48 protein-coding genes and 3 pseudogenes (1 of these 51 running past the window's edge) are annotated in these 47,431 nt (G+C 33.5%); 43 read left to right on the plus strand and 8 right to left on the minus strand.

The window, feature by feature from the left end; genetic code table 11:
• The 15 genes and pseudogenes from LZ578_RS05845 to LZ578_RS05915 form a co-directional block, all read left to right on the plus strand.
• Positions 1-84, plus strand: the end of a protein-coding gene (locus tag LZ578_RS05845; RefSeq protein WP_235146349.1) for a hypothetical protein. 363 nt of this gene lie to the left of the window's left edge; only the last 84 of its 447 coding nucleotides appear in the window; its start codon lies off the left edge, out of view; its stop codon occupies positions 82-84.
• Positions 85-306: 222 nt separating this feature from the next.
• A pseudogene (locus LZ578_RS05850) lies at positions 307-1,775 on the plus strand (PTS fructose transporter subunit IIC).
• 101 nt (positions 1,776-1,876) lie between these two features.
• Positions 1,877-2,242, plus strand: a complete 366-nt coding sequence (locus LZ578_RS05855) for a PTS sugar transporter subunit IIA (RefSeq protein ID WP_311198612.1) — start codon at positions 1,877-1,879, stop codon at positions 2,240-2,242.
• 20 nt (positions 2,243-2,262) lie between these two features.
• A complete protein-coding gene (locus tag LZ578_RS05860) occupies positions 2,263-4,905 on the plus strand; it encodes a glycoside hydrolase family 38 C-terminal domain-containing protein (protein ID WP_235146350.1) in 2,643 nt (880 codons plus the stop codon).
• A gap of 16 nt (positions 4,906-4,921) precedes the next feature.
• On the plus strand, positions 4,922-5,728 hold the full coding sequence (locus LZ578_RS05865) for a MurR/RpiR family transcriptional regulator (RefSeq protein WP_235146351.1): 807 nt from the start codon (positions 4,922-4,924) through the stop codon (positions 5,726-5,728).
• A gap of 36 nt (positions 5,729-5,764) precedes the next feature.
• Positions 5,765-7,147 (plus strand): annotated as a pseudogene (locus LZ578_RS05870) (glycoside hydrolase family 1 protein).
• Between the two features lie 41 nt (positions 7,148-7,188).
• Positions 7,189-8,082: an ROK family protein gene (locus LZ578_RS05875; protein WP_235146352.1), complete on the plus strand. Its 894-nt coding sequence runs from the start codon at positions 7,189-7,191 to the stop codon at positions 8,080-8,082.
• Between the two features lie 240 nt (positions 8,083-8,322).
• The gene (locus LZ578_RS05880) at positions 8,323-9,708 is read left to right on the plus strand and encodes an aldehyde dehydrogenase (RefSeq protein WP_235146353.1); all 1,386 of its coding nucleotides are present in this window, start codon (positions 8,323-8,325) and stop codon (positions 9,706-9,708) included.
• A gap of 149 nt (positions 9,709-9,857) precedes the next feature.
• On the plus strand, positions 9,858-10,295 hold the full coding sequence (locus tag LZ578_RS05885; RefSeq protein ID WP_235146354.1) for a hypothetical protein: 438 nt from the start codon (positions 9,858-9,860) through the stop codon (positions 10,293-10,295).
• Between the two features lie 45 nt (positions 10,296-10,340).
• A complete protein-coding gene (locus LZ578_RS05890) occupies positions 10,341-10,694 on the plus strand; it encodes a DUF5412 domain-containing protein (protein WP_235146355.1) in 354 nt (117 codons plus the stop codon).
• Between the two features lie 232 nt (positions 10,695-10,926).
• On the plus strand, positions 10,927-11,580 hold the full coding sequence (locus LZ578_RS05895) for a deoxynucleoside kinase (RefSeq protein WP_235146356.1): 654 nt from the start codon (positions 10,927-10,929) through the stop codon (positions 11,578-11,580).
• A 174-nt stretch (positions 11,581-11,754) separates the two neighbouring features.
• Complete coding sequence (locus tag LZ578_RS05900) at positions 11,755-12,852, plus strand: glycerol dehydrogenase (protein WP_235146357.1); 1,098 nt, start codon at positions 11,755-11,757, stop codon at positions 12,850-12,852.
• Between the two features lie 259 nt (positions 12,853-13,111).
• Complete coding sequence (locus LZ578_RS05905) at positions 13,112-14,470, plus strand: FAD-dependent oxidoreductase (protein WP_235146358.1); 1,359 nt, start codon at positions 13,112-13,114, stop codon at positions 14,468-14,470.
• Positions 14,471-14,622: 152 nt separating this feature from the next.
• The gene (locus tag LZ578_RS05910) at positions 14,623-15,456 is read left to right on the plus strand and encodes an MFS transporter (protein ID WP_235146359.1); all 834 of its coding nucleotides are present in this window, start codon (positions 14,623-14,625) and stop codon (positions 15,454-15,456) included.
• Between the two features lie 29 nt (positions 15,457-15,485).
• Positions 15,486-15,824 (plus strand): MFS transporter, encoded by a 339-nt coding sequence (locus LZ578_RS05915; RefSeq protein ID WP_235146360.1) that lies wholly within the window; start codon positions 15,486-15,488, stop codon positions 15,822-15,824.
• Positions 15,825-15,911: 87 nt separating this feature from the next.
• Here LZ578_RS05915 and LZ578_RS05920 read toward each other — a convergent pair whose 3' ends face one another.
• Positions 15,912-16,337 (minus strand): N-acetyltransferase, encoded by a 426-nt coding sequence (locus tag LZ578_RS05920; RefSeq protein ID WP_235146361.1) that lies wholly within the window; start codon positions 16,335-16,337, stop codon positions 15,912-15,914.
• 219 nt (positions 16,338-16,556) lie between these two features.
• On the opposite strand from LZ578_RS05920, the gene LZ578_RS05925 reads away from it, so the two are divergent.
• The 16 genes and pseudogenes from LZ578_RS05925 to LZ578_RS05990 all read left to right on the plus strand — a co-directional run bounded on the left by LZ578_RS05925 (position 16,557) and on the right by LZ578_RS05990 (position 32,733).
• Positions 16,557-17,069: a MepB family protein gene (locus LZ578_RS05925; protein WP_235146362.1), complete on the plus strand. Its 513-nt coding sequence runs from the start codon at positions 16,557-16,559 to the stop codon at positions 17,067-17,069.
• Positions 17,070-17,144: 75 nt separating this feature from the next.
• Positions 17,145-17,531 (plus strand): HAD family hydrolase, encoded by a 387-nt coding sequence (locus LZ578_RS12680; protein ID WP_396326692.1) that lies wholly within the window; start codon positions 17,145-17,147, stop codon positions 17,529-17,531.
• A complete protein-coding gene (locus LZ578_RS12685; RefSeq protein ID WP_396326693.1) occupies positions 17,513-17,824 on the plus strand; it encodes an HAD family hydrolase in 312 nt (103 codons plus the stop codon). The genes LZ578_RS12680 and LZ578_RS12685 overlap by 19 nt, the downstream gene beginning before the upstream one ends.
• Positions 17,825-17,953: 129 nt before the next feature.
• The gene (locus LZ578_RS05935) at positions 17,954-19,027 is read left to right on the plus strand and encodes a PotD/PotF family extracellular solute-binding protein (protein ID WP_235146363.1); all 1,074 of its coding nucleotides are present in this window, start codon (positions 17,954-17,956) and stop codon (positions 19,025-19,027) included.
• Positions 19,028-19,030: 3 nt separating this feature from the next.
• Positions 19,031-20,608, plus strand: coding sequence for an amidohydrolase (locus LZ578_RS05940; protein WP_235146364.1), 1,578 nt, complete (start codon positions 19,031-19,033; stop codon positions 20,606-20,608).
• A 174-nt stretch (positions 20,609-20,782) separates the two neighbouring features.
• Entirely contained in the window at positions 20,783-22,342 is a 1,560-nt protein-coding gene (locus LZ578_RS05945) for a PTS transporter subunit EIIC (RefSeq protein WP_235146365.1), read from the plus strand.
• A 37-nt stretch (positions 22,343-22,379) separates the two neighbouring features.
• Positions 22,380-23,756 carry an adenylosuccinate lyase family protein gene (locus tag LZ578_RS05950; protein WP_235146366.1) on the plus strand — a complete coding sequence of 459 codons (1,377 nt, stop codon included), beginning with the start codon at positions 22,380-22,382 and terminating at the stop codon, positions 23,754-23,756.
• 105 nt (positions 23,757-23,861) lie between these two features.
• Positions 23,862-25,037 (plus strand): NADP-dependent malic enzyme, encoded by a 1,176-nt coding sequence (locus LZ578_RS05955; RefSeq protein ID WP_235146367.1) that lies wholly within the window; start codon positions 23,862-23,864, stop codon positions 25,035-25,037.
• Positions 25,037-26,395 (plus strand): class II fumarate hydratase, encoded by a 1,359-nt coding sequence (locus LZ578_RS05960; RefSeq protein ID WP_235144232.1) that lies wholly within the window; start codon positions 25,037-25,039, stop codon positions 26,393-26,395. Before LZ578_RS05955 ends, LZ578_RS05960 begins: the two co-directional genes overlap by 1 nt.
• Before the next feature lie 145 nt (positions 26,396-26,540).
• Positions 26,541-26,684 (plus strand): annotated as a pseudogene (locus LZ578_RS12690) (MurR/RpiR family transcriptional regulator); the annotation flags it as partial.
• 48 nt (positions 26,685-26,732) lie between these two features.
• On the plus strand, positions 26,733-27,239 hold the full coding sequence (locus LZ578_RS05965) for an SIS domain-containing protein (RefSeq protein WP_396326730.1): 507 nt from the start codon (positions 26,733-26,735) through the stop codon (positions 27,237-27,239).
• 229 nt (positions 27,240-27,468) lie between these two features.
• Positions 27,469-28,926 carry a DEAD/DEAH box helicase gene (locus LZ578_RS05970; RefSeq protein WP_235144234.1) on the plus strand — a complete coding sequence of 486 codons (1,458 nt, stop codon included), beginning with the start codon at positions 27,469-27,471 and terminating at the stop codon, positions 28,924-28,926.
• A 193-nt stretch (positions 28,927-29,119) separates the two neighbouring features.
• Positions 29,120-29,734 carry a TetR/AcrR family transcriptional regulator gene (locus LZ578_RS05975; protein ID WP_235144235.1) on the plus strand — a complete coding sequence of 205 codons (615 nt, stop codon included), beginning with the start codon at positions 29,120-29,122 and terminating at the stop codon, positions 29,732-29,734.
• A 17-nt stretch (positions 29,735-29,751) separates the two neighbouring features.
• Positions 29,752-30,606, plus strand: a complete 855-nt coding sequence (locus LZ578_RS05980; protein WP_235144236.1) for an ABC transporter ATP-binding protein — start codon at positions 29,752-29,754, stop codon at positions 30,604-30,606.
• Between the two features lies 1 nt (position 30,607).
• The gene (locus LZ578_RS05985; RefSeq protein ID WP_235144237.1) at positions 30,608-31,717 is read left to right on the plus strand and encodes an ABC transporter permease; all 1,110 of its coding nucleotides are present in this window, start codon (positions 30,608-30,610) and stop codon (positions 31,715-31,717) included.
• Positions 31,718-31,731: 14 nt separating this feature from the next.
• A complete protein-coding gene (locus LZ578_RS05990) occupies positions 31,732-32,733 on the plus strand; it encodes an ABC transporter permease (RefSeq protein ID WP_235144238.1) in 1,002 nt (333 codons plus the stop codon).
• A 72-nt stretch (positions 32,734-32,805) separates the two neighbouring features.
• Here LZ578_RS05990 and LZ578_RS05995 read toward each other — a convergent pair whose 3' ends face one another.
• Entirely contained in the window at positions 32,806-33,165 is a 360-nt protein-coding gene (locus tag LZ578_RS05995; protein WP_235144239.1) for a DUF4298 domain-containing protein, read from the minus strand.
• Positions 33,166-33,374: 209 nt separating this feature from the next.
• Here LZ578_RS05995 and LZ578_RS06000 point away from each other — a divergent pair, with 209 nt between their 5' ends.
• Both LZ578_RS06000 and LZ578_RS06005 read left to right on the plus strand, forming a co-directional pair.
• Entirely contained in the window at positions 33,375-34,523 is a 1,149-nt protein-coding gene (locus LZ578_RS06000; protein ID WP_235144240.1) for an AI-2E family transporter, read from the plus strand.
• Positions 34,524-34,571: 48 nt separating this feature from the next.
• A complete protein-coding gene (locus tag LZ578_RS06005) occupies positions 34,572-35,021 on the plus strand; it encodes a MarR family winged helix-turn-helix transcriptional regulator (protein ID WP_235144241.1) in 450 nt (149 codons plus the stop codon).
• Positions 35,022-35,149: 128 nt separating this feature from the next.
• On the opposite strand, the gene LZ578_RS06010 is transcribed toward LZ578_RS06005, so the two are convergent.
• The 3 genes from LZ578_RS06010 to LZ578_RS06020 form a co-directional block, all read right to left on the minus strand.
• Complete coding sequence (locus LZ578_RS06010) at positions 35,150-35,947, minus strand: aspartate dehydrogenase domain-containing protein (RefSeq protein WP_235144242.1); 798 nt, start codon at positions 35,945-35,947, stop codon at positions 35,150-35,152.
• Positions 35,948-36,045: 98 nt separating this feature from the next.
• Positions 36,046-36,849 (minus strand): pyrroline-5-carboxylate reductase, encoded by an 804-nt coding sequence (gene proC / locus LZ578_RS06015; protein WP_235144243.1) that lies wholly within the window; start codon positions 36,847-36,849, stop codon positions 36,046-36,048.
• 184 nt (positions 36,850-37,033) lie between these two features.
• Entirely contained in the window at positions 37,034-37,519 is a 486-nt protein-coding gene (locus tag LZ578_RS06020; RefSeq protein ID WP_235144244.1) for a cupin domain-containing protein, read from the minus strand.
• Positions 37,520-37,720: 201 nt separating this feature from the next.
• On the opposite strand from LZ578_RS06020, the gene ybaK reads away from it, so the two are divergent.
• The 6 genes from ybaK to LZ578_RS06050 all read left to right on the plus strand — a co-directional run bounded on the left by ybaK (position 37,721) and on the right by LZ578_RS06050 (position 41,855).
• Positions 37,721-38,221 carry a Cys-tRNA(Pro) deacylase gene (gene ybaK, locus LZ578_RS06025; protein ID WP_235144245.1) on the plus strand — a complete coding sequence of 167 codons (501 nt, stop codon included), beginning with the start codon at positions 37,721-37,723 and terminating at the stop codon, positions 38,219-38,221.
• A gap of 100 nt (positions 38,222-38,321) precedes the next feature.
• Positions 38,322-39,644, plus strand: a complete 1,323-nt coding sequence (locus tag LZ578_RS06030; protein ID WP_235144246.1) for a bifunctional UDP-sugar hydrolase/5'-nucleotidase — start codon at positions 38,322-38,324, stop codon at positions 39,642-39,644.
• A complete protein-coding gene (locus LZ578_RS06035; protein WP_235144247.1) occupies positions 39,645-40,439 on the plus strand; it encodes a YutD family protein in 795 nt (264 codons plus the stop codon).
• A 20-nt stretch (positions 40,440-40,459) separates the two neighbouring features.
• Positions 40,460-40,735 carry a hypothetical protein gene (locus LZ578_RS06040; RefSeq protein WP_235144248.1) on the plus strand — a complete coding sequence of 92 codons (276 nt, stop codon included), beginning with the start codon at positions 40,460-40,462 and terminating at the stop codon, positions 40,733-40,735.
• Complete coding sequence (locus tag LZ578_RS06045) at positions 40,735-41,229, plus strand: HAD hydrolase-like protein (protein ID WP_235144249.1); 495 nt, start codon at positions 40,735-40,737, stop codon at positions 41,227-41,229. Before LZ578_RS06040 ends, LZ578_RS06045 begins: the two co-directional genes overlap by 1 nt.
• Positions 41,226-41,855 (plus strand): TIGR01906 family membrane protein, encoded by a 630-nt coding sequence (locus tag LZ578_RS06050; RefSeq protein ID WP_235144250.1) that lies wholly within the window; start codon positions 41,226-41,228, stop codon positions 41,853-41,855. Before LZ578_RS06045 ends, LZ578_RS06050 begins: the two co-directional genes overlap by 4 nt.
• Positions 41,856-41,898: 43 nt before the next feature.
• Here LZ578_RS06050 and LZ578_RS06055 read toward each other — a convergent pair whose 3' ends face one another.
• From LZ578_RS06055 to LZ578_RS06065, 3 genes are read right to left on the minus strand one after another with little or no spacing between them, the layout of a single operon-like run.
• Positions 41,899-42,402: a phosphatidylglycerophosphatase A gene (locus LZ578_RS06055; protein WP_235146411.1), complete on the minus strand. Its 504-nt coding sequence runs from the start codon at positions 42,400-42,402 to the stop codon at positions 41,899-41,901.
• 18 nt (positions 42,403-42,420) lie between these two features.
• The gene (locus tag LZ578_RS06060; protein ID WP_235144251.1) at positions 42,421-43,413 is read right to left on the minus strand and encodes an NAD(P)/FAD-dependent oxidoreductase; all 993 of its coding nucleotides are present in this window, start codon (positions 43,411-43,413) and stop codon (positions 42,421-42,423) included.
• 23 nt (positions 43,414-43,436) lie between these two features.
• On the minus strand, positions 43,437-43,955 hold the full coding sequence (locus tag LZ578_RS06065; protein WP_235144252.1) for a divergent PAP2 family protein: 519 nt from the start codon (positions 43,953-43,955) through the stop codon (positions 43,437-43,439).
• Positions 43,956-44,250: 295 nt separating this feature from the next.
• Here LZ578_RS06065 and LZ578_RS06070 point away from each other — a divergent pair, with 295 nt between their 5' ends.
• From LZ578_RS06070 to LZ578_RS06085, 4 genes are all read left to right on the plus strand, one after another.
• On the plus strand, positions 44,251-44,841 hold the full coding sequence (locus LZ578_RS06070; protein WP_235144253.1) for a peptidylprolyl isomerase: 591 nt from the start codon (positions 44,251-44,253) through the stop codon (positions 44,839-44,841).
• A 95-nt stretch (positions 44,842-44,936) separates the two neighbouring features.
• Positions 44,937-45,332 (plus strand): CvfD/Ygs/GSP13 family RNA-binding post-transcriptional regulator, encoded by a 396-nt coding sequence (locus LZ578_RS06075; protein ID WP_235144254.1) that lies wholly within the window; start codon positions 44,937-44,939, stop codon positions 45,330-45,332.
• Entirely contained in the window at positions 45,322-45,768 is a 447-nt protein-coding gene (locus LZ578_RS06080; protein WP_235144255.1) for a hypothetical protein, read from the plus strand. Before LZ578_RS06075 ends, LZ578_RS06080 begins: the two co-directional genes overlap by 11 nt.
• 24 nt (positions 45,769-45,792) lie before the next feature.
• Positions 45,793-47,139, plus strand: coding sequence for a glucose-6-phosphate isomerase (locus tag LZ578_RS06085; protein WP_235144256.1), 1,347 nt, complete (start codon positions 45,793-45,795; stop codon positions 47,137-47,139).
• Positions 47,140-47,431: the final 292 nt, after the last annotated feature.

Raw genomic sequence — 47,431 nt, forward strand, 5'->3', positions numbered from 1 at the left:
AATGATGTTTCGCAAGATTTTCCGAGTAATTCCATCTTATTATTTAATAGTTATTTTAACGAAATACTAAATCAGCAAGATTGAAAGAAAAATAGACTTTTTAAGTCTATTTTTTTGTTCACAAAAAATATGATCGATTATCTTTTAGAATTAGATGAATAAATATTATATTTATGTAAGAACTATCATAAAAAGGGTCGTAAAATGATAATAGGAACAGTTTAACTGAAAGTGTTTACAAAGAATGTGATCAAAGGTATAGTAATAAAAGATAAAAATTTGTAAGCAAAGGATGAGTTGGATACTATGTCAAAAAAGAAAATCGTTGGAGTCACAGCATGTTCTGCAGGGATTGCACACACATATATGGCGGCAGAAGCACTTGAAAAAGCAGGAAAAGAAAAAGGCTATGATATTAAAATAGAAACACAAGGATCTATTGGAGTTGAGAACCAACTGACATCGCAGGAGATTCAAGAAGCTGATGTTGTCATTTTAGCTGTAGAGATAAACATTGAAATGGATCGGTTCAATGGGAAGCGTGTGAAACGAGTGAGAGCTAGTGAAGCAATTAAGGACGCTAATGGTCTAATTGAAAGCGCTTTGGAAAATGCAACTCTATATGGAGAGAAAGGTGCTAAAGTTGGTGTTGTTACAATGGGTAAAGTTGATGAGGCTGGATTTTTTCAGCATATAATGGCTGGAATATCATATATGATTCCTATGGTTATTGCTTCAGGTCTCATATTAGCAATTGCAAACGTGTATGCCTTTCAAAAAAATGATGCGGGTCAAATTATTAATTGGGGATTTGATACCTCAACAGTGATGGGCGAATTAATGTCAAATCTCTTTCAAGTTGGACAAGTTGGATTCTTACTCATGATTCCACTATTTGCTGGATTTGTTGCAAATTCAATTGCAGGTAAACCAGCTATTGCAGCAGCAATGATTGGTACTTATATTGCAAATAATGCTGAGTTATTAGGCGCTGAAGCGGGTGGTGGATTTTTAGCAGCCATTCTTGTTGCTTTTGCTACAGGGTATTTAGTTAAATTACTAAAAAAATTCCTTATCCTAAAATTGTTCAACCTATTGTTCCTATTATGTTGATTCCGTTTGTGAGTACGTTACTAATCACTTTATTTGTCTTTTATGTTGTAGGGAATCCATTAGCGTCATTGATGGACTTTTTATACGAAGGGTTAACAACATTAAATGCAAACTATTCATCAGCACCGATTATTATCGGTATCATTATTGGTGGCATGATGGGATTTGATATGGGAGGACCAGTTAATAAAACAGCATTGGTGTTTAGTACGGCTGTTTTTACAGATACAGTTGCAAAATATGGAATTGAAGGAGCAAATTTTGTTCCTCAAACAGCAGCACAAGCAGCTATTTCTGTTGCACCACTTGGAATTTGGTTAGCATCTATTTTATTTAAAGATAAATTTTCTGCAACTGAAAAAATTTCAGCTACTAGTGCTTTTGGAATGGGAATTGTAGGAGTCACAGAAGGTGCAATTCCTTTCGGAGCGCAAGATCCACTTCGTATGATTCCAGCATTTGTTGCAGGTTCCGCTGTCGCAGGAGGTCTTTCTGCAGGACTTGGAATTAAATTTTATGGCGGTATTGGTTCGCCACTCGGAACATTTATTGGCTATATTGAAGGTCCCATTCCTTTTGTATCATGGATTTTTAGTGTCTTGGCTGGTGTACTGGTAACAGCATTGATTATTGGATTTACTAAAAAGAAAGTGGTGGAGTAAATGAAAGTAGAAGAATTATTTGACCTAGATAAAGTAGTTTTTGATTCAACTGTAAAAACAAAAAAGAAGCATTAAAATTTATAGCTGTCTTTGCAGAAAAAATAGGTGCTATTGAATCATCTAGAGCATTTTTCAAAGCACTGAAAAGAAGAGAAAAAGAAGTAACAACAGGATTTAAAGATGGTATAGCCATACCACATAGTAAAAATAAAACAGTTCTGAAACCAACTTTGATGTTCATTAAATTTACGAATCCAATTGAATGGGAATCAATGGATGATAAGCCTGTTCATATTGCTTTTGCTCTGGCAATTCCTGAAGGAAAAAACCAAGAACATTTAAAATTGCTTAGTACGATTTCACGAGCTTTAATCGATGATTCATTTACAGAAGCTATTTTAGAAGCAACATCTGAAAAAGAAATATTGGAATTAGTTCAAGCAAAATTAGCCAATTCAGAAGAATAGATAAAAAAGTAGGTGTTAAAATGACAAAAAAAATTCATGTAATCGCACATACTCATTGGGACTATGAATGGTACTTCACAAGTAACGAATCATTTATACAATTATGTTATCATGTAGACGAAGTTATTGAGGCATTAGAAAATGGTACACTTGATTATTATATGCTTGATGGCCAGATGAGTATTGTAGAGGATTATTTAGAAGCAAATCCAGATAAAGAGGATAGACTTAAAGCCCTTATAAAAAAAGGAAAACTTAAAGTTGGTCCATGGTACACACAAACAGATCAGATGATTATTCGTGGAGAGTCTATTGTCCGTAATCTTCAAATTGGACTTGAGTTAGGTGATGCATTGGGCGGTTCAGATCGTTTAGGGTACGTTCCTGATGCATTTGGGCAATCTATTGATATGCCAAAAATATTTTCTGAAATGGGAATTAATAAAGCAGTTTTTTGGAGAGGATTATCAGCAGACAAACTCACACAACGTGAATTCTTTTGGGAATCAGAAGATGGAAGCCGTATTTTAGCTTATAATATTAAAGACGGCTACTTTGTTGGTGTTCAACTCATTGAGACAGATGATTATAACTTGTTAATGAGCCAAATTCAAAAAGATACAACATCCCAACATATTGCTCTTCCTGTTGGTGGAGATCAAAGATATGTCGATTATAATCTAAAAGAAAGAATCTCTGAATATAACAAGGCTCTAACGGATAGTCAATTAGTTGAGAGCAATTACAATAACTTATTTAAAGAAATAAGCCAGGAAGAAAATGATTTGCCTTCTCTTCAAGGAGAACTTTTGAATGCAGAAGTTTCGAAAATTCATCGCTCTATCTATTCATCTAGATATGACCATAAGTATCTAAATGATAAAATAGAACGACGTTTAATTTTCCAGGTTGAACCTTTGCTAGCTATGGCGGATCAAATTGGGATTCCTTATAAAAAAGAACTCGTTGATAAAATTTGGAAATTAACATTAAGAAATCACGCTCACGATAGTGCAGGTGCTTGTAATAGTGATAAAACAAATCAATCTATCTTACAACGACTTCACGATGCTGATGAATTATCTTATTCACTGATTGATTATATAACAAGGAAAATTAGTGAATCTAGAGAAAATGTAAAACCTAACCAAATTACTATATTTAATACATTACCGATAACGAGAAATGAAGTCCAAAGAATTAAAGTTTCATTGAGTCAATCTACATTTGCAATTTATCATAAAGGTGAAAAAATACCTTACGATATTATTGGAATAAAAAAATATTCAAATGACCAAATTCGTAAAGACTTAGAGCCTTCTGAAGAGTCTTATTATACTGAAACAGAGATAGCATTAAAACTTAAAATTGTCCCACTAGGTTATGAAGTATTAGACATAGTTGAGGGAGATGAGGCCTCTGTAACAATAAAACCATTGGAAAAGAAAGAAGATCATAGAATTGAAAATGAATTTTATGAGATAAATTTTATGGATGGTAAAATTAATTTATATGATAAAGAATCGGATAAATATTATGAAAATCTTTTAACAATAGAAGATTCAGGTGATGATGGTGACAACTATGATTATTCTCCACCAGTGGATGACAGAGTACTACAGTTCGATTTTTCGAATAGTATTATTGAAAGCTATCATGGCAAATTAAACCAATCCCTTAAATTATATGGTACATTCAATGTACCGACAACTCAAAATGATCGCATTGAAAATAGGAACGACGGTAGGATTCCATATGAATGTTCCATTACCTTGCTTCAAGAAAAAGAAGGTATTGATATTCAATTAAATCTTGATAATACAACGTTTGATCACCGGATGCGGTTGATTGTTAACGGAAATGTTGACACAGAAAAAAGTATAGCTGATACACCATTTGGAACGATTTCTCGTCCTGTTACTGATCCGAACTTTAGTAATTGGCAGGAAAAAGGTTGGAAAGAAGAGCCGACTGGTATCTATCCAATGTTAAATTTTGTTAATATACATGATCAGCAAAAGAGTGTTACTGCATTTTCAAAAGGTGTGAAAGAGTATGAAATTATCGGTAAAGATGATAGGAAAATTGCTCTTACTTTATTCCGATCAGTAGGTTATTTAGGAAAGCCAGATTTAATCAGACGTCCAGGAGTAGCATCAGGAAATCAATTTAAATATATTGAAACGCCAGATAGCCAACTTCAGAAAAAGCTTAGCTTTAAATTCTCTTTAGTTATTGGAAACACTTTTTCAAAATCAGATTCTTTCAAATACTATCAGAGTTACGCAGTAAGTTTACCGTATTATCAGCAACAAACATTAAATCAATTCACTACCACTTTGAAGTATTTCGTGATGCAACCATTGAGAGAACAAGTACCCAACCATTTCTCATTACTTGATGCCACTCAAGTACATGATGTTGTTTTTAGTTCATTTAATAAATCAAGAGACGGGAAAGGTTTTATCGCTCGTTATTTTAATCCAACAGGTGAAGTTATTGAAGATGGAGGAGTCATTGAATCTCAAAAAGAAATTGCAAAATGGAGATTCATAGATATGGCAGAAAGTAATAAGGGAAATGAATTTTATAAGAATAATACAATTCGATTAGGTAATTTTAACCCTAAAGAAATCAAAACTATATTTATTGAATTTAAATAAAAATAGGTGGTGTCACTTGCTAAATAGAGATTTATTTTTAACTATTGAGAGTTCTAAATTAAATTTTACTGAGGTAGATAAGCTTATAGCTGATTACTTCTTAAGTAGTGAACCACCACTTAAGCAATCAGCACTTGCTCAAAAAATAAATGTATCAACTGCTTCCATTACAAGATTTGGTAAAAAAATAGGCTTTGATAATTATAAAGAATTACTGTATTCTTATCGAAATCATTTGAAAGAATTTTCTAATGATACAAATAATAGTACAAGACACTTACAATATCGTTATAAGGAATTAATTAATGAAATTGATAATAAAATTAATATCCAAGATGTAAAATCAGTGTGTGAGTATCTCCATGTTCACAAAAACATTCATATATTTGGTTTAGGGATGAGTGCGATTGCAGGTGCAGATTTTAAGTTTCGTTTTACAAGAATCGGTAAGTATGTAGAAGTTGTTCAGGATGAGAGTTCCATGGAGATGCTCTCATCTCTTTTGGGTAATGAAAATTTAATTATATATTTTTCATTACGGGGAGAAAACCAACATGTCCTACAGTCTTTAAAACGACTGAAAGAAAAAGGGGCAACTATTATTATTATTACATCAAATCTATCTCGAGAGATTACTCAACTTGCAAATGTGAGCCTAGCTACTGCATATATAGAGAATGAAAATGAAGTTGGACAAATATCTGGACAATTACCTTTAATAATTGTTATTGATATTATTTATTCACAATATATCAGTATGTATCGAGAAAATATTAATAAATGGATTGCTACAGAGCATGCCTATTTCCATGAGCATGAATAAAAACTTAATTATAAAATAAGATAGGAAGTGAATTTTTTGTCAAGAAACTATCAATTTCCAGACTATTTTATGTGGGGAGCAGCAGCTTCCGCTACTCAAACAGAAGGAGCAGCAGATCAAGATGGAAAAGCTAAAAATATTTGGGATTATTGGTATGAAATAGAACCAGAGCGATTTTATGAAAGAGTAGGTCCTCAAAAAACTTCTGGATTTTATCATCACTATAAAGAAGATATTAAAAGAATGAAAACCATTCATTTAAATTCGTTCCGGCCATCTATCTCTTGGTCTCGTTTGATTCCAGATGGGATTCATGTAAATGAAAAAGCAGTAGAATTCTATTCTAAAATGTTTGATGAACTTTTGAAAAATAATATTGAACCAATTGTCAATTTGTATCATTTTGATATGCCTTTGCACATGCAAAATAAAGGCGGTTGGGAAAGTAAGGAAGTTGTTGAGGCTTTTGTATTTTATGCTAAAACGGCTTTTGATTTGTTTGGTGATCAGATTAAAAAGTGGACAACGTTTAACGAACCAATTGTTCCTGTAGAAATGGGATACTTGAATCACTACCATTATCCTTGTATCGTTGATATGAAAAGAGCGGTTAAAGTTGCTTACAATTCAATGGTAGCAAGTGCTAAAGTGATTCAATGTTACCATCAAATGGAAATGGATGGAGAAATTGGAATTATTTTAAATTTAACACCTTCCTATCCTCGCAGTGAATCAGAAGGAGATAAGAAAGCAGCAAGTATTGCAGATTTATTTTTTAATAGAAGTTTCTTAGATCCATCTGTTAAAGGTATCTATCCTGCTGAATTGATTGAGCTACTTAAACAATATGACTTGCTTCCTGAAATAGACAAGCAAGATCTTACTTTAATAGAAGAAAATACAGTTGACTTCTTAGGGGTCAATTATTATCAACCAAGACGATTTAAAGAACGGGAAATGCCATATGAATCTGAAAAAGTTTTACCTGAAATGTTTTTTGAATCTTATATTTAGCTAGAGCGTCGTATGAACCCTTATCGAGGATGGGAGATATATGAAAAAGGTATATACGATATTGCAATTAATATAAAAGATAATTATGGCAATATCCCTTGGTATGTAGCTGAAAATGGTATGGGAGTTGAAAATGAAGAGCGTTTTTCAGATGAAAACGGAATGATTCAAGATGATTATCGTATTGAATTTTATAAAGAACATTTAAAATGGCTTCATAAAGGAATTAGTGAAGGATCAAATTGTTTTGGTTATCATGTATGGACGTTTATGGATAATTGGTCATGGCTTAATGCATATAAAAATCGTTATGGTCTTTATCGTGTCAATATTGAAACTCAAGAGCGCACACTTAAAAAAAGTGGTTATTGGTTTGGGAATGTAGCTAAAAATAATGGCTTTTAACTTTTTTAAAAAAATGAATCATATTTTAGGAGATGCATAAGATGGGAAATATTCTAGCTTTTGATTTTGGAGGGACTCATGTAAAAAGTGGTCTAGTGAATACACAAGGGCATATCTTTGAAAAACATCTTATCAAGACTCCAGATTCATTAGAAAATTTATTGAGCTATATTAAAAAACGAGTTATGAAATATATGGATTATGATATCATAGGTATTGCGATTAGTGCACCAGGAGCAGTTTCAGATAAAGGGTATATTTCCGGAGCAAGTGCAATCCCGTATATACATGGTCCTAATATAAAAAAAGCTATAGAACAAGCAACAAGTATTAGAACAGAAATAGAAAATGATGCAAATTCTGCAGCACTAGCAGAAATATGGCAAGGTGCTGCTAAAGGGAAAAGAGATGTAGCTACCGTCGTTATTGGGACGGGTATAGGTGGTGCATTGATTAAAGAAGGTACGATTCATATAGGGAATACACTTCATGGTGGAGAGTTTGGATACATGATTCTTAATCCTTGTAATCTAGGTAGTCATATGAATACATTTAGCGAGCTTGCTTCAACTTATTCTATTATAAAGCGAGTTGCTACTATAAAAGAGTTAGAACCATCACTACTTACAGGAGAAATGATTTTTGATTCTGCTGAAAAAGGGGATGAGATTTGTAAACAGGCTATATCTGAATTTTTTAGAATGCTTGCTATTGGAGTTTACAATATTCAGTATATGTATGATCCTGAGCTAATCTTAATTGGTGGAGGGATTAGTCAACGAGATGATTTAATTCCACAGTTAAGAAAAGAAATAAATGATATCCTTGAAATAGTGGAAGTAGCAACAATTGTACCAAAGATTGAAAGATGTACGTTTCAATCAGATGCAAATTTGATAGGTTCTGTTTATCATTTTTTACAAAAAAATAATTAGCTTAAAATCTATAGTGTATGAGTAACGTTGATTACATTTATTAAATCTAAAGTAACATTGAGTGCAGCTTTTGTATTAAAATAATGAAATGTAAAATAAAGTATACGTCATATTAGTATATATTTAAGCCGTTTTTTTAGAATAGAGAAATCTATTCTTTTTTTATGAAAACAGTTAATGAGATTTCTACTTTTCTTTCCTTTATAATAAAGGAAAGATTTAATAGGGAGCTGTATTCGAATGGAAATCACACAAATCGTTTCAGAACATAAAGATTATTTTAATCAAAACCAAACGAAATCATATGAATTTAGAGTAGAACAGTTAGAAAAATTATATCAAGCCATTCAAACATATTCACCTCAAATTATAGATGCTTTGTACCAAGATTTGCATAAAAGTGAAGTAGAGTCTTATTCTTCAGAAATTGGTTACGTTTTAGGTAATATACGAGAAACAAAGAAGAAACTAAAAAAATGGATGAAACCTCAAAAAGCAAAGAATCCTATTTTTTTATTTGGTTCGAAGAGTTATATTTTATCTGAGCCATACGGGGTAATGTTGATTATTGGGCCTTTTAATTATCCGTTCCAATTAGTAATTGAACCATTAATAGGTGCGATTGCTGCGGGGAATACAGTAATCATCAAACCTTCTGAATTAACTCCAACGGTATCAAGAGTGGTTAAAAAAATGGTAGAGGACACCTTCGAAAGCAACTACATAAAAGTAGTGGAAGGGGCAGTTGAGGTAACGACCGAGTTGTTAGCACAACCAATGGATTATATTTTCTTTACGGGAAGTCCTCGTATAGGAAAAGTAGTGATGAAAGCTGCGGCAGAAAACTTAACACCGGTTACCTTGGAATTAGGTGGAAAAAGTCCAGCGATTGTTACAAAGCAATCTGACTTAAATCAAACAGCAAAAACAATTGTCTGGGGAAAGTATTTAAATGCCGGTCAAACCTGTGTAGCACCTGATTATGTATTAGTGGATGAAAATGTAAAAGATGAGTTTCTTTCACTTTTAATTCACCATATCAAAGAGTTTTATGGAGAAAAGCCCCAAGATAGTCCTGATTACGGACGGATGGCAACTAAAAACTACGCAAGTCGAATGAACTCTTTACTGAAAAAAACAACAGGGACTCTTGCACTTGGTGGAGAAGTAGAAGAAGAAACGAAGTATGTAGCTCCAACGATTGTCGATCAAGTTAAGTGGGATGACGCACTGATGTCTGAAGAAATATTTGGTCCACTGTTACCTATTTTAACGTATGAATCTGATCTATTTACTGAGCAAGTAATCGAACCGATTAAGTCTAGAGAAAAACCTCTAGCTTTGTATTTGTTTACAGAAGAAGAACAAATAAAGGAAAAAGTACTGTCCGAACTTTCTTTTGGTGGTGGGGTGGTAAATGATACAATTCTTCATTTGACTAATTCCAGTCTGCCATTTGGAGGGGTAGGTCAATCAGGGATAGGGAATTATCACGGAAAAGATAGTTTTATCCAATTTACTCATCAAAAATCAATCGTTGAAAAAAGTAAATGGATTAAATTAGATATGCTCTATCCTCCTTATACAACTAAAAGCTTGAATTTGATTAAGAAATTTATGAAGTAAAAAAATATCTTAAAAAAGAGTATTTCGATATATAATAATTAACTTCTAAGAAAAGGTTTGAATTTTATAAAGTCGACTGTTTTCTAATGTAATTTTCATCCAAATACGATACACTAGGGATACCTCATTTAAAAGGAGTGGATGAATAGATGCAAACAGTATACACGAATTATTGGGTAAGTCGCATTGGTGACGTACGCAAAGAACACGGTAGCTACAAAAGCGAAGAAGAAGCGATTGAAGGAATTAAAGCTTGGTGGGACCTACATGGAGAAAAACATTCTGATGTAGAATATATACGTACAAATACCGGGGCACTAGAACTGATCTACGAAGATGAGAAATCCTTTTACCGTATTGAAAAAAGAGAAATAGAAGGCAAGTTGCCAACGAGAAGTTACCAATTAAAAAAACCTGGAGAAATAGAAGTGCTCCGATTCAAACTAATTCTAGATGAAGAATCTTGTGTGTTTGATGAGCTAGCTGAACCATTTCGTGATCGATTGATTGTTGCAATGGCAGACAGTAAAAAAGCTCGCGATTTTGTTTACGATCGAAAAGGTCGTCCGATTCGAAAAATTAGCTAAATAAGTATGCAGCTATGGCTTCCTTAAAAGGAGGAATCCTTTCTTATGAAGAAGAAAATTATATTATCACTTCTAGTAATAGTAGGACTTTTATCATATGGATTCTACTGGGCATTTTTTGATATGAACCGACTGCCAGAAGGTGAATTAATAGCTGATGTTTCATCACCAAAAGAGACTTATACAATAAAGGCTTATCTTACAAATGGCGGAGCGACAACCTCGTATGCAATTAGAGGAGAGCTACATTTTAATGATTCTAATAAAAAAGCTAAAAATATTTATTGGAATAATCGAGAAGAAGAAGTAGAAATTGAATGGATGGATGATGATACCGTTCGAATTAATGGAATCGAATTAGAAGTAGAAGATGAAAAATTTGATTTCAGAAGAGAGTGAATATCTAACCCATTTTATTGAAGAAGATACCTGCGGGTGTCTTTTTTTGTTATCCTCCAAAAAATTAGTAAAATACTTTTTTAAGGTTGTATCAGAACTAATTTTGTAATACAATATATAGTGATAAAAGCATAGTTTGGTACTATATGTTGTATGTTTTGGATTTTGGATGATTTTTAAATCAAGCGAATCTTCCTACATATAATAAAAAAATGAAAAGGGAAGGGACGAGATGAGCGTGATTGTAATGGCTGGAATGATTGGGGCTGGAAAAAGCTCTTATACAGAAATGATTTCAAGACGATTAGGAACAGAGGCATTCTATGAAAGTGTGGAGTACAATCCAGTACTAGATAAATTTTATGAGAATCCAAAGCAATGGGCCTTTAGTTTGCAAATATTTTTCCTGAACGCTCGATTCAAAAGTATAAAAGATGCACTGAGTGATGACAATAATGTATTGGATCGTTCTATTTATGAAGACGAGTTATTTACACGTATTAATCACTTGCAAGGAAATATTTCAAGCATAGAAATGGATATTTATAATGATCTCTTAGCGAATATGATGGAAGAATTGAAAGGAACTCCGAAGAAGAGTCCAGATTTATTAGTTTACCTTCATGGATCTTTTGAAAAAATCTTAGCTCATATTGAAAAAAGAGGAAGAGATTTTGAAAAAGTAGAAGTAGGAGATGATCGTTATAACTACTTCAAGTTGTTATGGACAGAGTACCAAAATTGGTATGAATCGTATGATCACTCACCAAAAATTGCCATTTCTATCGATGAATTTGATATTGTAGAATTTCCAGAACAAGAAGATGTGGTTATGAATATAATTGAAAAAGCATTAGAAGATATTCGAATCCCTCTACATGTATAAGAAATGGACATCCTATAAAGGGTGTCTTTTTTTATCGTTTTTTCGGTAAAGCATTTAAGTACAAATTGCTTTTTTCATAAAAAAGAGCTATATTATAAGTAAGTGAATAAGTACACAAATAAAAAATGTTTTAATGTTTTTCAGTGAACCACACATTTAATGAGGAGGAATAACATGGAAAAAGTGTTTGTAAGTCCGTCTAGATATGTGCAAGGGAAAGGTGTTCTCAAATCAGGAGTACCCTATATTAAAAAATTAGGGAAGACTGCATTGTTACTATGTGATGATGTTGTTTGGGACATTGCTGGTGAAACGTTTCAAGGATATATGCAAGAAGAGTCGATGAATGTAACGCGAGTGCCATTTAATGGGGAAGCATCAACAGCAGAGATTGATCGTGTGAGTGAAATTGGAACAAATCAAACAGTTGATGTTGTGATTGGACTTGGTGGCGGAAAAACGATTGATGCTGCCAAAGCTATTAGTGATCAGTTAGAGATTCCAGTTGTAATCGTTCCAACTATTGCTTCTACTGATGCACCTACATCTGCACTTTCTGTTATTTATACAGAAGAGGGAGCCTTCGAGAAGTATCTATTCTACAAATCAAATCCAGAATTAGTATTAGTGGATACGGAAGTAATTAGTAAAGCACCTCCGCGTTTATTAGCTTCAGGGATTGCTGATGCGATGGCTACTTGGGTAGAGGGTAGTGCGGTTATTAAGAAAAATGGAAATACAATGGCTGGAGGAAAATCAACATTAGCTGCAGAAGCAATTGCAAAAAAATGTGAGGAAACCCTCTTCACGTATGCATTTCAAGCAATGGAGGCTTGCCGAGCTAAGGTTGTAACCCCTGCTTTAGAAGCAGTCGTAGAAGCGAATACGTTGTTAAGTGGAATTGGTTTTGAGAGTTGTGGGTTAGCTGCAGCACATGCTATTCATAATGGGTTTACAGCTTTAGATGGGGATATTCATTCTTTAACTCATGGTGAAAAAGTAGCCTATGGAACCTTAACCCAGTTATTTTTAGAAAACAGACCAAAAGAAGTCTTGGACCAATACATTCATTTCTATCAAGCATTAGATTTACCAACGACCTTAAAAGAAATGAAGCTAGAAAATGCCAGTTATGAAGATTTATTAAAAGTAGGACAGTTAGCAACTCAAAAAGGTGAAACAATCCATGATATGCCATTTGTAGTGACGGCTGATGATGTTGCAAGTGCATTGATTGCTACCGATAGTTATGTGCGTTCATTAGAAAAATAATGATGAGTATTTAAAAATAATTAAGCATTGAATGGGTATGTATCGACCTAATTTTTTAGGAAAGATATGTGTTCATTCCTGTTTTTATTTTTATATTTAGGTTTATGTCTAGAAGGTTCTATAAATAATATTCTATCCTTGCTTTTTACTCTCGTTATTAGTAAGCTGAATAGGTACCTAGTTTGTAATAACTATAATCTAGGTATATAATTAGTTTATATTAAAAAATTTAAAATAAATAAAATGGAGGTTTTTTTAAATGAAAGTTATCGTTATTGGTTCATCTCATGCAGGCTATGAAGCTGTTCAAACTGTGTTAAAAGAACAACCAGAGGCAGAAATCCATCTTTATGAAAAGGGTACGACTGTTTCGTTCCTGTCTTGCGGGATTCAATCCTATCTAGAAGGTGTTTCAAACTCATTGGATGAATTACATTATGCCAATGAAAAATCCTATACAGAACAAGGAATGCATGTTCACACGAATAGTGAAGTAATAGATATCGATCCAAAAGGAAAATCCATCACAGTAAAAACATCAGAAGGTGAATCTACAGCAACCTACGATAAATTAATTCTTACTCCAGGAGCAGTTCCATTTGAGTTACCTGTAGAAGGAACGAATTTGGAGCAGGTCTTTTACTTACGCGGTCGTGAGTGGGCAGATCAAGTAAAAAAACGAATGAACACAGCGAAAAAGGCTGTTGTAATTGGTGCAGGCTATATCGGAATTGAAGTAATGGAATCCTTTGTAAAAGCAGGAATTGAAACAACCATTATTGACAATTTAGATCATATTTTACCTACCTACTTAGATGAAGAATTTACGAGTATCTTAGAAAAAGATCTTAAAGAAAGAAATGTACAAGTTCAAACAGGTGAAATGGTAAAAGAAATTGTTGGAGAAAATGGTGCGGTAACAAAAGTTATTACAAATAAAGGTGAATACGAAGCAGATACGGTTATGATTGCTGCAGGAATTACACCAGCAACTAAATGGCTGAAAGATATTGTTAAACTAGACTCCAAAGGCATGATTGAAGTAGATGAGTACATGCAAACTTCTGAAGCAGATATCTTTGCTGCTGGAGATGCTACAACTATTCTATTAAACCCAACACAAACGAAAGTGACCATTCCATTGGCTTCAAACGCACGTCGTCAAGGAATTGTAGCTGCTAGAAACATTGTAAAACCTACTATGAAAATGATGGGTGTTCAAGGAACATCTGGATTGTCTCTTTTCGATTATCATTTTGCTACAACAGGGGTTAAAGCAATTGATGTAGATCAATGTAAAAACGAAATTCTTTCTAGTTATGTAGAAGAAAAAATTCGTCCAGACTTCATGCACGAAGAAGATAATACAGTGAAAATGAAAATCTATTATGAAAAAGATTCCCATATTATAAAAGGCGCACAATTGATGTCTAAAAAAGATGTGATTGCTTCTATTAATACGATGGCAGTTGTGATCGAAGCAGAGTGGACACTCGAACATTTAGCTCGTGCCGACTTCTTCTTCCAACCAGAATATAACCGCCCTTGGAATTATTTAAATGTTCTTGCGATGCAAGCTTTAGATGAGACTTACGGCAGTGACCAAATGTTATTTTAATAGTAAAGGAAGAGATTGGAAATAAAATTCCTAATCTCTTCCTTTTTTATTATACAACCTTCATAATCTAATCTTTTCAGTGACTGCATCTTGAATATTAAAATATTCATGTTAAAATATTGAGATTATAATCGTTTCTAGAAGGAGGAACTATGAGGAAAACAAAGAAGTCTCTCATTATTTTTCACATCATTACTATTTTACAAGGGGTTTCTAATAATTTGGCTCATCCAGTAACACCCGCTTTTATAAATAATTTAAAATTGAGAGATTCGATGTTCGGTACTGCATATGCAAGTATGGCGTTAGGTATCTTTTTATTTTCATTATTTTGGGGAGAACTGTCATCACGAATTAAGAAGTCGACCATTCTATTAATCACATTACTTGGTTATTCTTTCGCACAATATTTATTCATGAGCTCTACTACAGAATTATCCGTAATCACTTCTCGATTTTTAGCAGGTATTTTCTCAGGTGGTTTCCAAGTTTCCCAACTCAACTATTTAGTGAGTCAAAGCAAAGCAGAAGATAGGGGATACCAATTAACCTTGAGCAGCATCTTTATAACTGCCGCAGCTACAATGGGTTATTTTGTTGGAGGATTTGTAGGTGACGTTTCTATTTTTCTAGCTTTTCAAATTCAAATTGTGATGTGTGTAATCGTAGGATTATCCTATTTCTTCTTTCTTAACAGAACAGAAACCATCGAAGTAAGGCAGGCATTTGAAATCAAAAAATTAAATCCATTTAAATCACTTGTAAACGTGAAAGGATTACTAGTGCCCGCAATTATTATGTTGATGGTTTCGGTTTTCATGTCTTATCTAGCGATCACTTCATTTGATCAAACCTTTAATTATTATGTTCGGGATGTATTCAACTTTCCCCCTTCTTATAATGGTGTTTTAAAAATGGGAACAGGACTAGTTGGAATCATTGCGAATTTTACAATTAGCATGTATTTGATAAAAAAACCAACGTAAAACGATCGTATACCGTACTAATGATCGTTATGGCTTTATCAGGTTTGATTGTCGTTTTAGTTGATCAACTATGGGTATTTATCGTATTTGCATTTATATTCCTTGCAATTGATTCTATGAGTAAGCCACTGCAACAAACAATCGTATCAGGAATGTCTTCTGATTATCATGAATCTCATATTTTGATGGGATTATATAATACAATGAAATCTTTAGGTTTAATTATAGGTGCTTTAATAGCTGGATTTCTTTATGAATGGATCAAAATTGGACCATTTATACTAGCCATTGTAGCTATTTCCATGGCAGCATTGTTTATGTCTCTTGTATATAAAAAGACAAAAACAGAAGAACAGCCAATTAGATAAAAATAACCCCCTCAAAAATTAGATGGTTTCCGTCTAACTTTTGAGGGAGTTTTATTTTTTGGATAAAAAAATGATTGAAATAAGAACCTATGCTATTAATCGTTTATTGAAATAATAGGTGTTGATACCTCTTACTGGCATATCTTCCAGTGTACCATATTTCGTAAATCCATTTTTTTTATAAAAATCTTCTGCTTGGTAACTTCTTGTCGTTAAGGTTAGATTGATTATATCTAACTCTCTAGCTATATTTTCTACTTCAGATAGTAACTTACTACCTATATTTTGACCTCGGTATTCATTGCTAATTGCTAAGAGTTCTATATGGATACGTTGAAATGCTTTTACAGCAACAATTCCTCCTATCAGATTCTCTCCGTCATAAGCACCTATTGAAATTTTTTCTTCTTTCTTTTCAAGTTCTTTTTCAAAGACTTCCATATCCTGTTCTTTAAAGATATCGTCTATAGTCTTTTGTAAAATACGTAGGTCAACCTTTTTAAACGTTTTCAATTTTATTCCTCCAGTTTTTTAAATAAAATAATAGATAAAAATATTTCTTGATATATTATAACGATATTTATTATATCACATTAGAATAAAATTACGAATCACAAAGAAATGGATGTTTTGTAGTACTTAAGTATGATAAAAATATATTCGAGGAACGTATGTAAGTACGTTATAATGAACAGGAAGATAAATGATTGGAATCTATGGTAGAGGAGTGGAATGATGAATGACTTTTTAAAGGCATTGACTTACATAAATGAAAAAATTTATGAGCCTTGTCAATTAGCTGTGCAATCAGTTCAAGAAGAAAAGCAGAACTCTGATTATGGTGCGGGGGTATTCCAATTATCTTCACGATCCGTTCGATTTAGAGTTTCCAAAAGTACCCCTACTAAAATAGGACAATTTGTTACTTTTTGGGAGAAAGATGCTCATCATAAAAACCGACCTTTTTTATCTAATGAATCTCCAGAGTTACTAGTTATCACAACTTTTGAAAGTGAAAATAGGTGGGGACAATTTATATTTCCAAAGGAAATTATGATTAAACAAAATATCCTTCAAACGAATCTTACTAAAGGAAAAATGGGAATGAGAGTATACCCAAGTTGGGACAAGCCAACGAGTAAACAAGCAATCCGTACCCAGAAATGGCAAGTTCCTTATTTTATTGATTTAAGTGATTCCAATAAGATATCGAACGAGGAAATTATTCGATTATATTTTCTATGATGAGAAGAATGTTAGTTTTTATAGAAGTAATCAGAATGAATGACTAAAAAATAAGTAGAACTATTAGGAGGAAATATGAAACTAGCAATCTATGATTTTGATGGAACTTTATGCGATCAAGAAACAATTCCTTTTTTAATTGAATTTTACCGAAAAAATAAATATTCTTATAAGAAATTAGGACAGTTTTATCTACGAATGATTGGATTAACCTTTAAGTACAAATTAAAGGTAGACTCATCGTTAGATAAAGAAAAATACAGAGCTACAGCAGCAAATACATTTATGTATCTATTTGAAGATAAGAAAAAAGAAGACATTATCCATTTTTTTAGTGATAGTGCAGCTGAACTGGTTAACTACTTCAATCCAATTGTTGTAGAAAGTCTCAAAGAAAAAAGGAGCAAGGATATCATATTGTGGTCTGTTCAGGTGCTAATACGTTGCTTCTCAATGAAATAGCAAAGCATATTGAAGTGGATGAAGTGATTGGAACCGAACTCTCTTTTTTAGAAGATGAATCTTATGATTTTGACTCTCATATGTTTGTTACTACTGGGAAAAATAAACCCATCGCATTATTAGAACGATTCAAAGGTAAAGAAGTAGATTGGGTGAACAGTTACGCCTATGGAGATAGTTATTATGACTATGATTTTATGAATTTAACAGGAAATCCGATTGCTGTAAATCCTGATAAAGGTTTGAGAGATATTACAAAGGAAAAAGGATGGGAAATACTAGGAGAATCGTAAAATCAATGGATTTTTATAGAGTTTACTTCTATAAAATTTGTTGTTTACTAATATCTCAGCGAACCTTATAATGAGGGGCAGTGCTGTATGGACAGTATGCACATTTTTGAGGAATAGCGAGGTATAAAATTGAAACGATTAACGATATTTTTAATGACGATTATAATTGCAATCATTATATTAGCAGGGCTAAAAGGATTAGTATCTGCAAAAATGAATACGGGTGGAGATGAAAACACGTTAATTATTTATAATTGGGGTGATTACATTGATCCCGAGTTACTTACAAAATTTGAAGAAGAAACAGGCTATTATGTTATTTATGAAACGTTTGATTCGAATGAAGCAATGGAAACTAAAATCTCTCAAGGCGGAACACGATATGATCTCGTGTTTCCAAGTGAGTCGATTATTCCTAAAATGATAGATAAAAACTTATTACTTCCTCTCGATCATGAAAAAATCATTGGCTTCGATCAACTATCTGATTTTTTATTAGATCAAGAGTTTGATGAAAAAAATCAATATACGATTCCATATTTTTGGGGTACGGTAGGAATTATGGTTAATACAAAAGAATTTCCTCTGGATCAAATCAAGTCATGGAAAGATTTATGGAATCCAACTCTTAATAACGAAATTTTGTTAATGGATGGAGCTAGAGAATCAATAGGAATGGCTCTACAATCTTTGGGGATGTCCTTAAATGAAACGGATGCCGATCAATTACAGCAAGCATCCAAACATTTAGCGAATTTGATGCCAAATACAAAAGCAATTCTTACAGATGAAATCAAAACATTGATGATTAATGGTGAAGCAAGCATTGGGATTGGTTACTCAGGAGATGCCGCGTACGTAGCGTCTCAAAACCCAGATATCGAATATGTTTTACCAAAAGATGGTAGTGCAGTGTGGACAGATAACTTTGCCATTCCTAGTACGATGAAGAATGAAGAGGGAGCCTATGCTTTTATCAATTTTATGCTGCGTTCTGAGAATGCCAAACAAAATGCCGAATATGTAGAATACGCTACACCGAATGAAGCTGCAAAAAAATTATTAGATGTAGAAGTAACTACAAATAAAGCACTATATCCAGATCCTGAAGACCTTCAGAACGTAGAGCACTACCAATATCTAGGATTAGAAATGATGAACGAATACAATGAGTTATTCTTAAATATTAAAATGGGGTTATAGAACATGATTATTACATCAAAATATATTTTTGATACCGAAACAAAAACTACTTTTCCTGGATATATTCAAATGAAAGGAAATAGAATCATAGGAAAGGGACCACTGACTTCCTTACCGGAAAATGAAGAAATCATTGATTATGGAACGAATATGATTATTCCAGCTTTTATTGATGCTCATACTCATTTTTTTCTTTCTGTCCTATTATTCAATCAAAAACTAACGTTCATTTCCGGGAAAACAGAGAATGAGGTTGCAGAAAAAGTTCCGGACCTTCCGATAGTAAATGGATGGAAAATAGGCATCGGTTGGTTTAGTAGTGAGTTTGGTCAAAATGTATTACCAACTAGAAAATCAATTGACGAGGTTTGTTCAGAAATTCCAGTAGTATTGATTTCTGGAGATGCTCACACGATCTGGATGAATACCAAAGCGATGACGTTACTACATATAACCACAGATCAGTTACCTAAAGAGGTAAGTGGAGAAGCGATAGCAGATGAGGACGGATTGACAGGCGTTTTCTTTGAAGCGATAGCTATTCACTATTTGGCTTTGATTTTACAGCCTTTAAAAAAAGACTTTCAAGTAGAGTTTCAAAATTATGTAGGGCATTTAAATAAAATGGGAATTACGACTCTTGGAGATGTAGCTCTGACAGGCGAAGCGCTAGATGATTTCATTTATCCAGAACTTTATGAAACGGTTCAAGAAGATTCCAAGATTCGAATTAGTTTTTATCCCGCTATGAGAGAAGAAACAGAAACCATTGAAAAAATGGCTGAGAACTATCATTCAGAAACACTAACATTTGCTGGGGTCAAACAATTTTTCGATGGTGTAACTAGTACGCATACTGCATTCTTAAAAGAAGAATATGAAACGCCCTATTTTTCAGGAGATGTTGGGTTATCCTTACTACCTGTAGAGAAGATGAAGCAATTGATTTTTAATGCAAATGAAAAAGGGTGGCCCATCAGAATTCATACGGTTGGGGATCTAGCGATTCACTTGGCCTTAAATTACTACCAAGAAAGTCAAGAACAGTTTCCATTAGCAGATGACATGTATAATACGCTAGAGCATTTAGAAGTAATGGATGCAGTGGACGTACCACTTGTTCACCAAAAAAATCTTGTACTCTCTGTTCAACCCAGTCATTTATTAGTTGGATGGGACACATTGGATGATGAAGTAGGGTCCATGCGAGCAAGTCAGATGTTTCCGTTTCGAAGTTTTTTAAATGAAGGAGCAACATTAGGATTTGGTACGGATTCTCCAGTAGTGGTAGATATAACACCGATAGAATCCATTTATTTTGCAGTTGCAAGAAAAGATTTAGCCGGTTATCCAACAGAAGGATTAATGCCAGAACAACGAATTTCCATTCCTGAAGCTTTATTTGCACATACAAGGGGTGCAGCAATGGCTCTAAGTAGAAGTGATGTCGGCTCTTTAGATATTGGAACACTAGCAGATATCTGTGTGTTGGATCATAATATTTTAGAAGATACACCAGAGGAATTGTTAAAAACTAAAATGATTGCTACTTATTTTGATGGAGAATTATTAAAAGATTAAATAATTAGTAAAATAAAAAAACACCTGAAATATACAATATATTTCAGGTGTTTTTGTCATATATGACCTATGTCATAATATCTGACTTTGGTCATATGAAATATATTGATGGCGCTTTTATTGGCATGTTATCAGTGATAAGCTATACCTATCTTAAAAAGAGGAGCGGTTAGAATGGCGAGAAAAAAGAGATTTGGTGATTCTGTACAAAAGTTTGGACGAACACTTTTATTGCCAATCGGTGTATTAGCACCTGTTGGAATGATTTTAGGAATTAGTGGTGCATTTGTACAGCCATATATGATTGAGCGGTTTGCTTTTTTAGGTAATGATAGTGTTAATGCACTTTTAATTAGTATTCGTACCATTGCTAGTGTTGTTTTTGATAATATTCCTCTCCTATTCGCAATGGGGGTTGCATATGGGATGAGTAAAAAAGATAAAGGAATATCTGTTTTTGCTGCGGTTACTGGTTACTTAACTCTTATTATTACTATGAACGTCTGGTTAACTCTGACAGGTAAAATGGCTGATCCCGAAATTATGACCCAAGTCGGACAAATTAATGTATTAGGTATTCAAACAATGAATATTAGTGCTGCAGGTGGAATTATCACAGGGTTAATTGGAGCATGGGCAACGGATAAGTTTTACAATTTGGAACTACCGACTGCTTTTGCTTTCTTCTCTGGAAAAAAATCTGTTCCAATTATTACAATTGGTATCATGATCGCGGTTGGTGCTTTGCTACCATTTATTTGGGAAATATTTGTAGGTGCCTTAATGAAGCTATCTGTTGTATTTTTAAGTACGATGGGACCTTTCTTTACGGCAGCAGGGGAACGTTTATTTATTCCATTTGGTTTGCATCATGTATGGAATGCTTTGTTCCGTTTCACCGAAGCGGGAGGATCATATATTATTGATGGTCAAACTTTTGTTGGGGTCGTACCCGCTATGAATGAAGTATTGTTTAATCAAGGGCCGAACACTGAATATTGGTCTATGATGCCTGAATTGACTCGTTTTATGGCACAACAACAGATGCTTGTAACTTTATTCTTGTTTCCTGGAATTGCTTTTGCTATGTATAAAACCACTAGAGAAGAGAATAAGATAGAAGTTCGTTCTATGCTTATTACGATGGTTTTAACTGCAATGTTAGGAAATGTTACGGAACCACTAGAGTTTACTTTTGTATTTATTGCACCTTTACTCTTTGTAGTTTATGCAGGTATTGTAGGAATTGGGGCAGTGTTACTTTCTTTAGCAAACGTAGGGATTGGTTATATCCGTGGTACTATTTTTGATTTTGCAATCTTTGGTCTATTATATGAACGTACAAACTGGATTTTCTTAGTTTTAATAGGATCTGGATTGGGAATTCTAACCTATTTCCTATTTAAATGGGCAATTTTAAAATATGATATCAAAACACCTGGGAGAGAAGAATCACAAAATCTAGATAATACATTGATTCGTGAAAAAAGATACGATGAAATTGCAGGAATTGTTGTAGAAGCTTTAGGTGGAAGAAACAATATTGAAACGGTAGAAAACTGTATCACACGCTTACGAATTGATATTAATGATCCAAGAGCGGTTGATAAAGATTTGTTGGAAAAATCAGGTTCTACAGGATTTTTCTTCCCAGCTGATAAACATATTCATATTGTATATGGTCCTCAGGTAGAATTTGTTCGAAATGCAGTGGATGAGGCCTTATCAAAATAAAGAAAAGTAGAAAATGATTTTTAGGAGGACGGATAGAATGAGAGCATTATATGATTCAAAAAGCAAAACGATGGATGATAGAGGAATCAAACATCTATTTTCTGATGAAGAGAAGTATAAAACATGGTTGTTATTTGAAACAGCATTGGCAGAAGCACAGGCTGAAGAAGGCTTCATTCCTGAACAAGCTGCTAAAGATATAAAAGAAGCTGCAAAAATAGAAAATATTGATTTTGAAGAAATGGATCGAATTTATCGGGAAATTGGACATGGATTTGTTCCCTTTTTAAAAGTATTAGTAAAAGCTTGTCCAGTAGAGAGCGGTAAATATATCCATTATGGAATTACTACACAAAATATTCAGCAGAGTTCACAGTTATACATGGTCAAACAAGTTCATCATAAATATATGCAGTTAATTGGAGAAATCTTAGAAAACCTAAGCATATTAGCTGAAGAGAACAAAGATGCGGTGATGGCAGGACGCACACATGGTCGTCATGCTACTCCAATTACATATGGTTATAAAGTATCTGTTTGGATTAGTGAATTTATTGAATGTTACGAACGAATGCAAGAAGTGGAAAAACGAGTATTTAAAATCATGATGGGAGGGGCGGTTGGTACCTTTAGTTCTATGCCCGAAGTAGGTCCAACTGTTCAAAAGAGAGTTGCTGAATTAACTGGAATGTATCCAATGGAGGTTCCTTCTAGAAATATTAGTACGCATAAAATTGAGTATATGATGAATTTATCTTTGATGGCTAATATTTGTCATAAAATAGCTGAAGAAGTATATAGTACAACATTAGAAGAGATTGCAGAAGTTTCAGAAGGATTCCGTGAAGGAACGGTTGGAAGTAGCACAATGCCACATAAAATCAATCCGAAGCTCGCAAAAGGGATTGTTGCAAATTCTCAAAAATTATATTCATTACCAGGTCTAGGTATGTATTCATCCGTTCGACCTTATGAAGGTGATAGTAGTAGTTATATGCTATTTGATGGCATTCTAGAAGAAGCATTAGAGCTAACAACAGAGGTCTTGTTACGAACCGAAGAGTTAACGCGAACAATGGTGCCGCACCGTGAACGTATGCTACATAATGTATGGAGAAATAAAGGTCTCGATAACACTGAGAATGTGATGATGGAATTAGCAACGAAATTAGGAAAAGATCAATCTCACTCCTTGATGTATGAAATTGCGATGAAGACTGCAAATGATGGGGAAGATTTCTATACTAATTTAATGGCTAATGATTTAATTTCGGAGGAATTTACTGAAGAAGAAGTACGAAATATGATTGATCCAAGTAATTATATAGGGTTATCTGTTGAAATTGCAGAAAAAGAGGCTAAACGTGGAGCAAAAATGGCTCAAGAAATCAAAGAATATTACAGAAAAAAGTAAGATATAATTGAATAACATCATTAGAAGAGGCCTCTATATAAATAATTTAGAGGCCTCTTTCTACATAAACATTGAAGAATGAAGAGTAAGAAAGGTGAGAATAAAATGAATCAGAATCAAGCGAGTTTAGATATGCATGAATTTAAAAAAGGGAAAATATCCGTCGAAAGTAAAGTTGAAATCAATACAAGAGAAGACTTAGGCTTAGCTTACACTCCTGGCGTTGCTGAGCCATGTAGACAAATTGCTGAGAATCCTTCTGATGTATACCGTTACACCTCAAAGGGAAATTTAGTGGCAGTTGTAACAGATGGCACAGCCGTTTTAGGTTTAGGAGATATCGGTCCAGAAGCATCTATGCCTGTAATGGAAGGAAAGGCTATTCTTTTTAAAGAATTTGCAGGAGTAGATGCTTTTCCTATTTGTTTAGATACAAAAGGTATAGAAGAAATTATTTCTACCGTAAAAAATATTTCTCCTTCTTTTGGAGGGATTAATTTAGAAGATATTTCTTCCCCACGTTGCTTTGAAATTGAAAAGCGATTAGATGAGTTATTACCCATACCAGTTTTTCATGATGATCAACATGGAACTGCAATCGTAGTAACTGCAGGAATTATAAATAGTTTACGCTTAATTGGTAAAAAAATGGAAGACTTAAAAGTAGTATTAAATGGTCCCGGTGCTGCTGGAACAGCAATCATTTATTTATTAATGCAAATGGGTGTAAAAGATTTAGTAGTATGTGATGAAAATGGTATTTTGGCAGAGAATAGAATGGTTCCTTTAGAATTACACAAAAGAAAATTAGCAGAAAGAACGAATCCAAGAAATGTTCAAGGGGATTTACGTGCAGCTTTAAAAGATGCAGATGTTTTTATTGGTGTATCCGTTAGTAACATTCTGACCAAAGAAATGATTCAATCAATGGCAAAAAATCCTATTGTTTTTGCGATGGCGAATCCAATTCCTGAAATTATGTATAAAGACGCAAAAGCAGCAGGGGTTAAAGTTATGGGAACAGGACGGTCTGATTTCCCTAATCAAATTAATAATGTGTTGGCTTTTCCAGGAATTTTTAAAGGAGCACTTTCTGTACGAGCTTCAACAATTAATCATGAAATGAAAATAGCAGCTGCTCATGCGATTGCAGATATGGTTCAGGATGATGAATTATCTGAAGAATATATTATTCCTGATGCTTTGAATAAAGAAGTAGCTCAACAAGTGGCTGAGTATGTGTCCCGAGCTGCAAAGGAGACAGGAGTGAATCAAATCTAATGAGTAGAATAGAAAAAGATTCAATGGGAGAAGTTATTGTATCAGAAGAATTCCTATGGGGAGCACAAACGCAACGAAGTCTAGAAAATTTCCATATTGGGTCTGAAAAAATGCCTTTATCATTGATAGAAGCACTCATTCAGGTGAAAAAAGCTTGTGCAATTGTTAATCAAAAAGAAGGGAAACTTTCTGCTAAGCATTCAACTTGGATTCAAGAAGCATGTTCTTTGTTGTTAAGTGATTTGGACACATATATGGTGCACTTTCCATTAAGTTTATGGCAAACAGGCAGTGGAACACAAACAAACATGAATGTGAATGAAGTAATTGCTCATTTAGCTTCATCTACTGGGGAAATCCATCCCAATGATCATGTAAATCTTTCGCAAAGTTCCAACGATGTCTTTCCCACTGCTATGCATATAGCAGCGATAAGTCAGTTGAAAAATAAACTCCTTCCAGAAATGGAAAAATGGGTAGAGTGTTTATCTAATATGGAGAAGAAGTACGCTGATGTTATTAAAATAGGTCGTACTCACTTACAAGATGCAACTCCCATTACGTTTGGTCAAGAAGTAAGTGGTTGGAAGTGTATGATTGAAAATAGTCAAAAAGCAATTACATCAAGTAGCGAATCACTTTTAAAATTAGCAATTGGAGGAACAGCAGTAGGAACAGGTCTCAATGCATCCGAAGGCTTTGGTATTAAGATATGCAAAGAATTGGAACAGGAATTAGAAATATCGTTTGTTAATGACCCAAATAAATTTTTTGCTTTGACCAGTCATCAACCATTGTCTTTTGTTCATGGTTCTTTACGTTCCTTAGCAAGTGATTTGATGAAGATTGCAAATGATATTCGTTGGTTAGCAAGTGGTCCGCGAAATGGATTAGCAGAACTAACTTTACCTAGCAATGAACCTGGTAGTTCGATTATGCCAGGAAAAGTTAATCCAACTCAAGCGGAAGCGTTGACTATGATTACTGTTCAAATAATGGGAAACGATACAACGATCCAAATAGCTGCAAGCCAAGGTAATTTTGAATTGAATGTCTATAAACCCGTTCTGATTCATAATTTTCTTCAAACGATAACGTTATTAGCTGACGGAATGAACTCATTTAGAGAAAAATGCTTAGAAGGAATAATTATCAATAAGGAAAAAATGAAAGAATATGTCGAGGACTCCTTAATGCTAGTCACAGCATTTACTCCTTATATTGGTTATGAAAAAGCAGCTAAAATTGCTGAAAAAGCCCTTTTGGAGAATTTGACCTTAAAAGATTCCGCACTATTATTAGGTTATGCTACGAATGAAGAATTGGACCTCTGGTTGAATCCGAAATCAATGATTTAACTTCATAGGATAATAGTAATAAAATCAATCCGTAGATGTAAGGAGATATGCTATACTGATTACATCTAAAAAAAGGATGATTGAGGATGCTAAAATTTATAGACACTTACGATGATCTAACGGAGAGTGAAAAAAAGCACTTACTTATATTATCAATCACTTAGAAGAAATTCCTTATCTAACAATTAAACAGCTTGCTGATTTAGCTTTCGTTTCTAAAACAGTTATTATTAATCTTTCTCAAAAATTAGAATTTAGTGGTTTTAAAGAATTAAAATTTTATATTAATCAACAATTAAGAGAGAAAATTCCTTCTCAAAAAAATGGGACACAATCGATTCGTGAAAATAAAAAGCAAAGTATTGAAAAAACTTTTTCATTAGTATCAGATAACGATTTAACTCGTAGTGCAGAAGAAATTTTAAAAGCAAAAAATGTTTTTATTATGGCTAGAGGGACTAGTAAAGCAGTTGGGCATTATCTAGAGCATTTACTATTTTCTTTAGGAATTCATTGCTTTTTTATTAAAGATTATAATTTGTCTGAATCTTTTACAAACTTAGTAACAAAAGATGATGTAATTATTTTGATTTCCTTATCAGGAAATACGAAAAAAATTATAGATACAGCTAGAAAAGTCCACATGAAAAAAGCAAAGGTTATTAGTTTAACTTCTTTTCAATCTAATATATTAGCCTCTTACGCAGATGTAAGACTGTTTTCTCATACTGATGAGACGGATACTAAACGTGATGATTCAATTTCTCGAATAGGTTTTTTTCTATTAGTTGACTTGATGATAGGAACAATCAAAGAGCAATTAAGTATTTCTACAAAAATATAAATTACTTATTAGAACAGCCCTGCATCGATAATCCGTCGATGTAAGACTGTTCTATTTCTACTCTCTTGGAAAAAGTATTACAACCATTCGTGTATAATTTATAAAAGAAATATCAATTTTTTTAAAAAAGTTCATGTTATTATAAAAAGATGATAATATCAGTAAAAAATGCCATTTTATCTGCAATACTGATATACTGGTTCAGCGAAGAAAAAGAAGGTAGGAGAATATGAAAAATAAAACATTTGAATCATTCGGGATTAGTCCTGAAATAGTAAAAGCACTTACGAGTTTGCGTTATTACCGTCCAACATTCGTACAGGAAGAAGTTATTCCGTTAGCTTTAGAAAAACAAGATATTATTGTAGAATCTCAAACAGGCAGCGGAAAGACTGCGGCATTTGGAATTCCACTTTGTGAGCAAGTTTTGTGGGAAGAAAATAAACCCCAAGCACTAATTCTTGTCCCAACGAGAGAGCTAGCTCTACAAATTAAGGCTGATATTATGAATATTGGTCGATTGAAAAGAATTAAAGTAACAGCCGTTTTTGGAAAATCACCTTTTAAAATACAAAAATCCGAACTCAAACAAAAAAGCCATATCGTTGTAGGGACTCCTGGACGAATACTGGAACACCTAAAAGAAGGAACTCTAGTAGTGAGTGAAGTCCGTAATCTAATTTTAGATGAAGCAGATGAAATGCTAAATATGGGATTCATCGATCAAGTAGAAGATATTATTGACTACTTACCAAAAGAACGTCAAACGATGCTTTTTTCAGCTACAATGCCTCCAGAAGTAGCTCGTTTAGCAAGTTTTCATATGACGAGTGACCGTGTTTCTATTAAAATGGAAAAAAATGTGGAGAATGCTCCAAAAATCTCACAATCCTACATCAGAGTTCAAGATGCTTCTAAAGAGAAACTATTACTAGATTTGTTGACGATTGAAAATCCAGATGCTTGTATCATTTTTTGTAATATGAAAGACACGGTCAATGAGGTAGATGCGTATTTAGGTAAAGCAGACTTACCAGTGGATAAGTTACATGGTGGTATGGATCAAGAAGATCGTCTTGAAGTACTGGATGATTTCCGTTCTGGAAAGCTTCGCTATTTAGTAGCAACAGATGTTGCTGCGCGTGGAATTGATATTGAAAATATTACTCACGTAATCAATTATGATGTTCCTTTTGAAAAGGAAAGCTTCACACATCGTATTGGAAGAACAGGTCGAGCAGGAAAAACGGGACTTGCGTTAACGATGGTCAGCGAAAATGATAAAAGAAGATGGCAGGAAGTCCGAGACTATGTCTTTGACGACCAAGCTGAGATTATAGAAATAATGATTCCTAGTGAACGTACAGTTAGTCGTGCAAAAGATGCTTTTGAAAAGAAGATAAAGACTAGAACAGCTCCACGAATTGCCCGTAATAAAGAATTGAATAAAGATATTACTAAAATTTATTTCAATGGAGGTAAAAAGAAAAAACTACGAGCCATTGATTTTGTAGGTACCTTAACTAGTATTAATGATGTTACTGCTGAAGATATTGGGATTATAACGATTCAGGAAAATGTAACGTATATTGAAGTCCTAAACGGAAAAGGCGGTTATGTTATTTCTGAAATGCAAAACCGAACAGTTAAAGGAAAGAAATTAAAAGTTCATAAAGCACGTAAATAAATAAAAAGGTTAGGACAGGTGTCCTAACCTTTTTTGTGTTGATTCTAAATTAATTTTATTGTTCTTTTCTCCAACTGTAATTTGGAATGTAACACCAATACTTGATTTAAATTACCCTTATTGACTACCTCAGTCAATAAGAGTAAAATAGAATTGACCGAACTGGTCGAAGAGTAACAAGAAAGGATGAGAATTGGGTGCAAGATCCACTTATAAATATAGAAGAAGAAAAAAAGTAAAGATTCTAAATAGTGCGATGAAAGAATTTAGTAAAAACACTTTCCAGAAAGCTTCCACAAATAAGATAGTCGAGGATGCTGGGATATCAAAAGGAATCTTGTTCCATTATTTTGGTAGTAAAAAAAAGTTATATGAATACCTAGAATATTTTGCAATAAAAGTGATTACAGATAGTATTGTTGAAAAGTTAGATTGGGATCAATCAGATATTTTTTTACGGATGAAAGAAATTTCAATGATTAAGTTTACTGTTTTTCAAAAGTATTCTTTCTTAAGCGAGTTTTCTCTCGTTGTATTTCAAGATAAAAGTTTAGAAGAAATGATGGCGATTTATCCTGACTTTCCGGTTGAATTGTATAGTCAAGTATATACATTAAATATAGATTATTCACTTTTTAAAGAAAATCTCGATATAGAAAAAGCAATGAATATTATTCGGTGGACATTAGAAAAGTATAGCGAAGATATGAAGAAAATGGAAAATAAAAAATTAGAATTTGATGCCAGAAAAATTGAGAAGGATCTACTTGTTTATATGGAGATGTTAAGAACCAGTTTCTATAAATAGAGAGGAGTCATTTACTGATGATTACCGTTAAAAATTTATCCCATTCTTATAATGATGATGAGAATTTTCAAGTGAAAGATATTAGTTTTGAAGTAAAAGATGGAGAAGTATTTGGATTTTTAGGACCTTCTGGAGCTGGAAAGTCTACTACACAAAATATATTAACAGGACTTTTACAACTTCAAAAAGGTGAAGTAGAAGTTGCAGGCTATAATATTAAAGAAATGTCGAAACAACGTTTTAATGAAATCGGCATGAGTTTTGAGCAATCAAACGTTTATAGTAAATTAACTGCCAAGGAAAACTTAGATTTTTATGCTAAATTATTCGATGTACCGACAATTGATTCTATGAAACTATTGAAATTAGTCGGATTAGATGGAAAAGAAAATGTAAAAGCGGGTGAGTTTTCGAAAGGTATGAAACACCGACTTACTTTTGCAAGATCCATGATTAATCAACCCAAGCTTTGGTTTTTAGATGAACCGACAACAGGTCTTGATCCTTCTATTGCAGCAGATATAAAAGATATTATCAAGCAAAAAAATAAAGAAGGAGTTACTATTTTTCTAACCACTCATAATATGTTTATTGCGGATGAACTTTGTGATCGAGTAGCCTTTATTGTGGATGGTGAAATCAAATTAATCGATTCTCCTAAAAATTTGAAACTTCAATATGGAGACAAGCTCGTAGAAGTGGAATACCTTGAAAATGATGAAGTAGTTAAGAAAACTTTCTCCACGATTCTTCCTCGAGATAAAAAAGCTCTACAAGAAATTATTGAGCATCATGATATTCAAACGATGCATACAAAAGAAGCAACACTAGAAGAAATATTTATTAAAGTAACGGGAAGGGGGCTGTCGTAATATGAAGTTCTTTTCAAGTTTTGTAAAAGAATTGAAAATTGCTTCTCGAGGCTTTTATTTTTATATTGAAATTTTTATGGCAGTTTTGATCTTACTTACTTTTCTGTTTTTCGTACCTGATCAGTTTCAAACAAAAGGAACTGAATATATTTATTTAGATATGCCCACTGAATCTAGAGAACTCTTTATGGATGAAATATCTGAAAATGATTTAGACGGTAAAGTTGAGGATGTCACTGTTAATATAGATAAAGTAGAAAAACCCGCATTCTTATTTAGTACAGAAGATAAGGAAATTTATCTTCTAACTAGTAGAGAAGATGCTGTTTATATGGCAGAAACAGAAAGGAAAATGGCTGCCGTTATTGAAATGGATGATCAAAATCAGTTGAAATATGAATATTTTCTGCAAGGCTATGAATCCAATCGATTTAAAAATCTTTTAAGTATTTTACACGTAGAATCGTCTGAGTTCATACAAACTACGATGCAAAATCAAGAAGTACGACCCTTATCAACGGATCATCAACTTTTAACGGATAAGGAAAATATGATTCCTACTATTTTAGTATTTAATGGAAGTTTGATGGGGCTTTTCATTATTGCTGCTTATATTTTTCTAGATCGACAAGAAGGGGTTATTAAAGCATACGCAGTAACGCCATCCCCCGTATGGCATTACTTAATGAGTAAAGTAGCCGTTATTATTTTAACTAGTTTTATATCTAGCTTGATTGTATTAATTCCAATCATGGGACTTCAACCCGATTATTTTTTACTTATTATCTTATTACTAGCAACAGGATTCTTTTCATCTTCGCTAGGGTTATTGATAGCTAGTTTTTATGAAAATATTATGCAAGCCTTTGGAACGATATATGTGGTTATGATGCTCATGATTATTCCAAACATTGCTTATTTCCTGCCTAGTTGGAATCCTAACTTTATTAAGTTCATTCCCACTTATCTAATGCTAGAAGGGTTTAAATCTATCTTGCTAGATACTCCAGATACTAAATATGTTTTATTGATTTCTGGAGGATTTCTTTTAACAGGATTTCTTTTATTCTTCTTTTCAAATAGACGTTATAAAAAAACACTAGCAGGATAAGGAGGGATTTTGATATGTTTAAAAAAATAGGGAACATTTTTATAAGAGATGTAAAAGTAAATATGAAGGACTTTATCTCCCTTTATGTGATGGTCGTTCCGATTATCTTTGCAATGCTCATTAATATATTTACTCCAGGTATTAATGAAACAACGGTTAGTCTAGCCTTAGTAAATGGAAATCATTCTGATCAAATCGAATATTTAGAAGATTTTGCTAAAGTAGAACGATTTGATACGGTTGAAGAAGTACAGGAACGAGTAGAAAAAAGAGACCATCTAATTGGAATTATTCCAGAGGGTAATGATTACTATTTGATGACACAAGGAAATGAACCAGAGGAAATGGTAGATTATGCAACGTTACTTCAAAGTTTTTATATCTTAGATATTAAAGTTGAAGATTCCAACAGTAAATTGACTGAGTTTAATCGAACCGTTCCTCCACTTAAAAAAGTTTTAGTGAATGTTTCGATTTTATTTATATCAGTATTAGCGGGAATGTTAATTGCTTTAAATATTGTAGAGGAAAAAGTCGATCGTACCATTCGAGCCATCAATGTTACTCCGACAACGAAATTAGAGTATATTCTTGGAAAAAGTGTAATGGGTGTAATCTTTTCCTTGTTCGGGAGCATTGCTTTGATTTTTATTACTGGATTTGGTGGGATAAATTTATTGCAGTTTCTACTTATCTTAATCGTAACGTCTTTATTAAGTATCCTCGTTGGCTTTATTCAAGGATTAACGAGTTCTGATATTATTACTGCTGCTGGAAGTATTAAACTTCTATTTCTACCTTTAATAGCAGGAGTATTGGCGGTGGAGATACTCGGTGAGAAATGGCAAAAATTCTTTTATTGGGATCCTTTTTACTGGGCATATAAAGGAAATGATCTTATTTTATCTCAAAGTGGAACGTGGCAACAAGTGAGTGTGTATGCAGGAATTGCATTTCTAATAAGTGGAGTTGTTTTTTTAATCCTTGCTCCAAAAATAAAAAAAGGATTACAATAGAAGATACAAAAAAAGAGACCCTTAAATAAAAGTAGGTGTCTCTTTCCTTTTTATAGCGTTTATTTTGAATCTTTAGAAGTGTTTAATCATTGTAGTTGCAACCTCTAGCATTCGTATTGATAATTGATGATGATCAATTAGCATATCAAAAGTATAGTCTTCTCCTAATACGGAGTAGTCTTTTCCTTCTGGAAATTTTCCTTCATCATAAGACTGTCTATCTTGATGCCATTTTTCATCTCCATAGTAACGGGTTAGCGCTTGTAACGAGTCTTGTTTTGATTCTAATTCATTCAAGACGTTTTCAAATCTTTGTATCGTATTTATCATATCATTTAAAATGAATTGCATTTTTTGAACTCTTTCGTACTGAGGTGAGAAATTATTTTTTTCTGTCATGATATTTTGCAAAAGGATTACATTTTCACTCATCCTACGCAAATTCGCCTCCACTAAGTAGATGAGTTACCTATTCATATAACTTCTACTCTATTATTTTAGTATATTCTTTATCTATACTAAAAAATATAAAAGAAGATGTCAATTTATATGATATTGAATATTTTTCTTAACTTAGCTTTTGTAGGAGGTTTTATTTATAAGTACTGTATAATCAAATTATAAACAGAATGGAGAATGATATGAAAACTATTAAAACAGAAAAAATAATTCAGAAGTATATTTTTATTATTGCTTTAGTCGTACTAGCTATCATAAATTTTGACCGATTAATCGGAATGGTGCACGTTCTTTGGATAGCCTTTTCAAATATTATGTTTGCAGCAGCATTTGCTTATATCGTTAACATTGTTATGGTTCGAATTGAAAAAGGGATCTCTAAAATAAAGGGTCCAATTATTCAAAAATACAAACGAGTAATGAGCTTATTTCTTTCATTAACGTTTATTGTTCTAATCATCTATACGTTGATCGCATTAGTATTTCCAGTTATTACGGAAGCAGTTAATGTTTTATTGATTAATCTTCCTACTTATTTTGTTGAAATTCAAAGTTTCCTTGTCAATATATTTAGAAACAATCAAGAAATTACGAATGTAATTGAGAGTATGGAGATAAATTGGAAAGAATTATTAGAAAACGGAATTGCCTTTTTAGGAAATGGAATCGGAAATGTATTAGGGACAACGTTCAATGTTATTACGGTTGTTTTGGGTAGTGTGTTTAATTTGTTGTTAGTCGTTATCTTTTCTATTTATATTTTATTGGATAAAGAACGTTTTATAGGAATGTATGAAAGAATTGCAAAGGTATATTTGAAACCTATACATAAATCTCGTTTGGATACGACCTTGCAATTGATTCATCAGTCATTTACGGCTTTTATAGCTGGACAAAGTGTAGAGGCAGTTATTTTAGGAGGACTGTGTGCTATTGGGATGTTCTTGTTACAATTACCATATGCCTTGATGGTAGGAACCCTTGTTGGCGTATTTAATATCGTTCCGATTGTCGGTGCATACGTAGGGGGTGCGATAGGGGTATTCATGGTTTTCACTGTAAATCCTTTATCTGCAGTAGTTTTTTTAGTTTATCTAATCGTTTTACAACAAATTGAAAGTAATTTAATTTATCCGAAAGTTGTCGGAAATTCAGTAGGACTCCCTGGAATTTATGTACTCGCTTCTGTAATGGTATTTGGATCGCTTGCTGGAGTCCTTGGAATGTTCTTAGGGATTCCGATTGTTGCTAGTCTGTATAAATTAGGCAAGCGATATTTATCGTACAAAGAAAGAATGGTCTCTAATCATGAAATGGCACCTACCGAGTAGGTTTTGTTGCCTGTTTGAACAAGTACTAATAGGAAGAGGAGGGTTCATATGACTGATAGAGCGAAGAATGACTCACTGAAAGCTTTTGCTGTTCTTATGCGTTCTTCACAATATGTACAAGAGAGCATCCAAAAAAGTGTTGCAAAATTCGGTTTGAATACGTCAGAATTTGGAGTGTTGGAACTACTCTATCATAAAGGAGAACAGCCTATCCAAAATATCGGAAAGAAAATACTACTGGCAAGTAGCAGTATGACCTATGTGATTGATCGTTTAGAACAAAAGCAATTAGTAACGAGGACAAAAGGGAAAACTGATCGAAGAGTAATGAACATAGCGATAACAGATAAAGGAAGCCAATTGATGGATGAAATCTTTCCCCTTAATCAAAAAGATATCGAAGAACTGTTCTCTGTTTTAGAGCCGGAAGAATTAAAAATGTATATTCAATTAGGGAAAAAAATTGGGTTGCATGCAAAAGGGATTAATGAGAAGTAGAAAATAAAGAGATTTCTTCATAAAAAGACAGTTACCTAATACACGGTAACTGTCTTTTTACTATTTTATCCTAATTTAGTAAATAATAGAATCCAAAAGAGTACATTGGATAATTGTATTACATCCTATTAAAATACAACTGTTGATGCTGCATTCTTAAGAATAGCAACAATACTCCAACCAGCAATACTGTAATCCTGGGACAGAATATTTAAATCTAATTGTACATCATCGCCTATGACTTCTATTCTGTAATCATCACCTGAAAATTGGGGAGTTGCATCAATATTAAACTTAGTGTCTTCCAGTCCTGCACTGGCATATGATGTTGAAAAGATTACATTAAATACATAGGGGTTTATTTCTAAAATATCTTTAGCTGATCCTGTGAAAACTCTCTCAGGCTTCGTAATCTCCATCAATTTCTCACTGTTAAATAGCGTTCTATTGATAAAGTGTGGTGACTTTTTAGAAGTTATAGTAACATCTATTGGTGTTTTGCTCATTAATGCAGCTGTTTGGAGAAGATTATAAGCCCCTGTTGCACCACCTGGTAGATAGATTTTCACATTATTTTCTTCAGCTGTTTTTTTGATTTGTTCAAAGAATTTGGTGTCTGCTAATGGAGCAGCTGAAAGTATAATGATATTTGAACCACCACTTAAAATTGTTTCAGCGTAATCTGTAACCGCTTGTCCACTAGCTGCTTCTGCTACAAAATCTGGTTTAAGATCCATTAGTTGTTCAATATTCGAGTAGGCAACACAGCCAAAATGATCAGCAAAGACTTTTGCTTTTTTTGAATTTCTTGCTAAAACACCAACTATTTCATACTCTGGTAAAGTGCCATCTATTACAGCATTTGCCACAATTTGATTTAAATATCCACATCCTAATAATGCTAAACGTTTTTTTTCATAGTCCAATCCTTTTTTAATTTTTTATTTAACATATGGTAAAGCATCTCTACAATTAATCAATTACCTACTGACTGAAACATCAATTTAAGGTTTTAACTCAAGAATTATTCGCTTAATTTTCCTTGTTCGATTGATTTTTCGTAAACCGCTCTCATTGATTGGATAATACTACTTCTAAAGCCAGTTTCTTCTAGTTTTAGAATAGCCTGTATGGTCCCACCACCCGGTGAAGTTACTGCATCTTTTAAGACTCCAGGATGCTCTCCGCTTTCTAGTACCATTTGAGCTGCTCCTTTTAATGCTTGAGCTGCTAGCTGATAAGATACATCTCTTGCGAGACCAAAAGATACCGCGGCATCTGCCATTGCTTCCATATAAACATATGCATAAGCTGGTGAGCTACCCGCAATTGCGATAAAGGCTTCAATATCTTTTTCATTTATTTTAATATATTTTCCAAAAGAAGAAAATATTTTTTTAACTTCCTCATGATCTTCTTCCGTAATTTCTCCCTCTTCAAAACTATAGGCTGTCATACCTTCCCTTACCAAAGCAGGTGTGTTGGGCATAGTTCTTACTACATTAGTGCTTTGTCCTAGAAATCCTTTAATTGAATGAATTGAAAATCCAGGTGCTATAGTAACGATGATGTGTTCATTCGTAATATATGGTTTAATCTCTTTAAATATCAGTTTATAAACATCCGGTTTAACTGCTAATATAACATATTTAGAGTGATCAAAAATTTCTTTAACTGATTCTAATATCTTAACTTTATTCTTATCCATTTTAGCCTTTTTTTTCTCATCAATATCATAGACATATACATCAATGTCGTTAGCCTGTACTAGTCCATTGGCCATGGCACTTCCCATATTTCCAATTCCTATAAATCCTACTTTTATCATATATACTCTCCTTAGGTAAAACTAATATTTTTTTACATTAAATTATTCTAAAATAATGGTAAATTTAATTATAATTTTACCATTGATTTATATTAATGTCAAGATTTAACATTTTGTGGTCGTGTAACTTTATTTTTGGTTCTTGCTTAACCTAAAGTTACCATTCTATATTTAATTTTTATTTTCATTCAGGTAACTGCTCATAGGCTAAACGATTGATAATCTCTTGATGATTTGGATATCGTTTTATTAAATCATCTTTTGTGAATAGGGTAAAGTCATCAAAATCAAAGCCTGGAATGACCGTACAACTGACTAAGGAGTATCCTTCTTCTACCGTTGAACCAAAAATTGTTCCAGCAAGAACGTTGTGATGTAAGGAATGACCATTATCTATACCTAAAGCTGTTTGGGTATAGCTTCCATCCTTATGTAAAGAATGAACGGTTAAGGGAGCCCCTGTGTGGTAAAACCATAATTCATCTGAAGTTAATTCATGAAAATGAGAGGGACTTTCAGGAGTTAAAAGGAAATAAATATTTGTATATAAGGGTAAAATTTTATCGTTATTTGAATAAGTCACTTTTGAATAATCTGTTTGTTTGTAATAGCCACCTTCAGGATGAGGCTGTAAATCTAATTTGTTAATCCAATATTCTGCTGTTTCCATGAAAACTCTCCTTTAGAAATCATTTGTACTATCATCATAGAGTAAAGTTAATCGGAAGGAAAGAGAAGATATAGGTACAAGTCTTAGGTTAGATCGTGATATCATTATTAAATATAAAGGACTTTAAGGGATTCTCTTAATAAACTAAAAAAAGAACGTTACATATGGTAAAATGGTCATATTAATAATGAAGGTGTTAAAATGAGAAAAAAGAAAATCCCAAAAACAAATGCGATGCGAAAATTAGACCAACTTCATATTGCTTATGATGTTCATGAATATACGTGGTCCGAAGACCATTTAGATGCGGAGCATGTCTTAAAGCAAATGGAAAAAAGTGGAGGATCCGTGTATAAAACGATTGTAACCGTAGGAGATAGAACCGGTGTAACCGTGGCTGTTATTCCCGCTAACGAGAAGATTAGTTTAAAAGAGTTTGCTCGTACAAGCGGCAATAAATCCATTCATCTTTTACCTCTTGAAGAATTGGAGGACATAACTGGTTATATTCGGGGTGGGTGTTCTCCAATTGGAATGAAGAAGGAATACCCAACTTATTTTTCAAATCATATAAAAGAAAAGCAATCTATAATCGTTTCAGCAGGAAAAAGAGGGGTTCAAATTCAACTGGAACCTCAAAAGTTAGTAGAGATTACAAATGCGGGACTAGGAGATTTTACGGTTCCAAATAAGAAATCATAAAGAGGAGAGTAAAGGTGAGAGATATGAAAAAAATACATATATATCACTTAAATGATTTGCACTCCCATTTTGAGAATTGGCCCTAAAAATAAGACGTTTTTTGAACAGTCGAAAAGCTTTTCATCAAGAACAATCGGAAGATGCTTTGTTTTTTGATATAGGGGACTTTCTAGATCGAGTTCATCCGCTAACAGAAGCAACCGATGGACAAGCTAATATTGAGTTAATGAATACCGTCCCTTTTGATGTGGTAACGATTGGCAATAATGAAGGAATTGGAAACCCAAAAAGAATTCTCAATCAACTCTATGATCATGCAAATGTTGATGTTGTCTTAGCGAATCTTTTTGATATAGAAACTCAAAAAATACCAGATTGGGCAGAGGAGTATGTCATTCGTACGACAACAGACGGTGTTCGTGTTGGGATCATTGGTTTAACAGCTCCTCTTTATTTAAGTTATCTCCCGAATGGCTGGCAACCAAAAGAATCTTTTGAAATTTTGCCAGATTTATTAAAAGAATTGGCCCCGAAGACAGACATCATTATTTTACTATCTCACATGGGCATTATAGAAGATGAACATATGGCAGAAATGTACGAAGATATTGATTTAATTATTGGTGCCCACACTCATCATGTCTTACCTACCGGAAGGTTGATTGAACAGACGTTACTAACTGGCGGAGGAAAGTGGGGCACTTACGTAGGACATACGACGTTCACCTTATCGGACAAGCAGCGTATAAAGATGGAAACGGAACTGATTGACTGCTCCCTCCTTCCCGATGTGCCAGAGGATGCTAATGAAATAGAGGGATTATTTATTGGAGGAGAAGATCTCTTACGTCAAGAAGAAATTATGACACTCCCTTTTTCTTTGAAAACAGATTGGAATCATCATACTGCATTAGTAGATTTAGGACTTGATGCGATTACCCAATATGCAGAAGTACAGATTGGAATTTTGAACTCTGGACTTTTTTTAGATGACTTACCCAAAGGAACCATTACCAAACAAACTCTGCATCATGTTCTTCCACATCCTATGAAGTTAATCGTGTGCCGAATGAATGGAAGAGACTTCAAAGAAATGATTTGGGGAATGGAACGACAAAGAGAAGAGTTACGAACTCGAAAAGTAATGGGAATGGGATTCAGAGGAAAAGTATTCGGTGAATTGTGTTACAAAGGAATAGAAGTTCTACCAGAATCACATACTATTTTATATGCAGGTAAAAAAATAATGGATGAACAAGAATTATCATTTGTAACAGTAGATCATTATCGATACGTGGATTTTTTTCCTTCTATAGAGAATAAAGGCAGAAATGAATTGCTATTTCCTTATTTTTTAAGAGAAGTAGTCGGATGGTATCTAGAAGAACACGTTCCAATTATGAATTGTAAAAGAGGCGATTAAATGTTAAAAAAAGAAAGTAAAAAAGAAAAGAAAATACTGAAAGAACAGATTGCTTCTAAACTAGAGGATATTACTACCGAGGTAGAAGAGCAACAGGAAGTTGAACCAGTCATTTTAAATCAATCAAATGTTACAAAGATTGATGATACTCATGTAAAAATTGAAAATCAAGTCTATGAAGTCGTAGTTGATTATCGAGATGCGTTTCAAGTGGATGCAATTGTTGAACGACATAATAGCATTCTTAATAAGTATGACTATATCGTAGGTGATTGGGGATATGATCAATTGCGTCTAAAAGGGTTCTTTGATGAAAGTAATAATCGAGCACCTTTTGACAAAAAAATTGACTTTTTAGAAGATTATTTATTTGAGTTTTGTAACTTTGGTTGTGCGTATTTTGTTTTAGAAAAAGAGAAATCTGAGAAAAGTAAGAAATCGAAAAGCCAACGAAAGAAAAAAACGAAACGAGTAGATCACCAAAAAAGTGAACCACAAAAACCAGAAGCTAAAAAAACACAACCAAGAAAAACAGATATGAAGAATGATAGTAGTAATCGCAAAGTACATACTCCTGTTGTTCCTAAGCAGAAACCGAGTCCTTCTAATAAGGTATCTCCAAAAAATAAAAAAGAAACACCACCTAATCAAAGTAAAGGTTTTGTCATTAAAAAAACTGAAAATAAAAAACCACAGACTCAAGTTAAAAATAATAAAACAATTGCAGTAGAACAAGAAAATCCAAAAGCAGATTTCAAAATTCATACGGTAAAAGATGAAAAAAACCATAAATAATAGAAAATAGGGAGGAAATGATGAACAAAGCATATAAAGGATACTTAATTGATTTAGATGGCACCGTTTATAATGGAAACGAGCCGATTTTGACTGCAAGACTATTTGTGGAAGAATTACAAGAAAAAAATATCCCATTTTTATTTTTGACGAACAATGCTACAAAAGAGCCAGAAGATGTCGTGAAATTTTTGAAAGAAACGTGTGACATTCATACCGATGAAAACCATGTATATACGAGTGGGATGGCTGCGATTGATTATGTAAAAAAAATCATCCAGCAGCAAGAACATTAGTGGTAGGAGAAGCTGCTTTAATTAAACAAGCAAAAACAGCTGGATTAATTGTAACTAAAGATGATGTGGAGGTTGTTATTCAAGCTCTGGATCGTGATACAACCTATGAGAAGTTAATGGATGCAAGTATGGCAATTCGAAAAGGTGCCGAATTCGTTGTAACCAATACCGATTCTAATTTACCAACAGAATTTGGTTTTGTTCCTGGTTCAGGTTCACTAACTGCTTTTCTAAAAGCAAGTACTCAAAAAGAACCTACTATAATAGGTAAACCTCATTCACCTATTATGGAAGGAGCTCTTCAAATGATGGGATTAGAAAAAGATGAAGTAGTGATGATTGGAGACAATTATCATACAGACATCCTTGCGGGAATCCATTTTGGAATAGACACCATTTTAACCTTAACTGGATTTACTCAACGAGTTGATTTAGAAGCTAAAGAAGAAAAACCGACTCATATCATCGAGGATTTAAGCGAGTGGCAGCTATGATGATACGAAAATTCGGAAATTTCATTGGATATCTTGCTATCTTTTTATTTATTCTATCATTTGCAATTGCCTTTGTTATTAATTTTACTCCTCTTTATCATTTTGAAATTTCTTTTTTAAATATTGAGGAGATGACAGGGCTATCGAAAGATATTCTAGTTGATAATTATCGAATTTTGATTAACTATCTAAACGTTCCTTGGATAGAAGAGTTATCCATGCCAAATTTCCCATCATCAGAAAATGGTTTATTTCATTTTTATGAAGTGAAAAAGTTGTTTCAACTCGACTATGTGATCTTATTGATTACTGGTGTTCTTTCATTTTTCTTTATCAAAGAAAAACGTAAAGGTCGAGTTTGGGAGATGGTTCTTCCATTACAGATAATGGCGATCTTACCTAATATTTTATTGTTTTTTATCTTTGTTAATTTCAATCGTCTTTTTGTACTATTTCACGAAATCTTTTTTAATAATGATGCATGGATATTTGATGCTCAATCAGATCCAATTATCCTTGCTTTACCACAAGATTTTTTTATGCACTGTTTTGTTCTTGTTTTCTTAATTCTAGAAATAACCTTGTGGGCACTTTATATATGGGCGAAAAGAAAAACCGTAAAATAATAGAAAAAAGACACTTCGAATTTCTCGAAGTGTCTTTTTTCTATTATTTCATAATTTCACTTTTGTTTGGATCATCATGGGCAATTCGGCTTGCTGCTGCAGCGGCGATTGCTCCCACAATATCATCTAAAAAAGTATGACATTGTTCATTAGAACGGTCATTTAAGTCTTGAAGAATTCCTGGTTTTACCTTATCGATATATCCGTAATTAGTAAATCCAATGGATCCATAAACATTTACAATCGATAAAGCTAAAATTTCATCAATTCCGTAGAGACCCTCATCATTTACAAGAATATCTCGCAGGGGTTGAGATACTTTACCTTCTTCAGCTAACATATCTAATTCAATTCCCGTAATAATCGCATTTTGAACTTCTCTTTTCGTTAAGACTGCTTCCACATTTTTCCGGCAATCTTCACGCGTGATACCAGGTACATAATCTTTTTGTAAGTAGAGTACTAAATCGGCAATATCATCCAAATCAATTCCCCGGATAGTTAACAACTCTAAAGCTCTTTCATGTAATTCACTGTGACTTTTTATCAATTTTATTTCCTCCTTTTAAAATAGGCTCGTACTGTGCATTGGCTGCACACGTGTATCTGGATTAATAAAGGCCATGGCATTATTTACTGCAGTAGGTGCTTCGCCGAATCCAGATGCAATTAGTTTCACTTTTCCTTCATACGTACAGATGTCTCCTACAGCATAGACACCAGGTATAGATGTTTCCATCTTAGAGTTTACCACGATTGCATTTCCTTTTACTTGGTAACCCCATTTTTTTAACCCACCAATAGATGAAGAAAATCCATAGTTAATTAAAAAATCATCCACATCTATTTCTACGGTCCGTTCTTTACGAACTTCTTGTAAAACAACTGTATCTAAAGTAGCACCATCTCCATTGATACGAGTAGGTACGAAAGGAGTCATTACTTCAACCGATGAAAGGGATAGCAAATGCAAGCTATGTTCTTGCGCGCGAAACTGTGGACGTCTATGTATTAAAATAACTTTTTTAGCAATTGGCTCTAGCGTAAGAGCCCAATCGACTGCGGAATCTCCACCTCCACAAATTGCGACAGTTTTATCTCTAAAACTTTCTACATTATTAACAAAATAATGCAAGTTCGTATCTTCATACATTTCTGCATGATCTATTTCCAGTTTTCTTGGCCGGAAAGCACCATTACCAGAAGAGATGATAACTGCTTTTGAGTAATGCAGACACTTTGTTGTTTGGATTTCAAAAATCCCATCTTCATTTTTTTCTAATTCAAAAGCTTCTTCTTCAAATACAGTGGTTGTATTAAATCGACTCATCTGTTCATGGAGGTCTTTTACTAATTGTTCACCAGTAACTTCAGGTATTGCAGCAATATCATAAATGTTTTTTTCTGCATATAACATCCCTGGCTGACCACCCAATTGAGGCAATGCTTCTATAATCTTTACCTTCGCTTGTCGTAGTCCTGCATAAAATGCTGTAAACATACCGACTGGACCTCCACCGATGATGGTTATATCATAAATCTCTTTATCTTCGTTCAAAACGAACCCTCCAAATTTCCTTTTTAAAGAATACCCATACGAGCATAAATTAAGCGAACAGCAAAGGCTACCGCTATGCCTGTCAACAAGCCAACGAATACTTCAGCTGGTTTATGACCAAGATATTTTTTTAAAATCATTTTTTTATCTTGAATTCGCTCCAATGTATCTGTTTGATTTTCATCAGAATACTTGTGTATATAATTTTCTGCAAGAATTCTCCATTCCTTTAGTAAATCTACCAAAACGATTCCTTGTTCACCACTTTGACGACGAACACCCATAGAGTCGAACATGACAATGACTCCAAAGGTAGTAGCAATTGCTACATATCCAGATGCATACCCATATTCTAGAATAAGTGCTGTAATCAAAGCCGTTACCCCGGCTGAGTGAGAACTAGGCATTCCGCCTGTTGTTGTAACAATAGCTAAGGATGTCTGTTTTCCTTTTAATAATCGTGCAATCGGATATTTAATAATTTGCGTAAAGAAAATAGCGGTTAACGCACAAATTAATGGGAAGTTCATAAATATAATCATTCAAGCGCACCCTTCGTCAGTTGTTGTAATCATTATCTATAATAACATGAAACCTTTTACTTCTGATAATAAAATTAACTAGTCGTTTAGATTAGTCCTTTGCATTTTGAAATCTCAAAAGAAAATAGATAGTAAGTGAAAAATATAAAGTTAAGTTAATCAGTAAATAAGATAGAAGAAATATACTTGCTTCAGGACTTTTTAATGCAATCAAAACTTACTTTACTAATTATTGATTGTTGTTTTTTATAATTTTATAGCTTATGATGAAATAAAGAGAAGAGGAGATGAAATAATGACAAAATTACCACAGGTAAGTGAACATAGTGAAAATGAAATAAACGTAACAATGAAAACAAGTAAAGGGGACATCAAATTTAGATTATTCCCAGACCGTGCACCTAAAGCAGTTGAAAACTTTGTTGGTTTAGCTAAAAAAGGATATTACAACGGAATTATTTTCCATCGCGTCATCAATAACTTCATGATTCAAGGTGGAGATCCTACAGGTACAGGAATGGGTGGAGCAAGTATTTGGGATAAGTCTTTTGAAGATGAGTTCAACAATGGTTTATTCAATATACATGGTGCACTTTCCATGGCAAATGCAGGTCCAAACACAAATGGCAGTCAATTTTTCATTGTAACAGCAAATAACGTTCCGAATGACATGCTTTCTCAACTAAAAGATGGTGGTTGGCCCGCTGAAATTATTGATGTTTATGCAAAACAAGGGGGAACACCTTGGTTAGATAATCGTCACACTGTTTTCGGTCAAGTAGATTCAGGCTTGGATGTTGCGTATGCAATACAAGATGTTGAAAAGAATGCAGCGGATAAACCATTGGAAGATGTAGTATTAGAAGAAGTTATCGTCGAAGGTTAAGGTTTACTTCATGAAGACTATAGAGTTTTTGCCTATCGTTTTCTTCACAAAACATGTTATAATGAAGGTGTATAGTGAAGGGAAGTTAATTAATAATGAAATATAGAATAGGAGATGTTGTTACCGGTAAAATTACTGGTATACAGTCTTACGGTATATTCGTAGCATTGGATAAACAAACACAGGGACTCATTCATATTTCGGAATGCAAGCATGGATACGTTACAAACTTAGATGGATTAGCTAAACAAGATGAGGATGTCGTTGCAAAAATTATTGATATCGACGAATACACCCAAAAAATTAGCTTGTCTTTAAGAGCTTTGGATAAGTTGCCGCTTCCAGCTTATCCGTCCCGGAAAAAGTATAAGAGGAGACGATATTCTCCTCATATAGGATTTGTCTCCTTACGTGATAAAATGCCGGTTTGGATTGAAGAAGCAAAACAGGACGAGAAATCACGAATTTCCGAAATGGTAAATGGAAATTAAAATACTATTATATGGAAAAGGGATGAAAGATTATGACCAGAAAGAATCATGTTGCTGGGACAATTATGGTAACAAATCAACAAGGAGAATCTTTTTTTCTGGTACACCATCTAGAAGGGAAACTTTTTTTCCTTTTGAATTAATAGATACAGAAGACCGATCACCGATGGGGATCATTATGAAAAGATTACTTCAACATGTCACGATCAGTTCTGATTCATTACGCTTGATGGATCTAACAAATATAAAAGAAGAAGACTCTAAAACACCTCTTTTTGTATTTGATATAGTAGAAACACCTGCGAATCCAGATACCATATTAATAGATAGTGACGTTATGTTTTGGAGAAGAGCAAAGGATTTAAAGTATTTATGGGATGAATGTAATTTTGAAGGTGTTCCCATATATCACGCACCGCAATTAGAAATGGACTAAACAAAAAGAGATGGAGGAAATTTAATGGCACATATTCAATTTGATTACTCAAAAGCGCTACAGTTCTTTGGTAAACATGAATTAGATAACTTACAAGTACAAGTATCCGCAGCAGACAAAACACTACGTGAAGGTACGGGTGCAGGTGGAGACTTTGTAGGTTGGGTAGATTGGCCAGAAAATTACGATAAAGAAGAATTTGCACGCATCAAAAAAGCAGCAGAAAAGATCCAAAGTGATTCCGAAGTTCTAGTAGTTATCGGAATAGGTGGATCCTATTTAGGTGCTAGAGCAGCAATAGACTTTTTGAACCATACTTTTAATAACTTGCAATCAAAAGAAGATCGTAAAGCACCTCAAGTCTTTTTTGCAGGAAATAGCATTAGTTCTACATACTTAGCAGATCTTATTGAAGTGATTGGTGATCGTGATTTCTCAGTAAATATGATTTCTAAATCTGGTACAACAACAGAGCCTGCTATTGCTTTCCGTGTATTCAAGAAATTATTGATTGATAAATACGGAAAAGAAGAAGCAGTAAAACGTATTTATTCTACCACCGATAAAGAACGTGGAGCAGCAAAACATGAAGCTGATGTAGAAGGATATGAAACATTTGTTATTCCAGATGATATTGGTGGACGCTTTACTGTTTTAACTGCTGTTGGGTTACTACCAATTGCTGTTAGTGGCGCAGATATTGATGCAATCATGGAAGGTGCTAAAGATGCTCGTAAAGCATATTCTGATTCAGACTTAGAAAAAAATGGTGCATATCAATATGCAGCAATCCGTAATATTTTGTACCGTAAAGGAAAAGTCACTGAATTATTAATTAACTATGAACCAGGAATGCAATATTTCTCAGAATGGTGGAAACAACTATTCGGAGAGTCTGAAGGAAAAGATGAAAAAGGTATTTTCCCTGCTAGTGCAAACTTTTCTACAGATTTGCATTCATTGGGACAATACATTCAAGAAGGTAGACGTAATATCTTCGAAACAGTTATTAAAGTAGATAACCCTCGAAAAAATTTGGATATTCCTATGCAAGATGAAGACTTGGATGGTTTACAATACTTACAAGGAAAAGATCTTGATTTTGTGAACACCAAAGCTTATCAAGGTACTTTACTAGCTCATACTGATGGAGATGTTCCAAACCTGTTGTTATCCATTCCTAAAATGGATGCTTATAGTTTAGGTTATCTTATCTACTTCTTCGAAATTGCAGTTGGAATTTCTGGATATTTAAATGGAGTTAATCCATTTGATCAACCAGGTGTAGAAGCGTATAAGAAAAATATGTTTGCATTACTAGGAAAGCCTGGGTATGAAGAGTTAGCGAAAGATTTGAATAGTAGACTATAAAAGAATTTAAAAAAGAAGAAGCATATGCTTCTTCTTTTTTTATTGAAGTCATATCATGATAGAAGCAATCGAAATTAAGAATGAAAAGATTCACAGGTTAACAAGGCCTGCATCTCAGTGGTAAAGTTTATGTTGACAATAAATAAAAGAAATTCATATTTATGTTTGACATCATCTCTTCCGCATGATATTATTCTTAAGTCGCTTGTTTGCAAGAGCGAAGAAACGGATTCAGAAGAACGACAATAAATACAACAATAAAATAAAAAACATTTTATTTTATTGTTGACAG

It is taken from the genome of Jeotgalibaca sp. MA1X17-3, assembly GCF_021513155.1.
Lineage (GTDB): Bacteria > Bacillota > Bacilli > Lactobacillales > Aerococcaceae > Jeotgalibaca.

Bases quoted from the DNA above. Each gene is read 5' to 3' on its own strand.
- LZ578_RS05860 (WP_235146350.1), top strand. From the start codon at position 2,263: ATGACAAAAAAAATTCATGTAATCGCACATACTCATTGGGACTATGAA.
- LZ578_RS05875 (WP_235146352.1), top strand. From the start codon at position 7,189: ATGGGAAATATTCTAGCTTTTGATTTTGGAGGGACTCATGTAAAAAGT.
- LZ578_RS05880 (WP_235146353.1), top strand. From the start codon at position 8,323: ATGGAAATCACACAAATCGTTTCAGAACATAAAGATTATTTTAATCAA.
- LZ578_RS05885 (WP_235146354.1), top strand. From the start codon at position 9,858: ATGCAAACAGTATACACGAATTATTGGGTAAGTCGCATTGGTGACGTA.
- LZ578_RS05890 (WP_235146355.1), top strand. From the start codon at position 10,341: ATGAAGAAGAAAATTATATTATCACTTCTAGTAATAGTAGGACTTTTA.
- LZ578_RS05895 (WP_235146356.1), top strand. From the start codon at position 10,927: ATGAGCGTGATTGTAATGGCTGGAATGATTGGGGCTGGAAAAAGCTCT.
- LZ578_RS05900 (WP_235146357.1), top strand. From the start codon at position 11,755: ATGGAAAAAGTGTTTGTAAGTCCGTCTAGATATGTGCAAGGGAAAGGT.
- LZ578_RS05905 (WP_235146358.1), top strand. From the start codon at position 13,112: ATGAAAGTTATCGTTATTGGTTCATCTCATGCAGGCTATGAAGCTGTT.
- LZ578_RS05910 (WP_235146359.1), top strand. From the start codon at position 14,623: ATGAGGAAAACAAAGAAGTCTCTCATTATTTTTCACATCATTACTATT.
- LZ578_RS05915 (WP_235146360.1), top strand. From the start codon at position 15,486: ATGGCTTTATCAGGTTTGATTGTCGTTTTAGTTGATCAACTATGGGTA.
- LZ578_RS05925 (WP_235146362.1), top strand. From the start codon at position 16,557: ATGATGAATGACTTTTTAAAGGCATTGACTTACATAAATGAAAAAATT.
- LZ578_RS12680 (WP_396326692.1), top strand. From the start codon at position 17,145: ATGAAACTAGCAATCTATGATTTTGATGGAACTTTATGCGATCAAGAA.
- LZ578_RS05940 (WP_235146364.1), top strand. From the start codon at position 19,031: ATGATTATTACATCAAAATATATTTTTGATACCGAAACAAAAACTACT.
- LZ578_RS05945 (WP_235146365.1), top strand. From the start codon at position 20,783: ATGGCGAGAAAAAAGAGATTTGGTGATTCTGTACAAAAGTTTGGACGA.
- LZ578_RS05950 (WP_235146366.1), top strand. From the start codon at position 22,380: ATGAGAGCATTATATGATTCAAAAAGCAAAACGATGGATGATAGAGGA.
- LZ578_RS05955 (WP_235146367.1), top strand. From the start codon at position 23,862: ATGAATCAGAATCAAGCGAGTTTAGATATGCATGAATTTAAAAAAGGG.
- LZ578_RS05960 (WP_235144232.1), top strand. From the start codon at position 25,037: ATGAGTAGAATAGAAAAAGATTCAATGGGAGAAGTTATTGTATCAGAA.
- LZ578_RS05970 (WP_235144234.1), top strand. From the start codon at position 27,469: ATGAAAAATAAAACATTTGAATCATTCGGGATTAGTCCTGAAATAGTA.
- LZ578_RS05980 (WP_235144236.1), top strand. From the start codon at position 29,752: ATGATTACCGTTAAAAATTTATCCCATTCTTATAATGATGATGAGAAT.
- LZ578_RS05985 (WP_235144237.1), top strand. From the start codon at position 30,608: ATGAAGTTCTTTTCAAGTTTTGTAAAAGAATTGAAAATTGCTTCTCGA.
- LZ578_RS05990 (WP_235144238.1), top strand. From the start codon at position 31,732: ATGTTTAAAAAAATAGGGAACATTTTTATAAGAGATGTAAAAGTAAAT.
- LZ578_RS05995 (WP_235144239.1), bottom strand. From the start codon at position 33,165: ATGAGTGAAAATGTAATCCTTTTGCAAAATATCATGACAGAAAAAAAT.
- LZ578_RS06000 (WP_235144240.1), top strand. From the start codon at position 33,375: ATGAAAACTATTAAAACAGAAAAAATAATTCAGAAGTATATTTTTATT.
- LZ578_RS06005 (WP_235144241.1), top strand. From the start codon at position 34,572: ATGACTGATAGAGCGAAGAATGACTCACTGAAAGCTTTTGCTGTTCTT.
- proC (WP_235144243.1), bottom strand. From the start codon at position 36,849: ATGATAAAAGTAGGATTTATAGGAATTGGAAATATGGGAAGTGCCATG.
- LZ578_RS06020 (WP_235144244.1), bottom strand. From the start codon at position 37,519: ATGGAAACAGCAGAATATTGGATTAACAAATTAGATTTACAGCCTCAT.
- ybaK (WP_235144245.1), top strand. From the start codon at position 37,721: ATGAGAAAAAAGAAAATCCCAAAAACAAATGCGATGCGAAAATTAGAC.
- LZ578_RS06035 (WP_235144247.1), top strand. From the start codon at position 39,645: ATGTTAAAAAAAGAAAGTAAAAAAGAAAAGAAAATACTGAAAGAACAG.
- LZ578_RS06040 (WP_235144248.1), top strand. From the start codon at position 40,460: ATGAACAAAGCATATAAAGGATACTTAATTGATTTAGATGGCACCGTT.
- LZ578_RS06050 (WP_235144250.1), top strand. From the start codon at position 41,226: ATGATGATACGAAAATTCGGAAATTTCATTGGATATCTTGCTATCTTT.
- LZ578_RS06065 (WP_235144252.1), bottom strand. From the start codon at position 43,955: ATGATTATATTTATGAACTTCCCATTAATTTGTGCGTTAACCGCTATT.
- LZ578_RS06070 (WP_235144253.1), top strand. From the start codon at position 44,251: ATGACAAAATTACCACAGGTAAGTGAACATAGTGAAAATGAAATAAAC.
- LZ578_RS06075 (WP_235144254.1), top strand. From the start codon at position 44,937: ATGAAATATAGAATAGGAGATGTTGTTACCGGTAAAATTACTGGTATA.
- LZ578_RS06080 (WP_235144255.1), top strand. From the start codon at position 45,322: ATGGAAATTAAAATACTATTATATGGAAAAGGGATGAAAGATTATGAC.
- LZ578_RS06085 (WP_235144256.1), top strand. From the start codon at position 45,793: ATGGCACATATTCAATTTGATTACTCAAAAGCGCTACAGTTCTTTGGT.